Source organism: Saccharospirillum alexandrii (genome assembly GCF_004000275.1).
In the GTDB taxonomy this organism is placed as follows: Bacteria; Pseudomonadota; Gammaproteobacteria; order Pseudomonadales; family Natronospirillaceae; genus Saccharospirillum; species Saccharospirillum alexandrii.
In genome coordinates this window covers 1-57,671 of the sequence record NZ_RCIP01000004.1, presented here as the reverse complement: position 1 = coordinate 57,671, position 57,671 = coordinate 1, and the positions used below count along the sequence as shown (strand labels likewise).

Genomic DNA, 57,671 nt, shown 5'->3' with positions numbered 1-57,671 from the left:
ATGGAACGGTCTGACCCGAAACGGGCCCGGTTGCTGGATTGGGAGCTGACATTGGAGCGATGGGACTTGTCGCTGCTGGCAAGATGTCTGGGTAGTGAACCGTCAGATCAAGCGGATCACAGCCGTATTGCTACTCAGATGAGTGAACACTGTGATTTGTCCGTCGAGGCGGTGGAGACGTTGCTGGGTAGATTGCAGATTAGTGGGCAGAAGGTGTAACCCGGCCAGGCATGCGGGATGACCGGGCACAGAGTGAACAACGAAGGTGTTCTCTCTGTGCCCGGCTTCGCATCAGGCGTCTTTCTTCGGATCGAACAGGCTACGGCCTTCATCAGACGGCACGGTATTCACCAGCGGCTGCTTGGGTGCTTCCGGTTTTTCCGGTGCCGGTGCACTGTTGGCCGGGCTGCTTACGGCCGGTGCACTGGGCGCAGACGGCGCAGCTGAGGGTGCCGCTTGCGGTGCTGCCGGTGCCTTGGGTGCAGGCGCTTTAACCGGGGCTGGTTTTTTCGAAGCGGCTTTTTTCGCCGGGGCTTTCTTGGCGGCCGCTGGCTTCTTGGTAGCGGCCTTTTTGGCTGTCGCTTTTTTCGGTGCCGCTGTCTTTACGGTCGTTTTTGGGGTGGCGGCCTTTTTGGCGGCGGCTTTCTTGGGTGCTGCTTTTTTCGCCGGAGCTTTCTTGGCGACGGTTTTCTTCGGTGCGGCCTTTTTAGGGGCGGCTTTACGAGTGGTCGCCTTCTTGGCCGTGGCTTTTTTTACCGCTGTCTTTTTGGGGGCTGCACTGGCCACAGTTTTCTTGGCTGTCGTCTTCTTGGCTGCCGCTTTCTTGGGTTTGGCTTTGGCTTTTTTGGCCTTGGCTTTAGCGGCTTTGGCAGCCTTGTCGGCGGCTTTTTTGGCAGCGATCGCCGCTTTCTTTTCTTCTGCCTTGCGGACTTTATCCAGCGCTTTGTTCAGAGCATCCGCGGCTTTCTTCTCGTTGGCGGCTGCTACATAGGCATCCTTGGCAGCGTCGAATTCCTGTTTCAGTTCGTCAGCGGCTGATTTGGCGGCCTGGTAGGTTGCCTTGGCCTTGGCCAACTGGTTTTTCGCTGTTTGGGTAGCACTGCTTCTGGCGCGCAGAGCCGCGGCTTGCTGTTTGGCCTGAGCGGCGGCAACTTTCTTGCGTGCGGCGTCGAATTTCTTCTTGAGCTGGTCACGGGTTTTAGCGCTGTCTGCGACCGTTTTGTCGCGCATCTTTTCGAGTTCAACCTGGAGTTTGCCGATCTCTGTCTTCAGGACATCAACCGGTGAGGTCATTGCGGCAGACGAGGCCGTGCGTTTTGCAGCGGTCTTGCGCGTCGCCGGAGTTTTACGCGCGGATGTTTTGCGTGCGGCAGTTTTTTTGGCGGTGCGTGTCTTTGGTGTCGCTTTTTTCTTGGCGGCGGCCATGAGTCTATCCCCTCAGTTGTTCTCAGTGTTCCCGATTTCTGGCAGAAGTGAGGTCGTTATTAAAAACCGACAATACACTTCAATGTTGACTGGAAACGAACACCTGAAGCAGGCGCGTATCCGTCATTAATTTCTGCACTGTACTATTGTCAGCCGCGATTGAAAATTCAAGCGTTGAAGGCGTTAAATATCGGGTTTTCGCGAAAAAAACACGATAAAAAGGAAGATAACGAAGGATTCGGGGTTTAACCGGCTGGTTGCGGGCAGCGATTGGGTGGCAAACCGGTTTAGCTGTCGATCCAGTCGATCAAAGCCTGCCAGTCGAGCAAGTCATTATTCTGGGCGTTGTCCAGGTCGAATAGGCCCAGCCCATACTCGGATGCGCGCACATAAAACTGGGTGTCGCGGAAGGTGGTGATGAAGGGTATTTTCAGGCTGCGCAGAAACAGTTCCAGCTTTGAATACACCAGGGTGTTCTTGCGCGCCCGGTTGGCGACAACGGCAACCCGCTTGGGCGAAGTACGAAAGACCGGACACAACAACAGGTCTTTGATGAACAGCGTTGTTGCCCGAATGTCTATCGGCGACGGTGTGACCGGAATAATAATGATGTCGCACTCACGCACCAGCTCATTGAGCAGCGACCCGGTCAGGCCTGAGGGTGTGTCGATGATGACCTTGGACGTATCTGGCGGGATGTTGCGCAAATGAAATGAGCGCGTGACCTGAGCATTGGCGTTGCGGTAGGCCGCCACACCGTGAATGCGGGCCCGGTCGGGCTGGCGTGATTGCAGCCATTGCGTAGCGGAGCCTTGTGGGTCGTAATCGATCAGCACGGCGGTTTCGTTACGGTTGGCAAAAAGGCTCGACAGATTGGTCGCAATCGTGGTTTTGCCACTGCCGCCTTTGGCATTGGCGATTAGCAGGCGAGTGGGCTGAGGGGCTGAAATAACCCGCGCTGTATTTTTGTTTTCATCCGAGGGATAAAACGACATCCTGTTACGCTACCCTACTGCTGATTAAACCATGCTCTGGTGTTTGAGTGGCCGCGGCCATATCAATGAGGTTCAAGTCATTGATTTCGGGAGAAAAGCTAACAACTCACCCGGTGTTGTTCGGGGTTTGAATTCAGTAGCAGGCCATCGCCATGCAACCGGCTGGGCTCAGAATGCGTAGAGGTAGCCGTCTGATCCCAGTGCCCATAGTCGTTCATTACGCCATCTCATATCAAGTACCGTGGCACTTTGGTAGGTGCTACCCCAGAAGCTGCCGATTTGCCACAAACCCGTTCGCTCACCGGATTCGATACTAAACTGCAGTATGCGACGCTGGGTGGTGCCGATCAATAACCGACCGGCCGACTCAAAGCGAGCGCTGTAAATGCGAACGTCGCCGGTGGCCAGTTCACTGATCTGTTCACCGGTTGTCAGGTTCCAGAGTTGGGCGGGTTCATCGGCCGGGGCCAGCAATGCCAGCCTGGCATCGCCGGTCAGTTTGACCAGTTTGACCTGATTGGGCAGGGTGAAGGTTTGCAAGCGCTGGTCGTCGGTCACGCTCCACAATCGTGCGGTCAGGTCTTCCGAACCGGTCAACGCGAAGCGGGCATCATCGGATAACGAGACACTGATGACCGGCCCTTCGTGATCGAAGTTGCGCAACACGCCACCGTTGACGGCATCAAACAACACGGCCTGATTGTTACTCAGCCCCAGCAGTGCGAGGCTGCCGTCGGCCGACAGGTCGACCGCCTGGATGCGCGCCGGTGCGGTCCAATACCACACCGGCTCGCCAGTGCGGGTATTCCACAGGGCCAGGTTGTTGTAGTCGGCAGTCAGGGCACGCTGGCCATCGGCGGAGACATCGGTGTACAGCACTTCGGTGTACCCGTCCGGATCGTGGTTCCAGTTGAACTGGCGAGCGGGCGGGTGCAACGACCAGAAGCTGCCACCGTGATGAATGGAACCGATGACCGCGCCATTGGCATTGGGTGTCAGGGTACCGTGATAGGCACCCCGGGTCGCCAGTTCAAATTGATCGTCGGGGTTTTGCGGAAAACAGCCGCCCAGCGCCAGTGCCAACAGTGCCGTAATTGTCAGCTTTCGAGCTGAGGCGGATGACAACGCCCGCAAGGGGCGGTGCCAGTGTTGGGTTCGCGGGGCAGACTCAGCCATGGCGGTCGCCCGGCTCAGTGGCGATTGGGTCGTGCGGCAATCACTCAGGCGACCTGCTCTTTGTGAATATTGTGCAGCCGCTCGATCATCTGATCTTCCATTTCGAAGCGCTCGGTCATGGCTTCACCCAGCTTGGACAGGTCGGCCGGCAGGTCACTGACATGCTGATTGGTGTGATCGTGGGTGTCGTATTTATCGTTGAAATCGACAATGACCTGAGTCGTCGCCTCTACCCGGGGGTAGAGCTTGCGGGCCAGTTCAATGCCGCCGTCGTCGAATTCCCTGGCTTCACGCACCAGTTGCTCGTAGATCTCGAAGTGACCGGCCGAGACGTAATCCATCAGCGATTCACAGAATGACTGTAACAGGGTGCTTTGCTGATCGGCTGCGGTATCCGAGGAAATGTCGAAATAGCGAACCAGAGTTTCCTGGCGCTGGCCGAGCCAGCGGTCGATCATCTGGTGGGTTCCCCCCCACCGCTCCCGGGCTGTTTTGCAATTCTCGAGCATGGGTAACTCCATTCAACCGTAAGGTGTTTAGCGGCAACAGCTCATCAATTGGCTCTGATAAACGAATGCCGGGCGCCGGGGCTCCCAACATCTGGCCACTTATGTCAGACCACAAACTATAGGCCAGCGGTGGATTCGGGACAACAACAGCCTGAGTAAAGCTCCCAGACAATACCCACTCGGGGTAGGCAGTGCACGTCTGTCAACACGGCGGTTTCTTGAGTGTCAGGCCGAGAAGGCTCCGTGTTTTATTCTGGCCTTAATGTTCCGGCTGTGCGGTCGATAGTGACTGTATTAGATCGTTAAGACACGGGCTGCATCAGTCTGTTCCAGTGCACAAATGGCATTATGTCGACTGGGGTGGCTATACTGAGTTGCTGTTGGTCCAGACTGACCGGTTGTCTGATTTCGGAAGGGGTGCTGTTTGTTGCCATTGAGCCACATTGTTAAACCGTTCCACCTGCTGTCGTTGGCGGGCATGCTGTGTTTTTGCTTGTCCTTGCCGGCCGGCGCGGAAGATGCCGTTGCCACGGGACCGACCTACGTTGAGCTGGAGCCGAGCTTTACCATTAATTACGGGGAAGGGTCGCGGTTGCGTTATCTGCAGGCCAGTATCAGTTTACTGGTACCCGACGGCAAGGCCGCGCTGGAGGTAAGTACTCACTCCGATGCAATTCGTCATGAAATCATTATGCTGATCAGCGCTCAGGACCGGGAGACACTGACCTCAACCACGGGCCGTTCGGAGCTGCAAACCCAACTGCTGGAGCAGATTCAGGGATATATGGAACAGGAAACCGGCGCCCCACAGGTTGACCGGGTCTTGTTTACAGCATTTGTCATTCAGGGCTAACGGGGACGATTGGGGAAAAGGCGGGTATTTCGCGGTGCCGTGCAGGCACAGGCTAGATCGTCGAAGGTCGGTCAGGCGCGTTTGTTGGACGACAGAAAGCTGGCATCGGCACTGGGCTTTACGCCTTTATGGCGCTGAAACCCATCATCCCAGCCGGCTTCCCAGGCTGCGATCAGAACATCATTCTCATAGGGGGATGAATCTGCCCCCTGGCCCGTCAGGCCCGTCATGTAGCCTTGTTGGTAGGCCTTGTTCAGTGTTTCCAGCGTCCAGTGCATGGTTTCCAAAGACCCTGTCTCCCTGTGATCGATCCGAACATCATACGATGATCCGCTATCTTAACCGGAAGTTGGTTCACACTTTCAGCAATAAAGATTGATTATGAGAACCATGTCACACTATTCAGGTCGATTGGTTAACACTAAAAGCTTGAACTACTGCCGCAAATACGATGTTAGGAAGTCGTCGAAACTGCCCTGATCCGTGGCTTCTATCTGGCTTTGTTCGTCCAGGCTGCGCTGCGCTGCGCTGGTAAGGGCTTGCTGATCGTCTGCCGTCAGGGCCTCAGGGGCGAGGCGCTGGCGATGTTGTTCTGCCAGGGCCAGTGCGGTCTGGCGGAAGGACCCCTGTTGTTTGATCTGTTCCAGGAACCGGGCTGAGGGCGTCAGTGATACATCGTCTATTTTAGCCAGTTGCTTCGCCACGGCTTGCTGATACCGATCACCGCCGAGCAGGGCATCCATTTCCACCGCAAGCTCAGACAAGGAGCGCAATACGTTGTGTCCCTGGTCCTTTAGGCGTACGGATTTGCCCTGAATGTTCAGCTTCAACTCTGGGTCGCGACCAAAGGCCGCCACATTGAGGTTGTTCTCGCGCAGCTTGAAGCACTCTTCCTTGGGAACCAGGCCGTTATCCTGGACCAGACACCAGAACAGGAACAGGTCGACAAACACCATGCGGTCGGTATCGACACCCAGGGGGGTGAAGGGGTCGATATCCAGGCACCGCACTTCAATGTATTCCACGCCCCGCTCGTTCAGTGCGCGAATGGGTTTTTCACCGCTGTTCGCCACCCGTTTGGGGCGCAGGTCGCTGTAATATTCGTTTTCAATTTGCAGTACATTGGCGCTGATTTGCCGGTAATCCTCCCCAACCTTGGTACCCAATGCCTGATAGGCCGGATAGGGCGTGTGAATAGCGTCGGTGAGGGTTTCGGAATAGGTTTGCAAGCTGTTGAAGCACACATACAAACTGCTTTGGGCATTGTTGGAGTAGCCCATATCACTCATACGCAGCGTCGTGGCATATGGGGAGTACAGGGTGTCGTCGCCCAACGGTAGCAATTCGGTATGCCCCTTGTGACCAAAGCTGCGGTCGATGGCCGGTGAAGCACCGAACAGATAGAGCAGCAACCAGGAATGGCGCCGAAAACCACGAATCAGGCCAAAGTATTCTTCGTTGATAAACCGTTGCAGGTCGCCTTCCCAGCCAGACCGTTGCGCCCAGTCCTGCCAGAATTCTGTGGGCATCGACCAGTTGTAATGCACACCGGCGATGGTCTGCATCACCCGGCCATAGCGGTGCCACAGGCCATGACGATAGACGGTTTTTAACCGGCCAACGTGGCTGCTGCCATACTGGGCAATGGGGATCTCGGTTTCAGCCGGCAACGCTGAGGGCATGCTCGACGGCCAGAGCTGCTCGTTCGGTAATTGCGTGTAGGTGAACCGGTGCAAACGCGCCAGTTCATCCAGCGCGGCTTCGGGCCGATTATGAACCGAGGTAATAAACTCGAGCAGTGATTCGGAGTAATCGGTGGTGATTGACGGGTGCGTCAATGCAGACCCCAGACCTTTCGGGTGCGGTGTTTGAGCCAGGTGGCCTTCACCGTCAACGCGCAGGGTTTCCCGTTCGATACCGCGATTAAAGCGCAACCAGTCGGGGTTCAGATCGGCCAGATGGCCCAGGCGAGTCAGCGTTGGCAAAGAAACATCCTCAAAAAACAGTCACGGTGGCGCAAGCACCCAAGGCACCCTGAGTTGGGGCAGGCTGATAAAGTTCAAGCAACACTTTAGCAGGCCCTGCCACGACGTCGATTACAATCGACCGCCTTTTTTCTTCATCGCTTCCTGCAGCAGCGACGCCATGGCCGTTTGACCGGCCGGCGCTGCTGAGCCCGGGTTTCTATCCCGACGCGGCGCCGAGTTGCGGCGGTTGTTGCTGCCGGTGTTCTGGTCACGGTCTGCCGGTTGGGCTTCATCGTCCAGCCGCATGGACAAGGCGATCCGGTTGCGGGCCACATCGACGTCCATGACTTTGACCTTAACAATGTCACCCGCCTTAACCAGCTTCGACGGGTCGTCGATAAACTGATGGCTCATCGCCGAGATGTGGACCAGGCCATCCTGATGCACGCCGACGTCAACAAAGGCACCGAAGTGAGTCACGTTGGTCACCACGCCTTCCAGCACCATGTTCTGGCGCAGGTCCTTGATGGTTTCAACGCCATCCTGGAATTCGGCGGTCTCGAACTCAGGGCGTGGATCGCGGCCAGGTTTTTCCAGTTCCTGCAGAATGTCGGTGATGGTTGGCAAACCAAAGGTATCGTCAACGTACTGCTCGGCCTTGAGTGATCGGATGAAACGGCTGTCGCCGATCAGAGCGCTTACATCGCGGCCGGTATCGGCGACGATGCGCTCCACCACTGAGTAGGATTCCGGGTGCACCGCTGAGCCGTCGAGCGGGTTGTCGCCGTTCATGACTTTCAAAAACCCCGCCGCCTGCTCGAACGCTTTCGGGCCCAATCGACTGACGTCTTTCAGCTGTTTGCGATTCTTAAACGCGCCTGCGGCATCACGATGCGCGACGATGTTATTGGCAATGGTGCTGTTCAGACCCGATACCCGGCTCAGCAAGGGGGCTGATGCGGTATTGAGATCGACACCCACGCCGTTCACGCAGTCTTCCACGACGGCATCCAACTGACGTGCGAGCGCCAGTTGGGAAACGTCGTGCTGGTACTGGCCGACACCGATTGACTTGGGTTCAATTTTCACCAGTTCTGCCAGCGGGTCCTGCAGGCGCCGGGCAATGGAGATCGCGCCGCGAATGGTCACGTCCAGGTCCGGAAATTCACGCGCGGCAAATTCAGAGGCCGAGTAAATGGAAGCACCGGATTCATTCACTAACAACGCCTGGGCGTTGATGTCCGGGTGCGATTTCAGCACAGCTTTCACGAAGCGTTCGGTCTCACGGCTGGCGGTGCCGTTTCCGATGGCGATCAGCTCAACGTTGTGTTTTTTGCACAGCGACACCAGCATTTGCTCGGCTTCGCGGATCTTGTTCTGCGGCGGTGTCGGGAACATAGCGCCGTGATCGAGCACCTTACCAGTGGCATCAACCACCGCGACTTTCACCCCGGTACGCAAGCCCGGGTCCAGGCCAATGGTCGCTTTGGGGCCAGCCGGTGCGGCAAGCAGCAGGTCTTTCAGGTTCTTGGCGAACACATCAATCGCGGCTTTTTCGGCTGATTCACGCACCCGGTTAAACAGGTCGGTTTCTATGTGGGTCAGCAACTTCACCCGCCAGGTCCAGCGCACCACCTCGCCCAGCCAGGCATCGGCGGCGCGGCCATTGTCTGTGATGTTGAAATGCTCGGCGACAATGATTTCTCCCTGGCTGGTGCTGCGCGGCTCTTCGCCCGCCAACACCAGTGAGAGCTGTAAAAAGCCTTCGTTGCGACCCCGAAACATGGCCAGGGCCCGATGGCTGGGCACCTTTTTGATGGCTTCGTTGTGCTCGAAGTAATCCTGAAATTTGGCGGCTTCGCTCTGCTTGCCGTCGATCACCCGCGCCTGCATCTCGCCATGCTGCCAGAGGTATTCACGCAATTTGCCGATCAGCCCGGCGTCTTCGGCGAAACGCTCCATCAGAATATAGCGCGCCCCATCGAGCACGGCTTTGGTGTCGGCAAAGCCCGCATCGGCATTCAAGCAAGATTCTGCCTCGCTGGCGGGGTCTAAGGTCGGGTCATTGAACAAAGCATCAGCCAGAGGCTCCAGCCCGGCTTCAATAGCAATCTGACCTTTGGTACGGCGCTTCTGTTTGTACGGTAGATACAGGTCTTCAAGCTCTGTCTTGGTCGCGGCGGCTTTAATATCGCGACTCAGGCTATCGGTCAGCTTGCCCTGCTCTTCGATGCTGGACAGAATCGCCGCACGCCGGTCTTCCAGTTCGCGCAGGTAGCGCAACCGGTCTTCAAGATTTCGCAGTTGGGTGTCGTCCAGTCCACCGGTCACTTCTTTACGGTAACGACTGATAAAAGGCACAGTAGCGCCTTCATCCAAAAGGGCCACAGCCGCCTTAACCTGGGCGTCGGCGACCTGAAGTTCCTGGGCAATACGATGTTCGATGCTGATCATAAGACGATGACTCGGTGAAGCGAAACGGGAAGCACGCATCATTAGCCAAAGCCGCAAGCATTTCAAGGCCACTTACAACACGCTAACACCTTGATTTATAAATAAAACCAACACCTGTTCTCTCACCCCGAGGTTGACAGTTGCTCTCGCTCCATTGCCATGAGTTCGTGCAGGCAACCGGGTAGTCCTGTTTGGGGTCGGCGTGAACCCTTCCATGGGGCCTAGACCGTAGGATATGAATCCCCTCCATGGGATTCACCCTTCGGGCTCGCTGCGCTCATGCTAAAACGCTCCCGGCGTTTTAGTCCATGCTACGGACTTCCCCAAACAGGACTACCCGGTGGTCGACACGAACCACTGGCACAAAATACTGCCGAGCCGACTCCAGCCGCAGTAGACAACCGAACCACAGGTTGCCTGAGAGCATACCGAACCGCATAATCGCGTCCTGCCATTCTTGCCTAGAGGTCCGCCGTGCGCGACCCCCACCGCGACGACATTGACGCCAGCCTGGATCTGCTGCTCGACCAGACACCGTTTATGGATGTGCGCGCCCCTGTTGAATTTGAACATGGTGCCATTCCTGGCGCAGTTAATGTGCCGATTCTGGATGATGATCAGCGGGCTGCCATTGGTACCCGGTATAAAGAGGCGGGGCAGGACGCGGCCATTGAACTGGGTCTGGAATTGGCGACGCCCGACATTCGTGCCGAGCGTCTTGATGCCTGGGCGACGTTTGCCCGGCAGCATCCGAATGGTTATCTCTATTGTTTTAGGGGTGGTTTGCGTTCCAACACCACACAGGCCTGGCTGCGCGAAGCGGGCATTCACTACCCGCTGGTGCGCGGTGGGTACAAGGCGCTGCGCCGCGTTCTCATTGATGCGTTTGAAGAACGTCTGGCAACCCGGAGTTTGCAAGTACTGGCGGGGCCGACTGGCAGTGGAAAAACCGAGGTAATTCATGACTGGCCGGTCAGTCTGGATCTGGAAGGCCGTGCCGGGCATCGCGGCAGCGCTTTTGGTGCGACCTTCGTGCCTCAGCCGGCGCAGATTGACTGGGAAAATCAGATTTCGCTGGATTGGGCGCGTCTGGATGTCCATGGCGATGCGCCTGTGTTGGTAGAAGACGAAGCGCATCTGATCGGTCGCATTCATCTGATCCCCGAGTTGCACCAGCGCATGCAGGAATCTCCGGTCATCGCTCTGGAAGCGCCGATGCAGGAGCGTGTTGACCGGTTGTTAGATGACTATGTGAACCACGCGCTGCAGCATTTCAGCCAGCAAGCGCCGGACAACCCCTGGCCCCTGCTCGGTGACTACGTGAGCCAGAACCTGCGTCGCATCCGTAAACGCCTGGGCGGTCTGCGCCATGAGCAACTGCAACAGGCGGTGCCAGAGGCGGTGGATGCCATGGCCCGGCAACGCGACCCCGGTGGTTTTAACCGCATAATTGAAACCCTGCTGACGGATTATTACGACCCCATGTATCAGTATCAATTGAGCGGCCGGGCTGACCAGGTTGTGTTCCGTGGTGATGCCCGTGCCGTGCTCGACTGGCTGGAACACCAGCGCCATGTTTGAACGCGATCTGGTACTGGTCGGTGGCGGCCACACCCATGCTCTGATGATTTGCACTCTGGCGATGAAGCCGATACCGGGGGTTCGGGTGACGCTGGTGTCGGAATCGACGCTGACGCCATACTCCGGCATGTTGCCAGGTCTAGTCGCCGGGCATTACCGGCCAGATGAGGTCCACATCGACTTAAACCGGTTGTGCCGCTGGGCCGGTATTCGCTTTATTCAGGGCCGGGTGACCGGTGTTAACCCTTCAGCCAAAACCCTGTCTGTAGAGCAACAGCCGACAGTGTCTTACGATAAGGTCTCATTCGACACCGGCTCAACGCCCGATTTGAGTTTGCCCGGCGCGCGTAGCTTTGCGGTCGGGGTGAAGCCCGTCAGCCGGTTCTATGCCAAATGGCAGCAACTGCTCGACCGCCATGACCTGGAACGCAGTACCGAAACTCAGCACTGGGGCGTCGTCGGCGCCGGTGCCGGTGGGGTTGAACTGGTGCTGGCCATGGCATACCGCCTGGGCGCGGATCGTCGCGTTCAGCTGCATCTGGTTTACCCCGGCGATCACATACTGAGCGGCTACCCGCGCCGTTCAGTCCTTGCGGCTGAGCGGGCATTGCAGCGGCACGGCGTCGTCTGCCACTCCAACTTTAACGTCAGCGCGGTGAAGAAAAACGGTCTGGTGGCGGCCAATGGCAACGCCTTGTCGCTCGACCAGACGGTCTGGTGCACCCGGGCGGCCGGTCCGGAGTTTCTCAGCCGGAGCGGTCTGGACGTGACCTCAGCCGGCTTTATCGCCGTTAATCGCTACTTGCAAAGCACCTCACACCCGGACGTATTTGCCGCCGGCGATGTCGCCGACATGGTGTTCGACCCCCGGCCAAAGGCCGGTGTCTATGCCGTGCGCCAGGCGCCGATTCTGTATCAAAACCTGAAACTTGCGTTCGCCAGCCAGCCTATGCAACCGGCGCGGCTGCAACGACGGTTTCTGTCTCTGTTGTCGCTGGGTGACCGCCAGGCGGTTGGTCACCGGGGCCTGTTCGTCGCCAGCGGTGCCTGGGTCTGGCGCTGGAAAGACCGGATAGACCGTGCCTTTATGGATAAGTTCCAGGCGTTGGGTACGCCGAAGATGATGGCGCCTATGCCCAACGAAACAGAGGGCGAGATGCACTGCGCCGGTTGCGGCAGCAAACTGGGCCCGGCAATTTTGCACGATACGCTTAGCGCTTTGCCGCGCTTGAACAAACCCGGGCTGACCCCGGCCCTGGAAGCCGCCGAAGACGCCAGCCTGTGGCAACCGACACCGGGCCTGACCCAGGTGCAAAGCCTCGATGGTTTTCGCAGCTTCAGTGATGACCTCTATCGCTTCGGCCAGGTCTGTGTGAATCACGCCCTGAGCGATTTGTACGCCATGGGCGCGCAGCCGGTCTCGGCCCAGGTCTGGATCAACCTGGCTCACGCCCACCCCCGTTTGCACAAGGCGGATTTCCAGAGGCTGATGCGCGGCATTCATCAGTCATTGAATGACCAGCAGGTAGCCCTGGCCGGTGGCCACAGCACCGAAGGTGCGGAAACCCACGTTGCGGTCGTCGCCAACGGCGAAGTCGACCCGGCGTGCCTCTGGCGCAAAACCGGGGCGCAACCCGGCGATGTACTGATTCTGACCAAGCCGCTCGGTACTGGCGTGATCTGGGCGTCGGATGCCGCCGCCCAGGCCCCAGCTAGAGCCGTTGCTGCGGCCTGGGAGAGCATGCTGGTCAGCCAGAAAGCCGCCTGGGAAGCACTGCAAAGACTGGAACCGCACGCCGTTACTGACGTCACCGGTTTTGGTCTGCTGGGCCATTTGCTGGAGATGGTTACGGGCGACGACTTTGAAGCTCACCTTAACTTGAACGCCCTTCCCGCCCTGCCCGGTGCTCGCGACCTGTTGGAGCACGGCTTTCGCTCCAGTTTGCACCCTCAATTATTGCCCTACACGCTGGAATGCAGTGGGCTTGAGTCTGTTAGTGAAGCTGATATTGCGTTGCTGATTGATCCGCAGACTTCAGGCGGCTTGCTGGTCGCTCTCGACCCGGATCAGGCGGAAGCCTTTCTCGGCCAACTACCGAATGCCCGAGCTATTGGTCACATTGCGAGGCGTACTTCCGACCGTAAAGTGGTCGTGGGCTAACTCAGGAGCCCCCGGGCTCCCTACCGCACCCGAGTCTGTATCTGAATCCGGTCGCTCTGGCCGCTTTGGTCAACCAGCACGATCTGATAGCGGTGTAGCGGTACCAGGGCCAGATCCAACTCGGGCTCCTCAGTGGTAAGTTGTTCGCCGTTCAGGTACCAGTGAAACGGGGGTTGGCCGCCCTCGGCCCAGAGTGACAGATCGATATCCTGGCCTGGTTCGACCATCAGGCGGGAGCCATCGGATGCGCCTTTCAGCGCCAGTGGTTGCTGGGCCACCGGGACCAATTGCGGCGGGCAGCGCGGGTCGAAACCGGGCAGGCGTTCGCGGCTGCGCCAGTCGGGCCGTAGCCAGCCTTGCACGGGCGCTGGCCACAGTGCGACGTGCGTTCGAGCGGCTGGCAGGTCGCAGCCCAGTGGCACCTGCAAGCCGGATTCGGGGTTGAGGTTCAGGGGGGTGACGGGCCGGTTGAAGTTCAGGCCGGCATCGCGGCTGTGCATCCAGGTGCTGGGAAAGGTGCCGTCCAGCACCCAGGCTTCCTGGGGCTGGTCACACAACGCCTCGTTTTCAGGTCGACCGCTGGGCCAACAAACGGTTTCGCGGGTCACGCTGGCGGGTTTGGCGGGCAACGCCGGGCTGTCGCCGATCATGGCCGCGACCCGGGCCAGTAGCGGCACGGCGGTCTGGCGACCAAAGTGGCTGGGCAGCGCCGAGCCATCCGGTTGCCCCACCCAGACGCCCAGGGTGTGATGCTGGCTGACCGCCAGCGCCCAGCTGTCCCGATTGCCATAGCTGGTGCCAGTTTTAACGGCAAGCCCGGGCAAGGCATTGTCGGCATCCAGCAGGGTGCGACGGATGATCCAGGCCGCACCGGCAGACATCAGCGGGCTCTGAACGCGAGGATCATCCGGGCTCAGACGCGGCATGATCGTCTGGCCCTCTCGGCCCAGCGCAGAATACAACCGCACCAGACTCTCCAGTGAGGTGCCGACGCCGCCCAGCGCAACGGCGAGACTGGGGCGCGCGTTGGCTGGCAACTGGAGCTCGCCACCGGCTTGCTGCAAGGCCAGATAAAACCGCGCCGGGCCAATCTGCTCCAGCACCTGCACCGCGGGCAGGTTCAGGCTCTGTTGCAGAGCACTGGCCAGCGACACCGGGCCGCTGAAACCACCGGTAAAGTTCACTGGCCGGTAATCACCAAAGCGCAGCGGCACATCGAGCAACAGGCTGGCGCTGTGCACCAGCCCAAGGTCCAACGCCTGCCCGTAAATAAAGGGTTTCAGTGTCGAGCCGGGTGAGCGAATCGCCGATACCATATCGACGTGGGCGGCCCGGGCCGGGTCGGTAAAATCCGCCGAGCCGACGTAGGTTCGAACCAGGCCGGTGCGGTTGTCCATAATCATCACCGCAGCCGAGACGTGGCGATCAATCGCCTGCACATAGGCCGGCACCAGTGCTTCGACCTGGCGTTGCCAGTCGAGGTTCAAGGCGGTGCGGTGAGTCAGTTTTGGCACGGTGTTCGTTGTGGCAGTCTCGACCAGCCGGCGCGCCAGTAAAGGCGCGGTCTGATAACGCTGAATCGGCACGGCAATGACACGCTCTTCCCGAGCATCGGCCACGGCCTCGGGCGACCAGATATCCTGATCCGCCAGGCGCTGCATCAGTTTGTTTCGGGCCGCCTCCGCACGTTCCGGGTGTCGGTCGGGCCGGTATCGGCTGGGTGCCTGTGGCAGTACGGCGAGCAGCGCCGCCTGGGCTCGGGTTAGATCCTGCGCCGGATACCCAAGGTAAGACAGGGAGGCCGCTTGCACGCCTTCAAGTGTGCCGCCGAAGGGCGCGTGGTTCAGGTAATAGGTGAGGATCTCGGCCTTGCTGTAATGCCAGTCAAGCTGCAGCGCGCGCACCATTTCCTTGAGCTTGCCGGTCAGCGTTCGGGGTTCCGGGTAGCGCAGCCGGGCGACCTGCATGGTCAGCGTTGAGCCGCCGGAAACCACCTCGCCATGCCAGAGCGCCTGGCCCACAGCGCGAATCAGCGCGAACGGGTTAACGCCGGGGTGATGGTAAAAGAATCGGTCTTCGTAGCCGATCAGGGCTTCCAGGTAATAAGGCGATACCTCGGCCAGTGTGACCGGGTAACGCCAGACGCCCTCCGCATCGGCAAAGGCGCGCAACAACTGGTCATGCTCCGTTGTGACCACCTGGCTGCCGGGCCGGGGGGTCAGGTCCACCGGGGCCAGACGGTCAATCACCAGTAAGATGAGCAGGGTCAGCCCGACAAGCACGCCGGGTATCGCCAGTGCGATAACCCAACGGCGTCGCCGGAGCCGGGCCAACCCGAGCATCAGCGGGGCAGAACCACCAGACGGCCGGGCGAGCGACCCAGGCTCTGGATATCCGGCCGGTACATGTCTTCGACATAGGCGCCTGGAATGGCGTATTCACCCGGTGTGACCGCCCGCGCCAGGTAATACAGCACCTGGCCCTGCCATTCGTTCACATCGAGCGCCGCGACATAGCGGTCATCACGAACCTCTTCATAGGCGATGCGGTTGCGGAAATACTCACCGACCGAATCCCCTTCGATGCGAATATCATCGAGATTGACGCTGGCGTTGGCCAGGTTCTGGTTTTCAATCTCCAGCCCCGCCGGCAGCAGATCGACCAGCAAGGCTTCCGGCACCCGGGCCTCGCTGCTCACCGATAGCCGTACGATCACCAGGTCGCCCGTGGTCAGTGGCTCGGTGATGTCGAGCGGTTCACCCTGAATATCATAGGTGTCGCGCTCTACTCGCAATGTTTGCGCATAGGGTTCAGGCGCTTCGAGCGGTGCACCGTTGTAGACCAGATTGGCGAAGATCGCCTCGTCGCTGGCTTCAATGCCGCGCAGGCTGGCTAATTGGTCGGCATCGATCAGGGTGTTGAAGGCCCCTTTCCGGTCGAGCCGCTGATCCAGCGCATCGAGCTTCAGGGTGGCTTGCCAGGGTTCCGGGCTGGCCGAGAACTGCAACGCCAGCTTGGCCAGGGCAATGCGCTCCTGGGTGCTGAACCACTGCTTTTCTTGCAGCAGGTCGGGCACCTGTTGCCACAAATCACCGGCGTCGAAGCCGTGCTCAAGGGCCAGTGCCAGAGTCAGGGCGGCGTCGCGCAGCGGGCTGCCGTAGTCGCTGTAATAACGATGGCGGCTGCGTTCGACGGTAATGCCTTTTTCCGCTGCGACCGCGGCGCGCTGGGTATCGCCTTCGGTTTGCAGGGCGACGGCCAGTTGCATCCAGCCCAGGCCGGACTGGTCATAGTCGCGCTCCAGTGCCTGGTCATAGAGCCGGCGCACGTCACTCAGCGAGCCCTGCCCGGCTTTCGCCAGCACCTCGGCCGCATAGGCGCGGACGGCGAACTGCTGATAGGCCGGGTCATCGCTCCAGCCGGTCACCCCCAGCGAACCACGCAACAGCCCCTGCAGCGTGGTCAGGGTGCGTTCGAGTCGGCTGTTATCAACCGGTATACCCAAACGGCGGGCATCGATCAGCAGGTCTGCTGCATAAACGGTACCCCAGTGGGATTCAACGGAACCCGAGTCCCAGTAGCCAAAGAGGCCAGAATCTTTCTGCTTTGCCAGGGTGCGGGCAAGGCCGGTTTCAATCTGGGTGCGGCGGAAGGCCTCGGTATAGGGTTCTTCGAACCGACTCTCCAGCGCCTGAATCAGCCCCAGGTCTTGCGCCAGTTGCGGGTCGATCAGCAGCCAGGGGTAGGTTGAGCTGATGGTTTGCTCCAGGCAGCCATAGGGGTAATGCAATAACGAGCGCAGGTGTTCGGCGAAATCGATGGCGGGCCGGTTCGACAGCGTCAACTGGGCCTGAACGGTCGAGGCAATCAGGTCATCAGTGCGTGGTGCCGGCTGCCACAGGGTATTAGGCTCAATGCGTGTACGCTCGTAGCGGGTCTGCCAGGGATGGGCGCTGCGTACGCCGAGTGACCAGCGGCGGTTGATGTCGAGGTCGTCGCCGTTACTGAGGCGCACGGCTATGTCGCCGGTGCCGGTCTCGTACCCGGCTTCCAGTGGAATACGCAGCGTGGTTTTTTCGCCGTCTTTTAACGTCAGGCTGTCACCAGGCTCGGTGGCGCTGATAGCGCCGCCGATGGCAACGTTCAGCGCCAGCGTTTGGTCGGCACCGGAAAGATTGTGCACATCCAGGGCCAGCGTGCTCTGATCGCCAAAGGCCATAAAACGTGGCAATGCGGCTTCGACCACCAGCCGGTCAGCGACCTCGGTCTCAGCCTCGGTGCTGCCGAAACTGCGTTCGCCCCAGGCGACGACCATCCACTTCACCCGGCCATTGAAGTCCGGCAAGTCGAAACTGACCTCAGCTTCGCCATCGACGAATTCAATGGGTTCCGACAAGTAAGACAGAATGCGCACATCGCTTTTCGGTTCTTCACCACCGCGCGACAGCGCATCGTCACTCTCGGCAAACCCCCCGCCGAAGCGTTGGCGCACCATGTCGAGCCCGAGGTTGTTGATGATGCGGTGGTACACATCCTGATACTGGGCCTCGAACCGGCGCGGTGAGAAGAAAAACTGTTCCGGCTGCGGGCGTTCAAACCGGGTGATGTTGAGCACGCCCATATCGACCAGGGCGACGGTCGCGTAGAGCCGCTGGTCCGAATAAGCTTCAGCATTCTCAATGCTCAATCGAGCGGTAATCGGCCGGTTTGGCTCAACCCGGTCCGGTGCGCTGACCTCAATCTCAAATTCACGATCCGGACGCTGCATCGGCAGATGGACCAGCCCCAGCGTGCGTTTCGGGGCGACTTCCGTCACTTGATCAGCCGGGGTCAGGACCATCACCGAGACATAGAGGTCGTGCCGGTTCCAGTGGGTCTCAGTCGGCAGTGTGATTTCGGATTCACCCGCCTCGATGTCCTGATGCGTTGAATACAGGACGCCCGCCTGGCTTTCGACGTTAATCAACGCACGACCAGCCGCCGGTGCGACTAAGCGCAATGTGGCGGTTTCGCCTGGCTCATAGGCGTCCTGATCCAGCGTCAACGGAATTTGATCGGGCCGTACGACGGAGGAGTCGGCATCGCTGTAGCCGCTGTATTGGGTGCGGAAGTAGTGCACTGAACGAGCGCCATCGGCATGGGTCACGTGCAACTCATAGTCGCCCCACTGCACCGGCAACTGCACCTCGGCCCCCTCTTCTGTGACGGCAATGGTGCGCGACTCGGTGACGTATCGGTTGGCATCGTAACGCCAGCTCCAGCCACTATCGTCGTCGAACCACCAGTAATATTCGCGATGATCGCGAAACAGCTGAACTTTCACTTCGCCATCGATGGCGTCGCCGTCTTTCGACAGCGCAAAGACTTTAACGCTGACATCGGCGTTTGCGGCGGGGCGGTCCCGGAACAGCGGTTCAATGCCCACCAGAGTCTCCAACGGCGGCATCAGAATCAGTTGCTGGTTGCGGGTGACGGGTCGGCCGCCGCTTTCATACAGGCTACCGGCGATATTGAACGCCAGGGGTACGTCAATGTTGCTCCAGGCATCGGGCAGGGTCAGCAGCCCGGCACCGGTTTCGTCCAGGGTGATGGCCGTCAGGCTTAGGGTATCGTTGTCCAGGCTCTGGCGGGCATCGCCGACGGTGAGATTTGGCCAGTCTTCAAACACTCGGGTGGTTGGGCGCACCGTAGCCAGGGCGTCTACTTCATTGCCCGCCGCTGGCGCGCCGTAGAGATAGTCACCTTGAACGGGAATGCCCGCTGGCAATTCGTTCAGGCGCGGCATGCGTTCGGTACTGCCCGGGAAGAACGACAGGGTCATTCGTTCCGGCAGAAAAGTTTCGACCTGAAAGCTGTAAATTTCGCGCTGCACGGCACGATCGGGCTCGACGATCCACTGCCAGGTGCCGGTGGCGGCATCGTCCGGGAGCGTTACGCTGTGTTGATACAGACCAGAGGGACCAGCGCGCCAGACCGTCTCTTCGATCTTACGGCCTCGGGCGTCGTAGAGATGCGCCTCCAGTGACGGGTTGGCGATGGGCTGGCCGTCGTAGTCGCGACGCAGCATGTTGATGTTCACCGTTTCACCGGGCCGGTACAGATCCCGCGGGCCGTAGAGAAAGCTTTGCTGTTCGCGGTGGCGCTCAGTGACGTTGCTGTAGGCTGATAAATCCAGCGCCGCTCGATCGAGGCGAACATAACTGGTCTGGTTGCCCTGGCGGGCAACGATCAGTCGGGGCCGGTCATTGGTTTCCAGGCGGTGCTGGCCCAGTTCATCGGTGCGGGCCACCTGGGTGTAGCCGGATCGGTTCTGCTCGTGCCAGTAATAGGTGAGCTCAACGTCTTCCAACGGCGTACCGTTGCTTATGGCGTTCAGTTGCACCTGAATTTCACGGCCATAAACACGGGTATGCAGGCCGATGTCCGACAGCGTGAAAAAGCGGGTATCAAACTGGTAATCGTAGTCGCCGGGCTGGCGCAACACCGCCACAAAGAAGCCACTGTCATGCTCGTCGAGCACCGGGTCGAGGTTCAGGTTAACGCTGGTGCGGGTGTTGCTGCGCGGGTCTACCGGGTAGCGACCGGTGTGCGCCAGGTCGGCGTAGGCATCGAGCTCATTGAGCGTCGAGTAATAGGTGCGACCGGAATAAAATGTATAGGCCAGAAAGGCTTCGAGCCGGTCGTCGCGAACGCGGAATACGTCCAGTTCGACTTCGCTTTGGTTAACTACCGTGACTGGCAGGCCGTTCTGAATATCCCCAACCAGAAACTCACCCTGGCTGGCAAAGCTGGCGGAGGCGACCATGGGCCGGGTGGTGATCCGCCACTGGTCTGACTGACGGTTGACGGCCGCATCGGCGATCACTGTCTCCGTGGTCAGGCGCTGATCGCTAACCGAACGCGGTTTGCCGGTAATGCGGATCTGATAGGTAGTGCTGGGTTCAACAAAGGGCAACGTCCAGCTGACGCCGCCGTCATTGCTGATCCAGTAACTGCCGTCGACCGGGGCCGGCTGTACAGTGACGAACGCCTCCAGGTCTGTCTGCGGATCGAGCGCATCGGTGAATCTCAGCGTTAACGCCGGCGCACCCTCATACTGGGATTCAAACACCGACGAAACATAAAACTCAGCCAGTGCAGGCTGGGAAAACGCCAGCGCCAGCAACCACAACAACGCCGCGCCGGACCAGCGCGACACAACAGATCCTTTCATCTCAACAATCCTTGAGTGTGAGTCGAATTTTGGAGTATACCCAAAGTGTTTGGGAAAAAATGCCCTGTGACGAAGCCATTCCCAGTAGTCATCGGGCACTAAGACATGGATCACAAATGCAGTTGATCAGCGATCGCTCGACTGAGCGTTGTCCACCTGCCCTAACACTCATGGCGCGGCAACTGGCCTGCCACATTCCGTCGGCAAAGCGTGACAGCGTTGACGTCGGGTTTGCGCGTGGTCGACTGTTAAGCCGGTGCCCCTTGGGTGGGGCCGGACGCCTGAACCGGGTGGTGAAAGATCACCTTGTTGCGCCCTTTCGATTTGGCGCTGTACAGGGCGTGATCGGCCTGTACCAGCATGCCCTGAACATTGGTGTGGCCATTGTGCCGTTGTATACCGCCTACACTGGCGGTGATCTGAATGGCCTGGCCATTGACCATTAGCGGCTTGTGGGCCAGGCACCGGCACAGGCGCTGGGCGATGTCTTCGGCTTCCTGTGCATCGATGCCGGGCAGTGTGACGGCAAACTCCTCACCGCCCAGGCGGGCGAGTATGTCTTGTTCGCGCAGTTGCGTTTGCAGGGTTCGGGCGGCCAGTTGCAGGCATTGGTCGCCAACCGCATGGCCCCACTGATCGTTCACCTTTTTGAAATAATCGAGATCAACCATCAACACACTAAAGTCCGTGCCAACACGCACCGAGTCGTTGAACAAGCCATCGGAGAGGTTGAAAAACGCACGTCGATTGAACAGCTCGGTCAGTTCATCCTGGTTGGCCAGTCGCTTCAGTCGTTGCTCGGTTGCAACGTAAACGAGTAATGGGAACAGCATGGCGGTGCCGGTGGTCAACAGAATGTGGCTGGCGAGCACCAGCTCATACACCCAGCCGCGATTGCCGCTGCCTGCTTCCGGAGCAGCGCTCAGCGATAAACCAGCCAGCATCAGCATCACGACGGTATGAGCAACGTAGAGGGTAAGCAATAAGAGGCGCGGCGTGGTGTTGCGCACGGGAAGCTGGCGAATCCACAAGGCGCCAATGGCAAAACACCCTGCCATCAGCAGCGATGTCATCGCGCTGAACACGGCTTTGTCCGGGTAGCTTGCGCCCAGCAGCAGACTGGCTAGCAGAAAGAGAACCAGGGATCTTGTTCGGGTCATTTGCAGTGGAGCATCCGCCCCAATGAAGTCCCGAATGCCCAGAATGGCGAGGATAGGGGCTGCCAGTAACATCAGATTGGCCAGCCCATAAGTCACGACCGGCAAGTTGATGCTCACTCGGGCACTGGCCAGCGCAATACCGAGCGAGAACACCAGGCACGACAGCGCCCAGTACAGAAAGCACGGTTTGCGCTTACTCAGATCGTAAATGACCACCATCAGCAAGCCGAGCAGGGCATTCAAGATCAGAGTGATAACAATGAGAGTCGGCAGGTGCACCGGCTTCCTCTTAGTGACACTTGGCCGGACAGAATAGCCCAGGGAATATCGAAATTCACTTACGCCAAGTGTCACTGTCGATACAGTGGACAGTTCGTCCGGTGCACCAGCCGGTCACAAACCCGGTATACTTGGGCAATTAACCTCTAAGGTGGCTTCTCACAAACCCCAACCTTTACAGTGAATCTGAATTTTGACGAACAAAACTGCCAAAAAACTGACCGGAATGAGAGAGCCATGACGGATACGTCAACACATCGGCGCACCACGCCCCTAACCGTTTATGGCGCTGCAGCCTTCATGGTTGCGCTTGCCATCGCCTATTCGAATGACATGGTGCCCAGAACCCTGGTCTCGGTCTATCTGGTCATGAGTCTGCTGTGCTATGCCGCCTACGCGCTGGACAAAGAGGCCGCACAGACGGGCCGCTGGCGCATCGCCGAAAACAGTCTGCACCTGTTGGCGTTGTTCGGTGGCTGGCCGGGTGCACGCATCGCCCAGCACCGGTTCCGCCACAAGACGCAAAAAGCGGCTTTCCGCCGCGTGTTCTGGGTAACCGTTATACTGAACCTGGCGGCACTCGCCTGGCTAATGACACCTGACGGGTCCGCCGCATTGAATGACTTTCTGACCGAGCTTTATAAGGCGTTGCCCTGACGTAGCAACCCTTACGCGGGTGCCCCGATCCGGGCACGGATCTCCCACAGATCCGGGAAGACCGGCTTGAACAGAGTGTTCATCAGATACTCGGCACCGCTTGAGCCGCCGCTGCCCATTTTGGCGCCGATGGTGCGCTGGACCATCTTGACGTGCCGGTAGCGCCACTCCTGTAACCCTTCATCGAGGTCCACCAGCAGCTCGCACAGTGATGCCAGTTCGTGGTCCGTTTGGTAAATCGTCAGCAACGCTTCCTGTACCTGGGCATTGGCCGCGGTTGCAGCCGTCGGTTCCGGTTGGGTGACCGCCTCGGGAATTGTATAACCCCGGCGCGCCAGTAATTGCATAAACACTTGCCACAGGGACCGATTGTGGTAGGCGTCTTCCAGCATCGCTCTGCCGACACTGCCTTCCGGTTGAAAGGTCAGTGGCTGCGGTCGTTTGTAGCCCAGTGCAAATTCGATCGCCCGAAACTGATAGCTTTGAAAGCCGCTGGCGGTGTCGAGCCGGCTGCGAAAACTTTCAAACTCAAGCGGTGTCATGGTTTCCAGAATGTCGATTTGAGACACCAGCGTTTTGAAAATTTTCAGAATACGCTTCAACGTATGACTGGCCCGTGGCAAAGCACCTTCATCCAGCCTTTCCGTTAAGAACCCAAGTTCATGTCGGACTTGTTTGAACCAGAGCTCGTAGGTTTGGTGAATGATGATGAACAACATTTCATCGTGTTCTTCAGGGTCGGATTTGGGGTGTTGCAGGTCGATCAGGTCATCGACTTCGAGGTAGGCGGCATAGGTCAGCATACAGATTCTTCAAATTGGATAGTTGTTCCCCGGATGCTAACTGGAATTGTGGCCAGGCGCACGGTGAGATCCGGTTAAGCAGAGTGTTACCCTGTGGAAGGCAGGTTGTACGAAAGTGTTACCGACCCCAGGGTCATCGCTCAAAGCCTCAGGGCTGCAAACGCTGCACGGTCCAGACATGACCTTCGCGCCGATACATAAAGCGATCATGCAGCCTTCCGCTTCGGCCCTGCCAGAACTCAATACGTTGCGGCACGACCCGGTAGCCACCCCAAAAGGAGGGAAGCGGTATCTCGTCCTGCCCAAAACGGTTGGTCATTTCCTGATAGGCGTTATCGAGTGCTTCACGGGATGCGATGCTCTGGCTCTGGTGGCTGGTCCAGGCGCCGATCTGGCTGGCCCGGGGGCGGGAGTGGAAATAAGCTTCAGAGTCCGATTCGCTGAGTTTTTCGGCTTCCCCATACACAATCACCTGGCGTTCGAGCGGTAACCATGGGAAGTGCAGGCTGGCCTTGGGGTTCGCAGCCAGGTCGCGGCCTTTGTGGCTGTCGTAATTGGTGTAAAAGACGAAGCCCTCTTCGGTTAACCCTTTTAACAGAACGACACGCTGACTCGGCTGACCACTGGCATCTACGGTGGCCAACACCATGGCGGTCGGGTCTGAATTCAGGTCGGCTTCGACAGCCTGGCTCATCCAGTGCTCGAACTGCGCCAGGGGGTTGGCGTCGAGATCTTCCCGGTTCAGTCCGCCGCGCAGATAATCGCGTCGAATGTCTTCAAGTTTCATCCTGTTCTCCTGAAAAAAGGCTCGTTACCGCTTGCTTAGCGGGTCTGGCACTGCGGGCAGAAAAAGGTACCCCGGTTGCTGGTGCGCAGTTCGCGAACAAGCGTTTCGCAACGGTGGCAAGGCAGTCCGGTGCGTCCATAGACGTTGAGCGACTGGGCAAAATAACCCGGTTTGCCATCGCCGCCGACAAAGTCGCGCAGCGTAGTACCGCCCTGGCTGATTGCCAGCGCCAGCACCTGTTTGATGTTACTGACCAGCTGCTCACACTCTTTACGGGTGACACGCCCAGTTGGTTTGTGCGGATAAATGCCGCTTAGAAACAGCGCCTCATTGGCGTAAATGTTCCCTACGCCCACCACAATACGCGCATCCATGATAAAGGTTTTGATCCGTGTCGTGCGTTTGCGGCTTTTTTTGAACAGATAGTCGGCGGTAAAGGCATCGGTCAGAGGCTCGGGGCCCAGGTGCGCAATCAGCTCATGCTCGTCGATCGGCGCCTCAGTATAAAGCCAGGCGCCAAAGCGACGCGGATCGTTGTAACGCAGTCGCACGCCATTATCGAGCTCAAGGTCGATGTGATCGTGTTTGCCCGGCGTCGGGTCATCAAGCAACACCCGCACACTGCCCGACATGCCCAGATGCACAATCAACATGCCCCGCTCCAGCTCGATCAGCAGGTATTTGGAGCGGCGATGCGTCGCCAGAATACGCTGGCCCTGAACCTGCAACGGCAATTCCGGGGGCACTGGCCAGCGCAGCCGGGCGTCACGCACCGTTACCCGGCTGATGCGACGGTTCAGAATGTGCGGTTCGATACCGCGCCGGGTGGTTTCGACCTCAGGTAATTCAGGCATAGGTTTCCTATCAGCCGGCTGGCCCGGCAGGCTATAGACACAAAAAAGCCGGAGGCGATGTCGGCTCCGGCTTTTTGAGACTCAGTCGATCAGCCCTTCATGGATTTGAAGAACTCGTCGTTGGTCTTGGTCTGCTTCAGTTTGCTGGTCAGGAAGTCGATCGCGGCGACGTCTTCCATCTCGGCCAGCAGCTTGCGCAGAATCCACATGCGCTGCAGCTCTTCCGGGCTGGTCAGCAACTCTTCGCGACGGGTGCCTGAACGGCGCACGTTGATCGCCGGGAAGATGCGTTTTTCCGCGATCTTGCGGTCCAGGTGCACTTCCATGTTGCCGGTGCCCTTGAACTCTTCGTAGATCACTTCGTCCATCTTCGAGCCGGTATCGACCAGGGCCGTGGCCATGATGGTCAGTGAACCGCCTTCCTCGACGTTACGCGCGGCACCGAAGAAACGCTTCGGGCGTTCCAGGGCGTGGGCGTCGACACCACCGGTCAGTACCTTGCCGGAGCTTGGTACGATGGTGTTGTAGGCGCGCGCCAGTCGGGTAATGGAGTCGAGCAGGATGACAACATCCTGCTTGTGCTCGACCAGGCGCTTGGCCTTCTCGATCACCATTTCCGCAACCTGAACGTGACGGGCCGGTGGCTCGTCGAAGGTCGACGCGATCACTTCACCGCGCACTGAGCGCTGCATGTCGGTCACTTCTTCCGGACGTTCATCAATCAGCAGAACAATCAGGTGCGTTTCCGGGTTGTTGCGGGTAATCGCCTGGGCCACGTGCTGCAGCATCAGGGTTTTACCGGCCTTCGGTGGCGATACAATCAAGCCACGCTGACCTTTCCCGATGGGCGACACCAGATCGAGAATGCGGTTCGCCAAATCTTCAGTCGAGCCATTGCCGGATTCGAGAATCAGGCGCTCTTCCGGGAACAGCGGGGTCAGGTTTTCGAACAAAATCTTGTTGCGGGTGCTTTCCAGCGGCTCATAGTTGATCTTGTCGACTTTGAGCAGGGCAAAATAACGCTCGCCCTCTTTCGGTGGCCGGATTTTACCCGAGACGGTGTCGCCGGTGCGCAGATTGAAACGTCGAATCTGGCTGGGGGAGACATAGATGTCATCCGGGCCGGCCAGGTAGGATGCCGTGGCCGAACGCAGGAAGCCGAATCCGTCCTGTAATATCTCCAACACACCATCGCCCCAGATGTCTTCGCCGCTTTTAGCGTGACGTTTGAGAACGGTGAAAATCAGATCTTGTTTACGAGACCGGTTCAGGTTATCGAGTCCCATTCCCTTGGCAATTTCCAAGAGCTCGGGCACTGGTTTGGTTTTTAAGTCACTCAGGTTCATAGGGTTTGCGGTTTTATTAGTCTAGGGAAGATGATCGGGCAGGCCGCCCGGAGACGTGGTTGGAAGCGTAGATAAAACAGGTTTAAGGCACTATAGGCCGAGTCGGCAGGGGTGTCCAGAAAAGTTTCAGCCCACCCCGGTTGTATTCAGGGCCGGAGTAACCGACCCGAACACGCTATCACAGGTTGCCCTGGATAAATTCGATCAACTGGGTCTTGGACAGGGCGCCGACCTTGGTCGCCACTACTTCACCGCCGCGGAACATCATCAGCGTCGGGATGCCACGAATGCCGTACTTTGGCGGCGTATTCGGGTTTTCATCAATGTTCAGCTTGGCCACGACCATGTTATCGGCGTACTCAGTGGCCACTTCTTCCAGAACCGGAGCAATCATTTTGCAGGGGCCACACCATTCGGCCCAGTAGTCGACCAGTACGGGCTTGTCGTTGCCCAGTACGTCGGTTTCGAAGCTGTCATCAGAGACGTTTTTAATGTGTTCGCTCATTAGGTTCTGTACCGTTCTCTTGGCTGATTTAGGAATAGGGTAAATGCGAAACTCGCAAATCGACAGGCAGCCTAACTCAGGAATCCGGCCGCTGTCTATTGGACTGTAGCCAAAGGTGGCTGGTACCGTCCGTTCCCGCACAAAATGACTGCGGCCTGCTCACATTTCAAGGCCCAATCACTGATTTTAAGGTCTAATCGACGTTATCCGCTGTTTTTGGCCAGTTTTTGGGCCGCCGCAACGGCAAAGTAGGTCAGAATGCCATCGGCCCCGGCCCGTTTAAAGGCCACCAGGCTTTCCATCATCACGGCATCCAGGTCAAGCCAGCCATTTTGTGCGGCGGCCTGATGCATGGCGTACTCACCACTGACCTGGTAGGCGAAGGTAGGCACTTGCAGCTCGGTTTTCACCCGATGCACGATGTCGAGGTAGGGCATACCGGGTTTGACCATGACCATATCCGCGCCTTCCTGAAGATCCAGCGCCACCTCGTGCAAGGCTTCATCGCTGTTGCCCGGGTCCATCTGGTAACTGGCCTTATTGCTCTTGCCCAGGTTGCCCGCCGAGCCGACCGCATCGCGGAATGGGCCGTAATAACTGGATGCATATTTAGCAGAGTAAGCCATGATCTGCGTATTAACCTGCCCGGCCGTCTCCAGCGCATGGCGAATAGCCCCGATGCGCCCGTCCATCATATCGCTGGGGGCCACGACATCGGCGCCGGCTTCCGCCTGTGAAACGGCCTGTCGGACCAACGTTTCCACTGTGACATCGTTCAATACGTAGCCACTGTCATCAATGATGCCGTCTTGCCCGTGGGTAGTGAACGGGTCTAGCGCCACGTCACACATGATGCCGAGTTCCGGATAGGCAGCCTTGAGCGCTCGAGTGGCTCGTTGCGCCAGGCCGTCGGCATTAAAGGCTTCTTCAGCCAGCAGCGTTTTCTTGTCGGCAGGCACAACCGGAAACAGCGCCAACATGGGAATACCCAGCGCCACCCAGTCGGCCGCCGCTTCCACCAACAGATCGACCGACAAGCGCTCCACACCGGGCATGGAAGGCACGGCCTCGCGCTGCTGCTCACCTTCAAGCACAAACACCGGGTAGATCAGGTCATCGACACTGAGGCGGTGTTCACGCACCAGGCGGCGCGAGAAGTCGTGCGCACGCAGGCGGCGCAGGCGGGTATGGGGGAATTGACGCACAGTCGGGCTCCGGGAACATCGATAAGGGAGGCCGAGTCTAGCAAAGGTCGCCCGCTAACAGGAACTATGACAGGAACACCAGTCGCCCCGGCCGGTCTAACTCGCTACAATAGCGGCACTGTCTTATTTAGTTGCGTTCCTAATAACTCGAGTTTGAAAGCTCGGTTCGCTGCGGTGCGGAAGTGCGTGCCAGGCGCCCGGTATGCCTATCCGGGGTCGGCGTGAACCCATCCATGGGGCCTAGACCGCAACATCCATGTTGCGGACTTCCCCGGATAGGCACACCGGACACCTGACACTCAGTTCAGTGCTCACTTTCAAACTCGAGTTATCAGGAACGAGCCCATTTTAAGGTGGTCTGGTTACCATCAATTAATCAGACCGGCCCGCGGAGATTCCATGTCAGAGAAAGACACAGCCTCACCCGGCAACGGCACGCCCGAAGACACCACGCATTTTGGTTATCAGACGGTCGCCACCGGCGAAAAGCAAAAGCGGGTGGCCGACGTGTTTCATTCCGTTGCGGCGAAATACGACCTGATGAACGATTTGATGTCGTTTGGTGTGCATCGCTTGTGGAAGAAGTACACCATTGAACTTTCCGGGGTTCGCCGTGGGAATCGGGTATTGGATATTGCCGGTGGAACCGGTGACTTGAGTTACGATTTTGCCCGCAAAGTGGGGCCCGATGGCCTGGTGGTGCTGGCCGATATTAACGACTCCATGCTGAAAGTGGGTCGCGACCGCCTGGCGGACCGTGGCATTGCGGGGAACCTGGAGACCGTGCAGGCCAATGCCGAGTACCTGCCTTTTCCGGATAACCATTTCGATGTCATTACCATGGCATTTGGCTTGCGCAATGTGACCCATAAAGAGAAGGCGCTGGCCGAGTTTAACCGGGTGCTGAAACCGGGCGGCCGGTTGCTGGTGCTGGAGTTTTCCAAGCCAAGAAACGATGTGCTCAGCAAAGCCTACGACGTCTACTCATTCAAAGCGCTGCCGCTGATCGGCCGTGCCGTTACGGGCGATCCGGACAGTTACCAGTACCTCGCCGAGTCGATTCGCATGCACCCGGATCAGGACACGCTGAAATCGATGATGGAAGACGCTGGGCTGGTGCAGGTGCGTTATCACAACCTGACCGGCGGCATTGTTGCACTGCACCGGAGTGTTAAGGCATGAGTCTGTGGCTCTGGCCGCTGCAGCGGCTGATGAACGATGCCCTGTATTACGATGCCCAGGCACAGCGCAAACTGGCCCGGTTGGCCGGACACAGCATTGTGCTGGCCATGCGCGAGCCGGATATCACCCTGGTGCTGTTTATCGACGCTGGCAGCGAACCGGAGACGGCACAAATCACGCTGGCAACAGATGCACCCGACAATGCCGACGCCCGCGTCAGTGGAAAAGCCCGCGACCTGTTCAGCGTGTTGCGCGCCGAAGACCGGGCGCAGGCGATGATGGTGCATCAGATTGACATTCAGGGTGATACCCGCACTTTTTTCACCCTGCAGGAAGTGATGTCGACGCTCGATATCGACTGGGAAATGGCGCTGGGAGACCGGCTTGGCGACTTGCCGGCCCACGCATTGGCCGATGGCTTGCGATTTATTGGCGGCATGGCCAAAGCCCAGGCGCGGTCATTGGATCGTACGGCTCGTAACTTTTTACGAGAGGAAAGCCAGTGGCTGGTGCCATCGTCCTTATGGCGCGAGCATGCCCAGGCCGTGCACCAGACCCGGCTGGGCGTTGATCGCCTGGGGGCACGCATTGCCCGCCTGCGCCAGCAAATGGATGCTCAGGACAACAACCGGGGCACATCGTGACGCTGATTCGACTGATACGCATCGCCTGGATTCTCAGCCGCTACCGCCTCGATACCCTACTGCAGCACCAGCAAGTGCCCTGGCTGCTGCGCTTTGGCCAGTATTTCTTCCCGCCGCGATGGATCATACCCGCCAAAGGCAGTGAAGGCCGTCGTTTGCGTCTGGCACTGGAAAATCTGGGGCCGGTGTTCGTCAAGTTCGGTCAGATATTGTCGACGCGGCGCGATCTCCTGCCCGCCGATATGGCCACTGAACTCGCCTACCTGCAAGACAGGGTACCTTCATTTCCCGGCAGCCACGCCAAGCGCCTGATCGAAGACGCCCTGGGCGAGAGCGTAGACACCCTCTTTGCCGAGTTCTCGGAAGCACCGATGGCCTCCGCTTCCATCGCCCAGGTGCACGCGGCCACGCTGCCGAATGGCAAATCGGTCGTGATCAAGGTGATTCGCCCGGGTATCCGCAACGTCATCAGCAAGGACTTGCGCCTGCTGGACCTGATGGCCCGTCTGGTGATGACCATTCCTGATGGTCGCCGCCTGCGTCCGGTGGAAGTGGTTGAAGACTTCCGCCGCACCATTCTCGATGAACTCGATCTGCTGCGCGAAGCCGCCAACATGGCCGCCCTGCGCCGCAATTTTGAAGGCTCGGACTCATTGTACATTCCCTGGGTGCATTGGGATTACACCCGCAAGAACGTGCTGGTCATGGAGCGGATCAGCGGGATTCCGGTCTCGGATACCGAGGCGCTCAATGCCGCTGGCATCAACATGAAGGTGCTGGCCGAGCGCGGCGTCGAAATCTTCTTCACCCAGGTGTTCCGGGATTCGTTCTTCCACGCCGACATGCACCCCGGCAACATCTTTGTCAGCCGCGAGCACCCGGAATCACCGCAATACATCGGCATCGACTGCGGCATCGTCGGCTCGCTGTCGCGGGAAGATCAAAGTTACCTCGCCCAGAACCTGCTGGCCTTTTTTAACCGCGACTATTATCGCGTGGCCGAATTGCACGTCGAATCCGGCTGGGTACCGGCCCATACCCGGGTCAACGAGTTCGAATCGGCGATTCGAAGCGTCTGCGAGCCCATTTTCGAAAAGCCGCTGGCCGAGATCTCCTTCGGGCTTCTGCTGGTGCGCTTGTTCCAGACAGCGCAGCGCTTCGACATGACCGTGCAGCCGCAACTGGTGCTGCTGCAAAAAACCCTGCTGAACATCGAAGGCCTGGGCCGGCAGCTTTATCCCCAGCTGGACCTTTGGGCCACCGCCAAGCCGTTCCTGGAAAATTGGGTGCGTGAACAGGTTGGTCCCAAACGCTTTATTAAAACACTGCAGCAGCACGGCCCGAGCTGGCTGGCAAAAGCACCGCAAATGCCGGACCTGGTGCACGACACCCTGATGAATCTGCGCAAGATCGGGGGTGTGGAGCAACGCATCAATGCTCAGTTGGAAGCCGGGCGCAAAGAGCGCAAACAGGGTCAGCGCCGTTTTGTGAGGCGCCTGGGCGCTGCTTTATTATTGGCCGGAGTTATCCTGATTCCCCAGCCTGCGCTTTGGCTGCAGAGCCTGTCGACCGGCCAGTGGGTTGGGTTGGCGGTTGGGGCTGTTTTATTACTGTGGCCGTAGTTAATTTTCAGGTTCGGAATTTGCACATTGCGAGCGGCGGGTGCCGGTGGTGCCTCTGAGGGGGAGTCCGCAACATGGATGTTGCGGTCTAGGCTCCATGGACGGGTTCACGCCGACCCCTCAGAGGCACCACCGGAGCCGCCGCGGACAATAGCCACTGATTAAATAATCGCTGCAACAAAACGTTAAAGGTTGTGTCATATGATGGACGTTCTACAGCAATTGGCCGACACTCTGGAGGCCCGCAAGGGTGCCAGTGCCGATGATTCCTATGTCGCTTCCCTGTATGCCAAGGGGCTCGACAAGATACTGGAAAAGGTCGGGGAAGAGTCGGTCGAGACCATACTGGCGGCAAAAAACGCAGCGGCCGATCCCTCCCAGACCGACAAAGTCATCTCTGAGACGGCGGACCTCTGGTTCCACACTCTGGTGATGCTGGCGGCACTGGATTTGTCGCCGCAGCAGGTCACCGACGAGCTGGCGCGTCGCTTTGGTTTGTCGGGTCTCGAGGAAAAGGCATCACGTTCAGCCGATTGAGCACTTGACCTGACCCCCTGATCTGGGCGCAAATAGAGTATCTGTTTTTGGATGCCTTAAGGTTCTTACAGGCATCTGAATAAACACCGGTTGGTTTTCGACAGGCGAAAACTGACAACACCATCCTAAGAGGGTAGCAACATGGGTTTTGGCGGCATTTCTATCTGGCAACTGTTGATTGTACTGGCCATCGTACTGCTGATTTTCGGCACCAAACGGCTCAAGGGCCTGGGTGGTGACATGGGCAGTGCTATCAAGAGCTTTAAGAAAGCGGTGAACGAGAACGATGAGGAAACCGCTGCCTCCGAGAAGAAATCTGAAGAAGAGAAAAAGGCTGCGCTGGAAAAGAAAGACGCCCAGTTTGCTGAAACCGAGCAGGAAACCACCAAGAAAACCGATACCAGCGCCCACTGAACCGGGTCGCGCATCCGTTTATGGCCAGGCTGCCGGCTGGGCGGCCGCCACTGATCTGTTGAGAGCTCATTATGTTCGACATCGGTTTTACCGAATTGATGCTGCTGGCCGTCATTGGCATGGTGGTCATCGGGCCCGAGCGTTTACCGGGTGTAGCCCGCACCCTGGGGCGGACCGTCGGCAAGGCGCGGCGCTTTATGACCGGGCTGCAAAACCAGCTTGAACAGGAAGTGCGGCTGGATGAACTGAACAAGAAGATCATGGCCGAAACCAAGGGCCAGACCTTCAAGAATAACGATGAAACCGGGTCCGCCGAGGCGCGGCATGAAAGCGAAGATGCCGAAGTGCCATCCATTGCCCCGAAGTCTGCGCTCGATGAGACTGCCCAGGCTGAACTGGAAGGTGATATTCAGGCCGAAGCGGCACTGAGACGCAAGGTGAGTAATGACGCAGCCGCCAGAGCTCGTGTCCAGGATGATGCCGGGACCCAGGAAACCTCCAGCACCTCAGACGCCCCCAACCACTCTGACACCAGGCCCGACGATGAAGTCCGAAAACCCTGAAGATTCCACCATGCCGCTGGTCGCGCACCTGAAAGAACTGCGCGACCGCATGATGCGCTCCATCGCTGTTGTGTTTGTCGTCTTTATTGGTCTGTATTTCCTGGCTGGCGACCTCTACATGATTCTGGTCAAACCGCTGGAAGTGTTGTTGCCCGTAGGTGGTCAACTGATCGCCACCGGTGTGACCTCGCCGTTTTTCGTGCCACTGAAACTGACCATCGTGCTGGCCGTGTTTATCTCGGTGCCCTATTTGCTGCACCAGATATGGGGCTTCATAGCGCCCGCTCTGTACAAGCATGAACGCCGGGTGGCGATTCCGCTGTTTATCTCCAGTGTGCTGCTGTTCTATGCCGGGGTCAGCTTTGTGTATTTCGTGGTGCTGCCGCTGGTATTCGGGTTTTTCACCTCGGTTGGGCCGGAAAACATCAACCTGATGCCGGATATCGGTAACGTGCTCGACTTCTGTCTGAAGTTGTTCTTCGCCTTTGGAATCGCCTTTGAAATACCGATTGCGACCTTCTTGCTGGTGCGGGCGGGCATCGTCTCGGTCGATGCGTTGTCGTCCAAGCGACCCTACATCTTCGCGGGCTGTTTTGTGATTGGCATGCTGCTGACACCGCCGGATGTCATTTCGCAGACCATCCTGGCGGTGCCCATGTGGCTCTTGTTTGAGCTGGGGCTGGCGTTCGCCCGGCTGATTCCGAAGGCCAAAATCGAAGAAGCGGCCGAGCTTGACTGATCAGTTCGGCCGGTCAGATTTGTTTTGGTCGTCTTCATCGACGACTTCACCCTCGATGACCCGGTGCCCATTGTTGCCCGGGCGGCGTCCGGTGGCTTGCTCCTGGCGCCGCTGGGCTTCTTCATAGGCCTTTTTGAAGCGTGATGCGAACAAAGGCCGTCCGGTAATCTTCATTTTTACAGCGTTAATGATGGCCAGACCAATGCCCACGGCGGCCAGCGCCAGCACCAGAAAGAGCCCGATCCAGAAAAAGAACACCAGCAGGGCGAGCCCAATGATGGCGGCGAGAATGCGCACAAACGGTGACATAGAATCTATCCTGAATGATGTATGTATTGATCGAGCCATGACGGACCTCCGTGTGGCCTCAAGCTGTATTGTCTTGTAAATGCGGTTAGCCTTTCACAAAACAACGCCGGTTTCAGGGCCAAAGGTCATAATTTGCCCGCAGTTTACGCCCTGAAGACACTGAATTCACGCCCAAACGGACACAATCGCGAGAGCAACAGGGAGAAAACAGATGGCACCTTCACGTATTCGCTGGGGCATCCTTGGCGCCGGCAACATCGCCCACAAACTCGCCGATGCGGTCGCGCAAGACCCGGACAGCGAGTTGGTCTCGGTGGCCTCCAACACCCCGGGCAAGGCCGAAACCTTCGCCAGCGCGGTTGGCATCATGGCCGACGACAGCTACCAGAGCCTGGTCGAACGACCAGACATCGACGTGGTTTACATCGCCACCACCCACAACTTCCATTATGACAACGCCGTGCTGGCGCTGAGCCATGGCAAGTCGGTGCTGATCGAAAAGCCCTTTACCGTTAATGCCGACCAAGCCCGAAAATTGGCTGAGCTCGCCGATGAGAAAGGGCTGTTTCTGATGGAAGCCATCTGGACCCGGTTTTTGCCCACGATGATCGAACTCAAACAGCGGTTGCAGAGCCAGGCGATTGGCGAAGTCCGGCACATGAACCTCACCTTCGGCGGCTTCGCCCCCGATAAATACCGCCCGCGTCTGGTCGACCCGGCGCTGGCCGGTGGCGTCACGCTCGATATGGGTATCTACCCGATAAGTTTGGTCTGTTATCTGGCCGGCGACTTGCCCATTGAGGTTCAGTCACTGTGCCAATTCAGCGACACCGGCGTCGACGAACGCGCCACCTATCAGTTTCGCTTCGCCAGCGGCATGACGGCCTCCATCGCCACCAGCTTCAACCTGAAAATGAAGCAGGAGGCCATGCTCTACGGCAGCACCGGTTACATCGAATACCCGGATTTTCAGACTGGCAGTGCTTTCGCCATTCACCATCATGGCGGCACCAACGAAGTAGACGACATTGCCGCGGTGCAGCTCGATCAGTTTGAAAACGGCTTCGTTTACCAGGTAGCGGAAGTGGTGCGCTGTCTGCGCGCCGGCGAGCTGGAAAGCCCGGTGATTCCTCTGCAGGAGACCGTAGCGATCATGGCCTTAATGGACCGCATGCGGGAGCAGTGGGGCCTGCGCTATCCGTTTGAGTGAGGCGGGTCCTGAGTTGGACAGTCAGGTTTCGCGAAGTGTATTAAGTGGCCTTGGTCCGCGACGGCTACCGGTGGTGCCTCCGCAGGGTCGGCGTGAATCCGTCCATGGAGCCTAGGCCGCAGCATCCTTGCTGCGGACTCCCCTGCAGAGGCACAACCGGCATCCGACGCTCACACCTAGCTCTCGTGAAACCTGACTGTCCAACTCAGGACAGCAGCTGTATGCCTAGCACGGCCAGCAGCGATATCGGCAAACTCACCAGAATCACCGCGGCAATATCGGCTTTCGGGCCGTTATAGTGGCTGGCGAGCAGGTAGCTGATCACCGCCACCGGCATGCTAGCCTGCAGTAGCAGGGTTTGTTGAACCAGTGGTGATAACGGCAGAGCAAGACAGACCAGCAGGGCGGCGGTCAGGCCAATGGCGACCCGGGCGAACGATAAGCCGATAATGCGGCCCAATCGGTCGAGCTGGCGTACATCGATGCCCGCCAGTGATTTGCCCAGAAGCAGCAGCATGATCGGCAGCGTCATTCCAGACAGTAACGACAAGGTCGACAGCACGGCCTCGGGCCGGGGTGCGTCGGTCAGGCGCCAAATCACCCCTACGATCAGGGCCAGAATCGAGCCGTTGCGCAGAATCGACTTCAGACTGAAGCTGCCCGACAGCAGGCCCACGCCCAGGGTGAAATGGCTGATCTGCACCACCGTTGAAATCAGAACGGCGTGGATCAGGGCATCCGGCCCCAGCAGGGCAAACACCAGAGGAATGCCCAGGTTGCCAGTGTTGGGGTTGACCAGCATCGGCAAGTAACCGCGTATCGCCAGGCCACTGAAGTGCAACAGAACGGCACCCAAAAGCGCACTGATCACCAGAACGCCAATAATGGCCCAGAGCGTGCCAGAGAGGCTCAGCAAGTCGGCGTCCATGCTCAGCAAGGCGCTAAGGATCAAGGTTGGCAGGCCGATGTGAGTGACCAGGGTGGCCAGCGAAGGCGAGTTGAGCAGGCTGGTTTTGCACGCCAGTCCGTAGCCCAGGGCAGCGCAGAACAACACGGGAATCAGGGCATTGACGTAAGCGAGTAGCACAGGCGTACCGGGTCAGGCTGGGCCGTTAGTATATCGGGCCCGATGCCGGTTCGAACAGATTCGAGCTTGGCATTTTCAATTGATACGTTGTAACATCTCTAAGTCAACGCCGATTCCTGCGAACCCGAACCCTGTTAAGGAAGAACACGACATGACCCTCAAATCGACACCTGCCCTGTTTGCCCTGAGCCTGGTCGCACTGGCCACCAGTGCGCAGGCCGAAACCGAACGCCAGCACGGTGCCCACGAACATGGTGCGGCACAGTTAACCTTGGCTGCCGAGAATCAGACCCTGGCCGTCAGTCTCGATACGCCCGCTTATAACCTGGTTGGCTTTGAGCAGGCACCTGCCACTGACGCCCAGCGTGACCAGGTTGCTTCAGCGTTGGCGATTCTGGCGCGGGCCGATGCCGTGCTCGATTTGCCGGCAGCGGCTCGGTGCACACTGACCGAGCAGGCTGTTGATGCCGACACCTGGTCGGCTATTAAGGCTCACGATGATCATGAAGATGACCATCACGATGAGCACGAAGAGGACCATCATGATGAGCATGCCGACGAGCATCATGATGACCACGGGCATGAAGAAGAACATCATGATGACCATGCCCATGAAGACGACCATCATGACGACCATGATCATGACCACGAAGAAAGCACTCACTCCGACGTGCTTGTCGAGTGGACCTATCGCTGCGAAAATCTCGATGCATTAAGCACGGTCACCGTATCGGCATTCGAACATTTTCCCAATCTGACCGACTTGCAGGTACAGTACATCGGTGACGACTGGCAAGGTGGTGCTCAGCTGACGCCCGCCAGCCCCCGTCTTACCCTGAACTGATCTGCGCCGTGTGATCCCGGGGTGCCCGCGGGGGGGGCTCCGACGATCCGCTCTCCGTTTAACCAATAGAGGCCCCCATGGCGGACGCTCTGAGCATTGAGTCCCTGGTATTTCGCTGGCCTGGCCAGCAATACGACACCCTGACTATCGACCGGTTGCAGTTGCCCGCCGCGTCGAGTCTGTTCGTGCAAGGCCCGAGCGGCAGCGGTAAGAGCACGTTGCTGAACCTGCTGGCCGGGGTGCTGGTGCCAACGCAAGGGCTGATTCAGGTGCTGGACCAACCCTTGTCGCAGCAGCCTGGCAAGGTGCGCGACCGCTTCCGGGCAGACCACATCGGTTACATCTTCCAGCAGTTCAATTTATTACCCTATCTGTCGGTGATCGATAACGTCATGCTGCCTTGCCGGCTGTCGCGTCGCCGGCACGACAAGGCGATGTCGGAAGCGAGCAGTCTGATCGATGCCGCGGCAGATCGTCTGACCCGGCTGAACATTCCCGATACCCTCTGGCACCAGCGCGTTTCCGCCCTCAGCGTCGGCCAGCAGCAGCGAGTCGCGGCGGCCCGGGCGTTGATGGGCTTGCCCGAACTGGTCATTGCCGATGAACCGACCTCAGCGCTCGATCAGGACAATGTGGATAACTTTATGGACGTACTGACCGGCCAGTGCCAGGCATTGGGTAGCGCACTGGTGTTTGTCAGTCACGACCGCCATCTGGCACGCTGGTTCGATCAGGAGCTGGAGCTGGCTCCCTACGCCGGCAGCCAAAGCGAGGCCATGTCATGAACTGGATTCGCCTCGCCCTGGCCAGCCTCTGGAATCGCCGCACCACTGCGCTGTTGACGCTGGGCATGGTAGCGCTCAGTTTGTCGTTGTTGCTGACCGTCGACCGGGTGCGTGAAGACACCCGCGCCAGTTTCTCCAACACCCTGTCGGGCACCGATCTGATTGTCGGCGGTCGTACCGGGTCACTGAATCTGCTGCTTTATTCGGTGTTCCGCATCGGCAACGCGACCAACAACATCAGCTGGGAAAGCTACTCTGATCTGCGCCGCAATTCGGCCGTGGACTGGACCGTACCGCTGTCTCTAGGTGATTCGCACCGGGGTTATCGCGTGATCGGCACCACCACCGACTATTTCGATCACTATCAGTATGGCCGCAATCAGGCGCTGAGCTTTCGGAGTGGCCAGCCGTTCGACGATGTCTATGACGTCGTGCTCGGTGCTGAAGTGGCGGAGGTTCTGGACTACCAGCTCGGCGATGACCTGGTGGTCGCGCATGGCCTGGGCACCACCAGTTTCGAAAACCACGATGACAAACCCTTCACCGTGGTTGGCATTCTTGAGGCTACCGGTACCCCGGTAGACCGCAGTCTGCACGTACCGCTGGAAGGCATAACCGCCATGCACGTCGACTGGCAGCAAGGTGTTAAGTTGCCGGGCTTTGAAATTTCAGCCGACGAAGCACGCGAGATGGATCTGACTCCCGACAGCGTCACCGCTGTGCTGGTGGGCATGAAATCGCGGGTACAGACATTCTCCTTTCAGCGGCTGATCAACCAGTATCGCGCAGAGCCACTGTCAGCGATCATTCCCGGCGCGACCTTGCAGGAGCTGTGGCAGTTGATCGGCATCGCCGAGAACGCATTGATTGCGGTGTCGTTCATGGTGGTAGTGACTGGCTTGCTGGGTATGGTGACAGTGATATTGGCTGGGCTGAACGAACGCCGCCGGGAAATGGCCATACTGCGAGCACTGGGCGCCCGGCCCGGCCATATACTGGGCCTGCTGATGCTCGAATCCGGCCTCTATGGTGTTGCCGGGTTGCTGGCCGGCCTGTTGCTGCACTGGGGCGTGATAGCACTCGCCAGTATTTGGGTTCAGGGCACCTACGGCATACAATTGACCCTGGCGCTGCCTTCGCCCACCTTGTTGTTGGTATTGGCTGGCTTTGTGGGTCTGGCGTTTCTGGTCGGTCTGTTACCGGGCTGGAAAGCCTACCGGCAATCGCTGTCGGATGGCCTGACCGCCACCACCTAACTCACGCGTTTCGGATGTAACGATGAACAGTACAGTATGGAAAAACACGCTTTGTCTGGCGTTCAGCACGCTGTTGCTGGCCAGCGTCGCGGTGACGGTACAGGCGCGTGAGGCCACTGAAATCCAGTGGGACGACCTGATGCCCGCTAATTTCAGCTACAAAACCCTGCGCGAGCAGATCGATTTCAGCCAATACGACCTGAGCAGTCTCAGCGACGATGACCCCGAGGCGCAGCGGCTCTATTCCGACATGACTCAGGTGCTTGCCAACGCCCCGGTGGTCGACGCCCTGGGTGGCGCGAATATCAAGCTGGCCGGGTTTGTGGTGCCTCTGGAAATGGACGGTGACTCCGTCTACAGTTTTTTGCTGGTGCCTTATTACGGTGCCTGCATTCACACCCCGCCACCGCCTTCGAACCAGATCGTTTTCGTGCAAACCCAGGGCGGTTACGAGATGGGGCCTATGGATGAACCGGTCTACGTCAGCGGTACCCTGATGATTGAAGCCCAGCAATCAGAGCTGGGCAGTTCCGGTTATACCCTTTATGCCGGTCGTATCGATCCGTATCTCTAGGGAGCCTCTGAATAACTCCCCCAGAGCTCTGCGCGAGCTAAAACGTTTTGCCCAAGTGGGCGGCACCGGAGTGCCGGCCCAGTCCTACGCACTTCGCAGCGCAGTGGCCGTAGCCCTTGTCAAGAAGTGCCGCGCATCTACCCTTTGAATACTGAACGCGACCGCTTTATGCTGCCCGTAGCAGGGCGAGCATGTGCCTGGACTATTCGGCGCAAGAACCCGTAAAAGGACATTGATCTTTCAACTCAATAAGGAAAATCATGAAAAGGATTCTACTTCTGCTGCTGATCATCGTGGTCGGCGGCTATGGCGCTGCGCACTGGCACGTTACCCGCACCGTTCAAAGCCAGCTTGATGAAGCGGCCCTAATGGCCGAGGGTGTTGGCCGCCTTACCTATGGCCAGATCTGGGTCATACCAACGGGTGAAATTCGGGTTCACAATCTGGCGTTTTCGGCACACGGCCAGGGCGGCGATGTGCGCATCGAACGCGCCTCGCTGGAAACGGCGAATTTGCTCGAACTGGTGCAACTGGGCCAGACGCTGAGCAACGAAGAAATACCTCAACGGCTGGCGCTCAGACTCAGCGGCATTGAATTGGATCTGGATTCAATGCGGCCGCTGGTCGATAACAATGCCCAGCAACATATGCTGGCCGCCGGCTGCGGCGATGAACGCACCTATTTCAATTTCACCGACCTCGACACCATGGGCTATCGCCAGACCCGCTCCGATATGACGCTGGAGTACCGCCTCAATCCCGAACGCGATAACCTGCAGGTCGAAGGCGAATTCACCACAGAATCCATGTACCGGATGAGCACCCGCCTCGACGTCGCACTGGCTGACGCTCAAGGGCCGGCCGCGCTGATGGGGGCGACCCTGAATCAGGTGCAAATACGGGTTGACGATTTGGGCTACGTGCCCGAGGTCATGTCGTTTTGTGCTCGCGAGACAGGCCTAGACGTTGACACCTACAAGACCCGGCACGTCAATGCCTGGGAACAGTTGTGGCAGGAACAGGGTGTGGTGTTGGCGGATAACGTAGTCGAAGCGTACGCGAGCTACATTGAACAACCCGAGAGCCTGCGAGTAGAAAGTTTTGCCCGGCTGAACGCCATGCAAATGATGATGGTCTCCGATCCTCAGGCGATTCTGGACCTGATTGCACCGCAAATTGTCGTTAACGACGGTCAACCCAGCCCGCTGCAGTTAACGCTGGCCCTGCCGCAGCGCGTGCCCGAGCCAGACAACGCCCAATCACAGCCGGAGGCCCCTCAGGCTGAACCGGAACGACCCGCCCCCGAACCCGCACAAACCGAGCGGGCACCCCGGGTCATTGAAGTGCCGGTCTCCGACCTCGCCGACTGGATGAATTCGGATATCATCATAAACCTGGCCGATGGGCGGGAGTTTCGCGGTGAAATCGAAAGCCTGAACAACGACGAACTGCAGTTCAAGCAATCGGTCTTTGGTGGCACCATGGTGATGCCAGTAGCACGGGACACCATTCGCCGGGTTCGGGTAGTCAACCCCTGACGGGTTTCCTCCGGTAAGCCACTCAGACTCAGTCGCGCTGACACAGTGCGACTGACAACCGCATAACGCGCTTTCCGGCAATCAGAATGATGCAAAAGGCGATGGGCCAGGCGACCACATAAGCCTGTGCCCAACGGCCCAGAAAGCCATTGCCGATGCCGGTGTTCAAGGCCGTAATCACCGCCGTCATAATGGTGACCATAAGCACCGACATCAAAAAGGCCTGAATGAGGGGCTGGTAACGCTTCGAGAACATGGTCTGCAACCCTTAAATTAGGTATTTCTAATATTATAGCCGGGTTAACGGTGAAGGTTAACCCGCTTTAATTACCCGTACCCGAAACGACCGGCCCTTGATTCGCCCCCGGCCCAGCTTGTCTAGCGCGCGTTTTTTGGCACCGCGTGCCACGGCGACGTAGGTGCTTTGGTCGTAAACGGAAATTTTCCCAACCTCGGCGCCATCAATGCCTTGCTCGCCGGTCAGCGCACCCAGCACGTCACCGGGGCGGACCTTCTGCTTTTTGCCGCCGTCGATCTGCAGCGTAATCATTGGTGCCGGCTGTGGTCGAAAATGGGCGTGTACGGCAGGCGGCAGCGCTTCGGGTTCGAGCGTGGTATTCAGGTATCCTTCGAGTGCCGCCAGCCGGTGGCCTTCCCGGTCGCTGAACAGAGTGCAAGCAATGCCCTGGCTGCCCGCACGACCGGTACGGCCAATTCGGTGCACGTGCACTTCCGGGTCCAGCGCCATGCGAAAGTTGATCACCGCATCGAGCGCATCGATATCGAGCCCGCGCGCGGCAACATCGGTTGCCACCAATACCGAGACACTCTTGTTGGCAAAGGTCACCAGCGATTCATCGCGCTGGCGCTGATCCAAATCCCCATTCAGGGCGATGGCGCTGTGGCCAGCGGCACTTAAGGCATCGGCAACGTCCAGGGTTTCCGCCCGGGTATTACAGAACACCACCGCACTGGTCGGCTGGTGATGCGCCAGCAGACGCAGCAGAGCGTCGAGCCGGTCGTCATCATTGCCGACCCGGAACAGGCTCTGGGTAATGCTGGAACTGTCGTGCCGGGCTTCGACTTTCACCATGACCGGCTCGACCATGATGTGATCCGCCAGCTGCTTGATCTGATCGGGAAAAGTCGCGCTGAACAACAGCGTTTGCCGCTGTGTCGGAACCGACTCCAGAATCGACTCCAGCACCGGCTGAAACCCCATGTCGAGCATCCGGTCGGCTTCATCGAGCACCAGGGTATTCACGTTTTCAAGCACCAGCGTACCCTTGCGGACATGCTCTTCAATGCGGCCGGGTGTTCCGACAACGATGTGAGCCCCGTGTTCAAGCGACCCGATTTGCGGGCCAAAAGGCATGCCGCCACAGAGCGTGAGTATTTTGATGTTATGAATGCCTCGCGCCAGGGTGCGCAATTCTTTCGCCACCTGATCGGCCAGTTCCCGGGTCGGGCACAGCACCAGTGTCTGAATGCGAAAACGTTTAACATCCAGCTTGTTCAGCACGCCCAAACCAAACGCCGCCGTCTTGCCAGACCCGGTTTTACCCTGCCCGATCACATCTTTCCCGGCCAGAATATCGGGCAGGCTGCTGGCTTGAATCGGCGTCATCTGGTTGTAGTCGAGCGATGCCAGAGTGCTCAGCAGATCAGGGTTTAACGGCAGGGAAGAAAAATCGGTTTGGCTCACAATCAGGTCTCTTGGTCGGCTACCTCGGGTAGCCTGGGGCAAATGGGCGCGCATTGTACGCTTTGTGACCAGTGAGCCCAAGTGGTATTGGATAACCCGTGGTTATTTCGGTAGGGGTTGCTATGTTGCCAGGAGTTCGTGCCAGCTACCGGGTAGGCCTTTCCGGGGTCGTCGTGAATCCATCCATGGAGACTAGACCGCATGATATGAATCCCCTCCATGGGATTCACCCTTCGGGCTCGCTGCGCTCATGCTAAAACGCTCCCGGCGTTTTAGTCCCTGTTGCGGTCTACCCCGGAAAGGCCTACCCGGCAGCTGTCACTTGATCTGGTGCAAACGTTTAACTCAAAGCAACGATATGCTGCAATCTTCTGTAAGCTCGAAGCTCGAAGCTCGAAGCTCGAAGCTCGAAGCTCGAAGCTCGAAGCTCGAAGCTCGAAGCTGCCCTCAACTCCGATCTTTTATTCGAATCGGTGTAATCGTTAGGGACTCATCGTCATTGTTCAGGTAGAGCACGCCTTCGGTGATGCTGCACTGGAACGTCATCGAGCGCTCGAACCAGCCGGTCAGGGCATCCAGGTCTTCTTCTGAGAATTCCCAGATTTCTAGCTCGGGCAGGCGCGCCAGGGCGGCTTTGTTCTGGGCGAGCCAGAGAGGCACGGTGCGGCCGCCGTAGGTGTAGAGCCTCACGGCTTTGGCCTGGGCGCTGGCTTTGCGCAGCCATTTTTCATCTGGCTGACCAAAGGCTACCCAGAGGGTAATGTCGCCGGTTAAATCGCGCTCCGCCAGTTCTGGTTCGCCTTCATCGCTCAGACCTTTGGAGAACGTCAGCGTCTCAGAGGCGTTGAGCATGAATGCCAGCAGTCGCACCATAATGCGGTTCGGGGTTTCGGACGGGTGTTGCGCCAGGCTGAAGGCGTGTTCCTGGTAATAGCCCCGGTCCATATCGGAAATATTCAGCCGCGCTTTCAGCACGGTGGCTTTGAGTGCCATGGTGGTGGTGCTCGTATTGGGTGAGGCGTGGGAGTGTACTGCAGCGGCGTTGGTGAACAAAGTGGTGCATCCCGGGGATGCAAAACCCGGCAGCCTCAATGGCTGCCGGGATACTGCCGGAGAGCGCTGTGTCAGGCCGCCTGCCTGACTTGATCAGCGCTCCCCACCTTAGGCGCTAGGAGGCCCGGCTTTCTGCCCCCCTGGACTTCGCGCCTGTTGCTCCGGCTTCTGCTGTTGCTTTTCCTGACGGATAGCCTGCTTGGGTTCCCTCCAGGTCAGCGGTGCTTCGGACGACTGCTGGCCCAGCCCTATGTCTTTCTGCAAGTGGCTGTTCAGGTGTTCGGCAATATAGCGCTCGGCGCGTTTTTCCTGCAACCAGCGGTTCAACTCACGGCGCTGGTTAATACGGTTCATCAGTTTGGTGATCATGGTCACTCTCCAGTTTTTCTTAATCGCATTGTTGAGATTCAAGCACTGGGAGCTGTGGCAGAAAGTGCGGGATGTTGGTGTTAGGAGGGGTTATTAAAAACACAATCCTTGTTATACAACGAGCCGCAGGTTTCATCCACGGCTCGCAAGGCTTGTGTCCTTAGTCGAATCGTGGGTGCAACAGCACATTACCGGTGACCGCAGGGGTCACAGTACGGGAGGTGCACAGTTGGCGCATAGTTAGAATGGTCTTCATGGCGTGCCTCCGTAGGTTGTTGCCGCGTGGGCAGATTCGAATTAAGGGTTTGCTAATGAAACGTTGCGTTTCATTAGGTGCAAGATTACTCGAACGGTGACACTCGCTCAACCCTAAACTTTCAAGGTCTAAAGAATTCATAAGTCTTATGACTTAACGTCCAGCAATCAGGCGCTGTCGTCACCCAGGCCGTCCGCCAGGTAGTCGTCTTTCAGTTTGGTGTAATTGGCCGCGCTGTATTTAAAGAAGCGTTGCTCTTTGTCGGTCAATGGCCGTACCTGACGCGCCGGTGATCCCATATACACATAGCCCGAGGCCAGCGTTTTGCCGGGCGGTACCAGCGTACCGGCTCCAATCACCACCTGGTCTTCAACCACGGCACCATCCAGTACCGTTGCGCCGATGCCGATTAATACCTCATTGCCAATGGTGCAGCCGTGCAAGCACGCTTGGTGGCCAATGGTGACATCGTTGCCGATGCTCAGTGGCCAGCCATCCGGGTTGAAATCGCTGGCGTGGGTAATGTGCAGTACCGCACCATCCTGAACCGAGGTGCGCGCACCAATACGGATTCGGTGCATGTCGCCGCGCACCACGGCACCGGGCCATACCGAGACGTCATCACCGAGTTCAACATCACCCAGAACCATGGCCCGAACGTCGATAAACACGCGTTGCCCAAAGTGCGGGGTGTGCCCGCGAAAACTGTGAATGGCCATAATGCTTGCTCCCGAGGGTTTCTTTGGTCAGCATTGTGGCAAGAATTTACTCAGGTTGCATCGATATGCTCAAGCTCTCAGATTTCTGGCGGAACCGGGTGGAAGAAATGGCGGCCATCGATTTGGGCTCCAACTCCTTCCACATGATTGTTGCGCGCCTTGAAAAGGGAGAGCTGAAGGTACTCGACCGCATCAAGGAACCGGTGCGGCTGGGCTTTGGCTTGAGTGCCGACGGCAAACTGGATGACCTGTCGCAACGCCGCGCGCTGGAATGCCTGGCCCGTTTTGGTCAGCGCATCAGTCACCTGCCCCCTCATGCCGTTCGCGCAGTAGGCACTCGAACGCTGCGTAAAGCGGCCAACGCCGGGCCCTTTCTGGCCAGGGCCGAAACCGCGCTCGGGCACTCTATTGATGTAGTGTCCGGGGCGGAAGAAGCCCGTTTGATTTACCAGGGCGTCGCCCAGGGGCTCGACGATGAGCTGGACCGTCGTTTAGTGGTCGACATTGGCGGTGGCAGTACCGAGGTGATTGTCGGTGAACAGTTTCAGCCGCTACTGCTCGACAGTCTGGGCATGGGTTGTGTGGCCATCATGCGGGACTTTTTTGACGACGGGCAACTCAGCAAGAAGTCGGTTAAAAAAGCGATCACCTTCTGTTTGCAGAAAATTGAACCGGTACACGATGGTTTTGAACGCATTGGCTGGCAACGGGCCATTGGCTGTTCGGGCAGTATCAAGTCCATCTCTAAAGTGGCCGAAGCCATGACCGGAAACCCAGTCATTACCCGATCGCTCTTGAACGACCTGTGTGATCAGGCTGGCCAGAGCAAAAACGTTGACGACTTTAACCCCAATGGTCTCACGTCCGATCGCAAACCGGTGTTTCTGGGTGGGTTGATTGTGTTGCGCGCTGTGTTCGAAGGCTTGGGGTTGGAAACCATGGAAGCCTCGCCCTGGGCACTGCGCGAAGGCCTGCTTTACGACCTGATTGGCCGCTACGACCATGAAGACGTGCGCAGCCGGGGCGTGCAACACCTGGCTCAGCGCTTTCATACCGACACCGAACAGGCCAAGCGGGTGGCCGATACGGCGTTGCGTTTTTTCAACGACAACCTGGTGGCTTTAGGGCTTGATCAGCCAGAGCCCTGGTCGAATTACTTGCGCTGGGCGGCTCAGGTAGCGGAAGTCGGCCTCGATATTTCGCACAACCAGTTTCACAAACACAGTGGTTACATTGTCGCCAACTGCGACCTGGCTGGCTTCAGCCACGAAGAACAGCAACGGCTCACTTTTCTGGTGCGCCACCACCGTAAAAAACCCGATCTCAACAAACTCACTGAATTGGGCGAAGACGACCAGATCCTGATGCCGATTCTGCTGGTCATTTTCAGGATTGCGACTGTGCTGCACCGCGCTCGAACCGGCAGTACCTCCGACGGCGTTAAGCTGCGCATCGACGGTGAACAGATACTGCTTTCCGCCCGCAGCGACTGGTGGGATAACCACGGTCTCACCCAGGCGGACCTTGAGCAGGAAGCTCAGTATTTGAGTAAGTTGGGGTTTGGGTTGTTGTTGCAGCAGTCGTTGACGGAATAAAAATAAGCTGCGAGCTGCGAGCTGCGAGCTACGAGCTACGAGCTACGAGCTACGAGCTACGAGCTAGGAGCTAGGAGTCTCCGTGGCCGTAATGATCACCGGGCACACTATGACCTTAAGTTCAGGACTTCTTAACAAACTGCGTCAGAATGACGATTTGTTGGCCGTTGACTCGGCCTTCGATGTGCTCTGCATTGTCTGCTACCAGTGAGATACCTCGAACGGCCGTGCCGCGCTTGGCGGTGAAGTTTGCGCCTTTTACGGTTAGGTCTTTGATCAGGGTGACCGTATCGCCCGCAGTGAGTACCACGCCATTGCTGTCCCGGTGAATGACTTTGTCGTCGTCACTGAGGTGGTCTCCGGTGGCTTGTGCCCAGGCGAGGGTATCGTCGTCCAGATACAGCATATCAAGTAAATCTTTTGGCCAGCCCTCGGCGATCAGCCGGTGCAGCAGTCGCCATGCCATGACTTGTACCGATGCCTCCTGGCTCCACATGCTGTCGTTCAGGCAGCGCCAGTGATTGGCGTCCATCTGCTCCGGGTGTTCAATCTGGTTCCGGCACGTGGCGCATACCAACAGGGTGGTATCCAGACTTTCCAGTGTGTTGGGTGGTACGTTGTAAACCGAGAGCGCATCGCTGGCTTTGCACAGCTCGCACTGGCCACCGCTGCGTGTTTCCAGCTGAGATAAGATCGACATCGACGTAGAGGCCCGCAGAAAATGAGCGCGCAGTTTAGCGCATCGTTGGCGTGATACCGAATCCCTGATTAAATGGGCTTAATGATTCAGCAGCGAATGCCCTATGCCAAACGACATCCTGATACGACCCGCCCAACCCGAAGACGCCCTTGCCATCGCTCAGCTCTACAACCCCTATATTCGAGACACCATCATCACCTTTGAAGAAGCCGAGGTTTCCGCCCAGGACATTCAGCAAAGAATGCAATCCGTTAATGACGCCGGGTTATTCTGGCGAGTGGCCGAGCACCAGGGTGAGCTGGCCGGTTACGCCTATGCAACCGCCTGGCGGCCGCGTCATGCTTATCGGTATTCGGTGGAAGTGACCGCTTACGTCAGCCCGGCGCATCAGGGCAAAGGCGTCGGGTCCCAGCTTTATAGTGACCTGCTGCCAGCGCTCAGGGAGCAAGGCATCCACAGCGCCATGGGCGGTATTGCGTTGCCTAACGAGGCCAGCATTGCTCTGCATGAGACATTTGGTTTTAGGAAAGTAGCGCATTTCGAAGCGGTCGGGTTCAAGTTCGACCGCTGGATTGATGTGGGTTACTGGCAATTATTGCTGTAGTTGAGTCGGGAAGCGGTTAGCTTCCATAGAGGGGGGCCAGCATCAAACCAAGGCTGGCAAGATAACCGGCTGCCCAAACCAGACTGCGTACCGTAGCAACGTTGGCCAGATAGAGCCCGATGTAGGCGATGCGCGTGACAATAAACAGCACCGCAAGCACTCCGGCAATCGTCGACCCGGCAGCAAACACCTCTGCCACAATCACCCCGGCCGCAAACATCGGAAACGCCTCTATGGTGTTCTGGTGCGCCGCCAACCCCCGTGCACCGGCACCGGTCAATGATGCCTGCTGCGCCCGCGGGTGCTGGTTATCGTAACCGCCCTGCATTCGAGCCATCGCCCGCATGGCCGGTGCTTTTGAAAGAATGACCAGCAAGGCTGCAATGAACAGGCACCAGAGTGGCAACGACATAACGGACTCCCGAACGAAGTGATGACAGGGGTACGGTCTGCCCGGCGTTTAAGATGAGTCGCGGCCTTAAACAGGTTCATGAACAGCGTGCTCGATTCCGCCAGGTGCATTAGGGCGCGGTAAAGACCTCCGTACCGGGGTGAAAGGTATACCAGGCGAACCAGAATGCCATCAGGCTGGGTAAGGGTTCGCCTTGCCACTCAATACTGGCGCTGCGATGGGCTTCGTCCCAGATGACGGTAAAGGGTTGGCCCCCCACTACGTCGTCAAAGCGGTCGTTCCCGGCTTGCGACAATTCCTCGTAAGGGTAAGCCTTGTGCTCGCCATTAAAACTGACGCCCATCACCCATTCCTTTGCATGCCAGGGCCCGGGCGCCTGGTTGGAGACCGGGAACAGCGTTGTGGGTGATTGCTCATAGCCTGCATAGGGGTCGCGCAAATAGTCACGGCGGAAGCCGGTATCCCGGCTGAGTACCAGAGTGCCGGGGTGTTCTTCCCGCCAGGCTTGCCAGGTGGTGTGCTTTACCGGCAACACTGTCAGTTGTTGCCCCATCGCCTGCCCGGAGACGGCGGTCGAGAGAATTTGCGACCAGAGACTTTCGGTTTCGCGGTCATACAACAGTACATCACTCTCATACAGCAAACCGGAAACACCGAAGGAAAGCGCCTGGCCATCTACCTCGGCATCGAACACCATGCCGGTGTTGCACAGCGGACAAAACGTGACCACTACCGGCTGCCCGGCCACCACATCGTTGACGATCTCGTGCCAGTTCAGAATGGCCACCGGGTAAGCCCGCGCCTCGCCATTGATGCTTAACCCCAGTACCCGGCTGGTAGGCTCCAGCCAGTTGGCCTCATCAGCTTCATCGAACCTTGGGTTATCGATCGCGGGAATACCATCGCGCGGCGGTCCCCCCCTGACGAATCTTTCCAACGGGTACCGAGGCGCCGGAGACATCAAATCCATTCAGGGGTTCAGCTTGGGCCGGTACCAGGGTGAGAAACATCAGTAAGACAAGCAGACTATTGATGGCTTTAACGAACATGGTCAGCTCTTTGCGTCGGGTGTTTGGGTGAATAGTCGGGCCGGGTGGCAAAACCTTACCTGGTTTGATGGCCTGCAACGCCGAATTTTGCTCTACATGCCGATTCGTAGCTGGAGGAACCCGTCGATAGCGGGGCCGCTGGGTGTCCAAGTGAACATGTCCTACGATTTTCAAGCCATGCAAAAACCTGAATTTGCGATGGGCAGTGTATCGTCAAATAATCGTCGTTTTTTGTTTTTACAAAACTACATGATTTCTTATGTAAGAAGCCTTTAGCGCATCAAGTAATTACTGTTTTGTCGAATATTGGCGAAAAGTCGTTAAATACTGCTAATGATCAATAAATACCCATTAATGCTCGATTATCCAGGGAGATGTTGGTGACAATTTATTGTCATTCTTGAGAATGCCAAATAATAATACCCATAATTAAATAAGCAGTCTTGTTTGCCCTGTTGATAATAGTTACATACTCTGCCTTGAAGTATGTCAGTAAACCGTAAGGAGTTTCGGTTAATGAATATCGATAGATGGATTGCCCAAGGCTTAGCACTTTTCTCGCTCATTATATTGCAAGGCTGTGGTCCAAGTGGTGGTGGCTCAAATGAAGCCCCCAGGGTTCTGGATGTGCAAACCCTTGTGCACACCTATAGCGATCATGAAGCTGAAAGTGATATGACGATGAAGGCTTTTTTTCACGTAGACGACGAGAATGGCATCGATGATATCGACTTCGCTCGTGTAACCTTTCCTGATGGTACCAACTACACCTTGCAGGCTTATAACAGGCTGTTTGAACGTAATGGTGAATACTACATGCGCGGCTTTTTTTACATGCCTTCAACCGGGAGTGCCGGAGAAAAGTTGTTTGCGATGCACGGCTACAAAGTGGAAGTGGTGGATAAGCTAGGTGCCTCAAACACCCAAATATTTTCCGTAACAGAAGAAGGCGGCAACGTCCCGTCGTCCAACACCCGAATCGTACATCCCGATGATTACACTCTAGGTATGTCGAATGCGTACTCTGCATTAAAGGAACCCATCATCCACGACGTCACGGTGTTTAGTGACGGCGTTCAGATAGATGCAGATATCACCGACAGCCGGGCCGGAGAACTGCAATTCTATTTCTCCGACTCCGAAGGTGAGTGGTTTACCAACATTCTTATAAAAGACACAACCCGGTTAACGATCCCGGGAAGATGCACCTATACGATCACACCTGCAGACGTGACGATAGAAGAAGGGTATAGCTTCTCAGATACCGCAGAAGTTTATGTATCCACTTATGATCCGGGAACTCAGGAAGTGGGGCCCTTCACCGGTTGGAGTTACCTAGCGAGCTCCACCAGTACAGTTTCCATCAATCAGGATGCGGGCACAGTACCGAATGATAATTGCGGTGATGGTATTTAAGAACCATTCACTGATTGACTTTATATGAAACTAGCGACTAGCTGAGTTAGCCAATAATTTAACTAAAGTAAACACGAGCCAGCTGTTTGCGGAATAAGGACAAGGGAAACGATATGATGGGATTCTGGGTGTGCGGATCTTTGTTGTCAGAAGTTCGATTTATTCGAAGGGTTGGTAAACTTCTAATTGCATCTACTTTGACGATCTTAGTAGCCTGCGCACCTAACAATTCGTCTGATATCAGTGTTGATGAGTTACTCTCCAATTACGATGATCACTTTAGTCGAGTAGAAAGCCTTTATAGAGTTAATGATTCATCAGGTATTGTAGATGAGTACTCTGAACTTTACGCTATTGGCCAGAGTTTACAGAGCAGTAATTACCAATGGTCACTAGGGGATGGTCGAGTCCTAAATCATCTTAAGTTACTCCATTATTACCTAGAGAGTTTTACAGCTGAGAAAATAAGCAGCGAAGACTTAGAAAAGTTCGAAGAATACCTACTTTCTGAGCATGCCCGATTAGCAAGCTCGAGCAAAACTATTAGAAGTTTTAACAACTACATCTCTCGTAACAATAGTGATTCTGCGGAAGTTGAATTTGTATCACCTCCACAGATTCAGCCGAGAAATCCAGATACGCCCGATGACCCAGGCTGCCCAAATCGGGTTTGTCCGGACCCGGACCCCGATGAAGACGATGACTCATGCGACTCCACCTGCAGAGCAGAGGAAACGGTAGATGAGTTAGAGCAAGAATTTGGGGTTCTGTCACCGCAAGCTACTGAAGTTGTTCAAACCGCCATCGCTGCAGCCACCGCTAATGGTGAAGAAATAACCGAATCCCTGCTCGATCAGATAAAAGACAAAGCCAGGAACATCGAACAAGGCAAAGCCTGCGGTGCCTGCAGTGATGACCCCGTAGAACTACCAACAGGCAATAAGGTCACTAACGCGGATGATGGCGCCCTTCCCTTGTTGAGTCTGAAGCGAAGTCACCGCATCAGCCAGCAAAGCGCCTGGTCGCTGGGAGCGGGTTGGCACCTGAGCTTCGATAGCCGCATTATTCTCGGGGTCGAACCACCTGCGCTGAATGATGACATTGTATTGCAAACGGTGGCGGTTGGCGGGCTGCAAGCGGCCCTGGAGGAAGTCGATTCCATCATTGGAATCTTTGAAGACTATAAAGGTAGCGCTGGTTACACCCATTCGTTAGTCGATGCCAAGCTGGATGTGATTCTTGCCGAGCTGAGCGCGGAACGAGCGCAGATCATCCAAAACCCTGAACAAGCTTCCGATATTCTGGTCGCTGCACGTCAGAAGCTGGTTGAGCTCCAAAGCTTGAAAGCCCGGTCGGATGTTCGCAAGGCAGCCAATCAGTTTGTTGTAGACCCGGCTAACCCCGCAGAAGCCATTCTTGGTGTCGATGTCATTAAATGGGTGGCCCCTAGTGGCAGCCGGGTCTCATTCAACGACCCTGAGTCCGGTGGCATCACGCCTATTGGTGGGCATCTGAATCGGTTGCACCGCATTGACGGTGGCTATCGTGTGGAAACACCAGACAACCGACGCTACTTCTTCAACAATGAAGGTCTGCTGATCCGGGTAGAGGATACCCAGGGCAACCATCTCACCATTGAGCGCAGCGGTAACCAGGCGCGGGCACTGGCAGACCAATATGGTCGTCGGTGGTCGCTGCAATACAACAGTGATGGACAACTAGAAACCATCACCGACCCGGAAAACCGAACTCTGACTTATGGCTACGATTCACAACAACGGCTCACTCGCGTAACCGGGTTCGATGGTTCAGTAAACCGCTACGAATATGATTACGCCGCCAACCCTCTGGTCATTACTGCCAAATTCGACGGCGAAGGCAACGAGGCGCACTATCAGTTCGCCCAACAAAGCCAGGAAACCGTGATCACGCATCAGTTCGATGAAGACGGTTACCACTGGAGCTATCAATACGACCGCGACAATCAAGTATCAGTACTGACCAATCGCAACGGACTAACAGTCACCAACCGCTATAACGACGATTACAAATTCACCGAGAAAGTCTATGGCGCGTCCGGTGAATTTGGTTCGGAGCAATTCGATTACGATGCCGAGGGCAACCTGAGCTACCGGTACAACGAACTCAGTGAAGTCACCAGTTTTACTCACAATGCGCGTGGCCAGGTGCAATCGGTAACCGATGGTGAGGGCCGGACCACACACTATACGCGCGACCAGGCCGGTCGCATTCTTTCGGAAACTGACCCGGCTGGTAACACAACACATTACCGTCGCGATGCCAATGGCCAGATCGATCGAATCGAATTCCCGGACGGCACGATCATCAACGAAAAATGGCTGAATGGCTTGTTGCATGAACGTATCGATCAGGACGGCAACATCACCCGCTGGGCCTACGACGACAACGGCTTTGCCGAACGCATCGACTATTTCGGAACCGTCATCGGTGATGACGACGATGCCTTCCGCTTAATGACGCACGACGCCGTTGGCCGGGTACAATCGCTCACCGAAGGCGGCATTAACACCCCCGAGGCCGACTGGCGCACTACTCAGTATTTTTATTATGACGCGGCCACCGCGCGCGACCTCGACCACCCGGTACGCATCATCGATCCGGACGGGCGTGAAGCCCTGTACCGCTACGATGGCAACAACCAGGTCACCTACCACCGTGATTTCTCCGGCGTGGAAACTCACTATCAGTACACGCCCCGGCGCCAGGTAGAAACCAAAACCATCGTCATGCCGAACCCGCAAGATGCGAATGACCACATTGAATACAGCTACCACTACCAATACGACGCCGAAGGCAACCTGGAACGGGCCGAGCACCCGGGCGATGTTGTCTGGTTCTACGAATACGATGACCGCAACCGCCTGGAACGTTCCGGCATCGAAGGCACCGAGGTGGTTCGTACCCTCACCTACGACCTCGCTGGCCGCATCAAAACCGAAGACGACAACGCCGGTGGCCTGGTTGAGTATTGGTATTACGCCGACGGCCAGGTAGAGAGCCAGATCAATCCGCTGGGCAATGTCGAAACCTACTATTACGACGCCCGTGGAGACCTCGACCAGGTTCAGGATGCCACGCGCAACGCCATTACCCGGGATTACCAGCGGGATGCCCTGGGCCGGGTAACCGCCGTGACCGATGGCGAAGGCCATATCCAGAGTCTCCAGCTCAATGGCCGGGGCTTAACCGAGCTCACTTACATGCCCAACAACCCGGGCCAGACCCGTCTGGCGCGGCAGTACGACTGGCGTGGCAAGGTTGTGATAGAGCAGGACATTACCGGCGGTGAGCGCCAGTACCGGTACAACGACTTTGGCGAATTGATACAAGCCATCGACGCCGAAGGCGGCGTAGTCGACCACGAATACGACGCCCTGGGCCGCAAGACCAAAACCATAGACGCCGCTGGCAAAGTCACCCTCTGGGAGTACGACCAGCAAGCCAACCGCCTGGTCGTCACCCAAACAGAAACCGACCCGAGCTTCACCCAAGTGCGCAGCGCCCGCACCCGCACCAGCGAAAGAGTCTACGACCTGATGGGCCGCCTGGTCGCCTTTACCGACGCCGAACATCAACAGTGGCACTTTGAGTTCAACCAGCAAGGCTTGCTGACCGTAACCCGCAACCCGGATGGCAGCCAAATCATCAACGACTACAACGCCGCCGGCCAACTGGTCAGTGAAACCACACGGGCCGCACCCGGCGACGGCGAGCCCGACCGCGTCACCCGGTACACCCGAGATGCCAAAGGCCGCGTATTGACGCGCCAGGCACCGCATTACCCGGCCAGCGTGGTCGATCAGTATGACTACAATGGCCTCGGCCAACCGGTGACCATCAGCCAGGCCGGCCTGATGTCGGTTACCCACCAATACGATGCGGCCGGTCGTAAGACGGTAACCTATTACCCCGAGAACTTGAGCGAGCAGTGGGAGCACGACGCCAACGACAACATCACGGCCTATACCGATCGTGATGGGTATCGCTGGGAATACCGCTACAACGCCGATAATAACCTTACCTGGGCATTCGACCCCATCGCCGTTGCGCAAGGCCTGGCCTACGCCGGTGGGCAGGGCACCCAATCGCACTACGATGACCTTGGCCGCCCCATAGGCAGCACCGACCCGCTCGGCAACCGGCAATCTTTCGTGCTGGATAGCGAGGGGCGCATCATTCAGCAGCTTGATGCCTACGGCAACGCCATCGTCACCGAGCGGGACCTGGCCGGTCGGCCAACCGCGATCACCGATCGCAATGGCGCCACCACCGGCTACCGGTACAATGCCTTCGGCGACCTCGAAGCCGTTACCGATGCCCTGGGCAACACCACCTACACCACTTACGACCGGCTGGGGCGTGCTATCCAGAGTACCGATGCGCTTGGAAACCGGGTGGAGCAGACTTACAACCACCGTGCTCAGCTGACGTCGGTTACCGACCCGGCGGGCCGAACCACAGAGCAGTATTACAACAGCTTTGGCAACCTGACCGCCGTTGCCCGCCCCGGCCCGCAAGGCGCCATTACCAGCCGTTACGACTGGCGTGCCGATAACCGCCTGGTACAAACAACACTCGCCGTCGAGAGCGCACCGGGCGCTACCCAGCATTACGAGTACGACGCGCTGGGCCGCATGACCGGCACCACCAACGAACTTGGGCACCAATGGCGCTACCAATACAGCCAGGCCGGCCGTGTGACCCAGGTTAGCCAACCGGAAGCTGGCACAGACATCCATTACGGCTACAACGGCCGGGGCATGGTGACCGAGCGGCGATATACCGACGCCGGCGGACAACCGCAAACGGACCGTTTGTCCTACGATGGTGCTCGACGCCTGGCCAGCATTGCCAACCCGGCACTGACTGAGAGCTATGCATACGATGCGGCCGGCCGGAAAACGCAGGTTAACAATCAGACGTTGAACCAGCAGTTCGAGCTTGCCTACGACGCCAACGGTAAGCCCCTATCGCAGCAGGTCGCCCAAGATACCAAGGTTCACTACGAGCGTGACGAACAAGGCCGGATCATACGGATCGAGCGAGTTACCGCAGACGGTGACCCCCTTGTGTTTGAACTGGAGCGGGATGCGTTTGGCCGGGTCGTGCAGATGGATTACCCGAACAACAGCCGGCGCCGGGTGAGTTACGACGAACTGGGCCGCATTAACGCCATTGTGGTTGAACAGCAGGGCTTGGGTTGGGGGCATCACTGGAAAGATTGGACCAACCCCTGGGGGAACGGCAAAGGTTGGTTGTGGGACAAAGGCCACTGGAACCAGCACCCCTGGGATGGCAACCAATCCAACAGTCAGGGTGGCTGGCGCGATGATGAAGACCGCGAAAATGAATGGCGCAGTCGTCGCAATGGCCCCTGGTCGGACAGCAAACATTGGTCCTGGCGCCGTCACGGCGATCACCACACACAATGGACCGCCGTGGAGACCTTTGAGTACCGGTACGACATGGCGGGCAATTTGATTGAATCTGAACGCAATGGCCAGCGCGCCCGCTTTGCCTATGACAGCCTGAACCGTCTGGTCGACGCCGATTACCCGGGTTGGGATGACATAGGCTACCGCTGGGACGACCGCGCCAACCTGGTGCAGAAAACAACCCGCCACCACCGGTACAACTACCAGTATGACCCTGCCAACCAACTGCTTTCCTTCGAATCCCAACGGATGGTGGGCTTTGGGTGCCGTAACTGGTTCGACTGGTACCGCTGCAGCAATAACGAAGACTGGCGCGATGGTCGCCAGGGCTGGGGTTGGGGCAGTAACCACAGCGACCACAGCTGGGGCCACGATGACCGCTGGGACAGCGACTACCAGTATGAATACGACCGCAACGGCTACCCAACCGAACTGAGCAGCCGCAGCCAGACCCAAACCTTCGAACACGATGCGCTGGGCCGCATGGTGGCCGTTAACAACCCCAATGGCCACTGGGTAGACTACGCCTACGACAGCCGGGACCGGCGGGTACTAACCCGTCAGGGCGACGGCTGGCGCCCGGAGGAAACGGATAATCAGGGTGAGCAGGGCATTAGCCACAACGGCAATAACGGTCGGGGCGGCTGGGGCGGTTGGCGCCATGGCCGACGTGATGTGCACCCCTGGTGGGACAAATACCCCCATGAAACCGAACCCCTGGTGCTGCAAAGCCACTACCTGGACCGCCAGGAGCAAGGCCAGTGGCGCCAGCGTAGCGACGCAGCCGACGGTGAATCCGACTGGGCGGACTACCGTTCATTGACCGGGTTACCGATGGAAGAAGAAGGTCTGCCCTACAGCCAGATCCTGCATCAGCACCTGGCCGAGCCCTATCGCTGGGAGCTCAAAGCCGGCGGCATGCGCGGTACCGACCCCCGCCACCTGTTCCTCTACGGCAATCACCAGGGCAGTACCGTTCAAGTGCGGGATGGCGATGGCAGAGGCGCTTTGCGCCTGGACTACAGCCCCTTCGGCCAGGTCTTCCTGAAACACAGCGACCGGCACCACTGGTCCCCGGCCGA

The 57,671-nt window shown here is 57.9% G+C and carries 48 protein-coding genes (1 of these 48 running past the window's edge); 22 read left to right on the top strand and 26 right to left on the bottom strand.

What is annotated here, in order from left to right; all coding sequences use genetic code 11:
- Positions 1–219, top strand: the 3' end of a protein-coding gene (locus EP166_RS16085; protein ID WP_164743982.1) for a DUF2390 domain-containing protein. It extends 258 nt beyond the left edge of the window; only the last 219 of its 477 coding nucleotides appear in the window; the start codon falls outside the window, past its left edge; it ends in the stop codon at positions 217–219.
- A 72-nt stretch (positions 220–291) separates the two neighbouring features.
- Here the strand turns inward: EP166_RS16085 and EP166_RS21260 are convergent, their stop codons facing one another.
- From EP166_RS21260 to rsd, 4 genes are all read right to left on the bottom strand, one after another.
- Complete coding sequence (locus EP166_RS21260) at positions 292–1,425, bottom strand: hypothetical protein (protein ID WP_181952729.1); 1,134 nt, start codon at positions 1,423–1,425, stop codon at positions 292–294.
- Positions 1,426–1,712: 287 nt separating this feature from the next.
- Entirely contained in the window at positions 1,713–2,420 is a 708-nt protein-coding gene (locus tag EP166_RS16075) for a ParA family protein (protein ID WP_127558963.1), read from the bottom strand.
- Between the two features lie 168 nt (positions 2,421–2,588).
- A complete protein-coding gene (locus tag EP166_RS16070) occupies positions 2,589–3,596 on the bottom strand; it encodes a WD40 repeat domain-containing protein (RefSeq protein ID WP_127558961.1) in 1,008 nt (335 codons plus the stop codon).
- 44 nt (positions 3,597–3,640) lie between these two features.
- Positions 3,641–4,105, bottom strand: a complete 465-nt coding sequence (gene rsd / locus EP166_RS16065) for a sigma D regulator (RefSeq protein WP_127558959.1) — start codon at positions 4,103–4,105, stop codon at positions 3,641–3,643.
- 424 nt (positions 4,106–4,529) lie between these two features.
- Between rsd and EP166_RS16060 the strand changes: the two genes are divergently transcribed.
- Positions 4,530–4,958 carry a flagellar basal body-associated FliL family protein gene (locus EP166_RS16060; protein WP_127558957.1) on the top strand — a complete coding sequence of 143 codons (429 nt, stop codon included), beginning with the start codon at positions 4,530–4,532 and terminating at the stop codon, positions 4,956–4,958.
- 71 nt (positions 4,959–5,029) lie between these two features.
- On the opposite strand, the gene rmf is transcribed toward EP166_RS16060, so the two are convergent.
- The 3 genes from rmf to EP166_RS16045 all read right to left on the bottom strand — a co-directional run bounded on the left by rmf (position 5,030) and on the right by EP166_RS16045 (position 9,379).
- Entirely contained in the window at positions 5,030–5,236 is a 207-nt protein-coding gene (rmf, locus tag EP166_RS16055; RefSeq protein ID WP_127559527.1) for a ribosome modulation factor, read from the bottom strand.
- Positions 5,237–5,392: 156 nt separating this feature from the next.
- A complete protein-coding gene (gshA, locus tag EP166_RS16050; protein WP_246026326.1) occupies positions 5,393–6,943 on the bottom strand; it encodes a glutamate--cysteine ligase in 1,551 nt (516 codons plus the stop codon).
- A gap of 111 nt (positions 6,944–7,054) precedes the next feature.
- A complete protein-coding gene (locus EP166_RS16045) occupies positions 7,055–9,379 on the bottom strand; it encodes a Tex family protein (protein ID WP_127558953.1) in 2,325 nt (774 codons plus the stop codon).
- Positions 9,380–9,853: 474 nt separating this feature from the next.
- Between EP166_RS16045 and mnmH the strand changes: the two genes are divergently transcribed.
- Both mnmH and selD read left to right on the top strand, forming a co-directional pair.
- Positions 9,854–10,960 (top strand): tRNA 2-selenouridine(34) synthase MnmH, encoded by a 1,107-nt coding sequence (gene mnmH / locus EP166_RS16040; protein ID WP_246026325.1) that lies wholly within the window; start codon positions 9,854–9,856, stop codon positions 10,958–10,960.
- Positions 10,920–13,121: a selenide, water dikinase SelD gene (gene selD / locus EP166_RS16035; RefSeq protein ID WP_164743981.1), complete on the top strand. Its 2,202-nt coding sequence runs from the start codon at positions 10,920–10,922 to the stop codon at positions 13,119–13,121. Before mnmH ends, selD begins: the two co-directional genes overlap by 41 nt.
- 20 nt (positions 13,122–13,141) lie before the next feature.
- On the opposite strand, the gene pbpC is transcribed toward selD, so the two are convergent.
- The 3 genes from pbpC to EP166_RS16020 form a co-directional block, all read right to left on the bottom strand.
- Entirely contained in the window at positions 13,142–15,463 is a 2,322-nt protein-coding gene (gene pbpC / locus EP166_RS16030) for a penicillin-binding protein 1C (protein WP_127558949.1), read from the bottom strand.
- Positions 15,463–20,334: an alpha-2-macroglobulin family protein gene (locus tag EP166_RS16025; RefSeq protein WP_127558947.1), complete on the bottom strand. Its 4,872-nt coding sequence runs from the start codon at positions 20,332–20,334 to the stop codon at positions 15,463–15,465. The genes pbpC and EP166_RS16025 overlap by 1 nt, the downstream gene beginning before the upstream one ends.
- Before the next feature lie 248 nt (positions 20,335–20,582).
- Positions 20,583–21,773 carry a sensor domain-containing diguanylate cyclase gene (locus tag EP166_RS16020; RefSeq protein ID WP_127558945.1) on the bottom strand — a complete coding sequence of 397 codons (1,191 nt, stop codon included), beginning with the start codon at positions 21,771–21,773 and terminating at the stop codon, positions 20,583–20,585.
- A 237-nt stretch (positions 21,774–22,010) separates the two neighbouring features.
- Between EP166_RS16020 and EP166_RS16015 the strand changes: the two genes are divergently transcribed.
- Positions 22,011–22,430 carry a DUF1294 domain-containing protein gene (locus EP166_RS16015; RefSeq protein WP_127558943.1) on the top strand — a complete coding sequence of 140 codons (420 nt, stop codon included), beginning with the start codon at positions 22,011–22,013 and terminating at the stop codon, positions 22,428–22,430.
- A gap of 11 nt (positions 22,431–22,441) precedes the next feature.
- On the opposite strand, the gene EP166_RS16010 is transcribed toward EP166_RS16015, so the two are convergent.
- The 6 genes from EP166_RS16010 to hemB all read right to left on the bottom strand — a co-directional run bounded on the left by EP166_RS16010 (position 22,442) and on the right by hemB (position 27,930).
- Complete coding sequence (locus tag EP166_RS16010) at positions 22,442–23,233, bottom strand: tryptophan 2,3-dioxygenase (RefSeq protein WP_127558941.1); 792 nt, start codon at positions 23,231–23,233, stop codon at positions 22,442–22,444.
- 148 nt (positions 23,234–23,381) lie between these two features.
- Positions 23,382–24,020 (bottom strand): pyridoxamine 5'-phosphate oxidase, encoded by a 639-nt coding sequence (gene pdxH / locus EP166_RS16005; protein ID WP_127558939.1) that lies wholly within the window; start codon positions 24,018–24,020, stop codon positions 23,382–23,384.
- Positions 24,021–24,055: 35 nt separating this feature from the next.
- The gene (gene mutM, locus EP166_RS16000) at positions 24,056–24,874 is read right to left on the bottom strand and encodes a bifunctional DNA-formamidopyrimidine glycosylase/DNA-(apurinic or apyrimidinic site) lyase (protein ID WP_127558937.1); all 819 of its coding nucleotides are present in this window, start codon (positions 24,872–24,874) and stop codon (positions 24,056–24,058) included.
- 89 nt (positions 24,875–24,963) lie between these two features.
- On the bottom strand, positions 24,964–26,220 hold the full coding sequence (gene rho, locus EP166_RS15995) for a transcription termination factor Rho (RefSeq protein ID WP_028670237.1): 1,257 nt from the start codon (positions 26,218–26,220) through the stop codon (positions 24,964–24,966).
- Between the two features lie 178 nt (positions 26,221–26,398).
- Positions 26,399–26,725, bottom strand: a complete 327-nt coding sequence (gene trxA, locus EP166_RS15990) for a thioredoxin TrxA (RefSeq protein WP_127558934.1) — start codon at positions 26,723–26,725, stop codon at positions 26,399–26,401.
- A 203-nt stretch (positions 26,726–26,928) separates the two neighbouring features.
- Entirely contained in the window at positions 26,929–27,930 is a 1,002-nt protein-coding gene (gene hemB / locus EP166_RS15985) for a porphobilinogen synthase (RefSeq protein ID WP_127558932.1), read from the bottom strand.
- 399 nt (positions 27,931–28,329) lie between these two features.
- On the opposite strand from hemB, the gene ubiE reads away from it, so the two are divergent.
- The 7 genes from ubiE (at position 28,330) to tatC (ending at position 33,631) form a co-directional block, all read left to right on the top strand.
- Positions 28,330–29,112 (top strand): bifunctional demethylmenaquinone methyltransferase/2-methoxy-6-polyprenyl-1,4-benzoquinol methylase UbiE, encoded by a 783-nt coding sequence (gene ubiE / locus EP166_RS15980; protein ID WP_127558930.1) that lies wholly within the window; start codon positions 28,330–28,332, stop codon positions 29,110–29,112.
- Positions 29,109–29,756 carry a ubiquinone biosynthesis accessory factor UbiJ gene (locus EP166_RS15975; RefSeq protein WP_127558928.1) on the top strand — a complete coding sequence of 216 codons (648 nt, stop codon included), beginning with the start codon at positions 29,109–29,111 and terminating at the stop codon, positions 29,754–29,756. The genes ubiE and EP166_RS15975 overlap by 4 nt, the downstream gene beginning before the upstream one ends.
- Entirely contained in the window at positions 29,753–31,378 is a 1,626-nt protein-coding gene (gene ubiB / locus EP166_RS15970; RefSeq protein ID WP_342775645.1) for a ubiquinone biosynthesis regulatory protein kinase UbiB, read from the top strand. Before EP166_RS15975 ends, ubiB begins: the two co-directional genes overlap by 4 nt.
- 201 nt (positions 31,379–31,579) lie before the next feature.
- Complete coding sequence (locus EP166_RS15965; protein WP_127558924.1) at positions 31,580–31,915, top strand: phosphoribosyl-ATP diphosphatase; 336 nt, start codon at positions 31,580–31,582, stop codon at positions 31,913–31,915.
- Between the two features lie 141 nt (positions 31,916–32,056).
- The gene (tatA, locus tag EP166_RS15960; protein ID WP_127558922.1) at positions 32,057–32,329 is read left to right on the top strand and encodes a twin-arginine translocase TatA/TatE family subunit; all 273 of its coding nucleotides are present in this window, start codon (positions 32,057–32,059) and stop codon (positions 32,327–32,329) included.
- 71 nt (positions 32,330–32,400) lie between these two features.
- Positions 32,401–32,892, top strand: coding sequence for a Sec-independent protein translocase protein TatB (gene tatB, locus EP166_RS15955; protein ID WP_127558920.1), 492 nt, complete (start codon positions 32,401–32,403; stop codon positions 32,890–32,892).
- On the top strand, positions 32,873–33,631 hold the full coding sequence (gene tatC / locus EP166_RS15950; RefSeq protein ID WP_246026324.1) for a twin-arginine translocase subunit TatC: 759 nt from the start codon (positions 32,873–32,875) through the stop codon (positions 33,629–33,631). Before tatB ends, tatC begins: the two co-directional genes overlap by 20 nt.
- Here tatC and EP166_RS15945 read toward each other — a convergent pair whose 3' ends face one another.
- A complete protein-coding gene (locus EP166_RS15945) occupies positions 33,632–33,940 on the bottom strand; it encodes a 6TM ABC transporter family protein (RefSeq protein WP_127558918.1) in 309 nt (102 codons plus the stop codon).
- A 211-nt stretch (positions 33,941–34,151) separates the two neighbouring features.
- Between EP166_RS15945 and EP166_RS15940 the strand changes: the two genes are divergently transcribed.
- Complete coding sequence (locus tag EP166_RS15940; protein WP_127558916.1) at positions 34,152–35,150, top strand: Gfo/Idh/MocA family protein; 999 nt, start codon at positions 34,152–34,154, stop codon at positions 35,148–35,150.
- A gap of 205 nt (positions 35,151–35,355) precedes the next feature.
- On the opposite strand, the gene EP166_RS15935 is transcribed toward EP166_RS15940, so the two are convergent.
- On the bottom strand, positions 35,356–36,237 hold the full coding sequence (locus EP166_RS15935; protein ID WP_127558914.1) for an AEC family transporter: 882 nt from the start codon (positions 36,235–36,237) through the stop codon (positions 35,356–35,358).
- A 151-nt stretch (positions 36,238–36,388) separates the two neighbouring features.
- Between EP166_RS15935 and EP166_RS15930 the strand changes: the two genes are divergently transcribed.
- The 5 genes from EP166_RS15930 to EP166_RS15910 all read left to right on the top strand — a co-directional run bounded on the left by EP166_RS15930 (position 36,389) and on the right by EP166_RS15910 (position 41,234).
- Positions 36,389–37,081: a ZrgA family zinc uptake protein gene (locus EP166_RS15930; protein WP_127558912.1), complete on the top strand. Its 693-nt coding sequence runs from the start codon at positions 36,389–36,391 to the stop codon at positions 37,079–37,081.
- Positions 37,082–37,158: 77 nt separating this feature from the next.
- Positions 37,159–37,866: an ABC transporter ATP-binding protein gene (locus EP166_RS15925; RefSeq protein ID WP_127558910.1), complete on the top strand. Its 708-nt coding sequence runs from the start codon at positions 37,159–37,161 to the stop codon at positions 37,864–37,866.
- Positions 37,863–39,122: an ABC transporter permease gene (locus EP166_RS15920; protein ID WP_127558908.1), complete on the top strand. Its 1,260-nt coding sequence runs from the start codon at positions 37,863–37,865 to the stop codon at positions 39,120–39,122. Before EP166_RS15925 ends, EP166_RS15920 begins: the two co-directional genes overlap by 4 nt.
- Positions 39,123–39,144: 22 nt before the next feature.
- Positions 39,145–39,696, top strand: coding sequence for a DUF3299 domain-containing protein (locus EP166_RS15915; RefSeq protein WP_127558906.1), 552 nt, complete (start codon positions 39,145–39,147; stop codon positions 39,694–39,696).
- Between the two features lie 260 nt (positions 39,697–39,956).
- Complete coding sequence (locus tag EP166_RS15910) at positions 39,957–41,234, top strand: hypothetical protein (RefSeq protein ID WP_127558904.1); 1,278 nt, start codon at positions 39,957–39,959, stop codon at positions 41,232–41,234.
- Positions 41,235–41,262: 28 nt separating this feature from the next.
- Here the strand turns inward: EP166_RS15910 and EP166_RS15905 are convergent, their stop codons facing one another.
- The 5 genes from EP166_RS15905 to EP166_RS15885 form a co-directional block, all read right to left on the bottom strand.
- Positions 41,263–41,490 carry a DUF2798 domain-containing protein gene (locus EP166_RS15905; protein ID WP_127558902.1) on the bottom strand — a complete coding sequence of 76 codons (228 nt, stop codon included), beginning with the start codon at positions 41,488–41,490 and terminating at the stop codon, positions 41,263–41,265.
- 57 nt (positions 41,491–41,547) lie between these two features.
- A complete protein-coding gene (gene dbpA / locus EP166_RS15900) occupies positions 41,548–42,939 on the bottom strand; it encodes an ATP-dependent RNA helicase DbpA (protein WP_127558900.1) in 1,392 nt (463 codons plus the stop codon).
- Positions 42,940–43,386: 447 nt separating this feature from the next.
- Entirely contained in the window at positions 43,387–43,932 is a 546-nt protein-coding gene (locus EP166_RS15895) for a YaeQ family protein (RefSeq protein WP_127558898.1), read from the bottom strand.
- A 168-nt stretch (positions 43,933–44,100) separates the two neighbouring features.
- Positions 44,101–44,361 carry a hypothetical protein gene (locus EP166_RS15890; protein ID WP_127558896.1) on the bottom strand — a complete coding sequence of 87 codons (261 nt, stop codon included), beginning with the start codon at positions 44,359–44,361 and terminating at the stop codon, positions 44,101–44,103.
- 423 nt (positions 44,362–44,784) lie between these two features.
- Positions 44,785–45,336: a gamma carbonic anhydrase family protein gene (locus EP166_RS15885; RefSeq protein WP_127558894.1), complete on the bottom strand. Its 552-nt coding sequence runs from the start codon at positions 45,334–45,336 to the stop codon at positions 44,785–44,787.
- A gap of 65 nt (positions 45,337–45,401) precedes the next feature.
- On the opposite strand from EP166_RS15885, the gene EP166_RS15880 reads away from it, so the two are divergent.
- On the top strand, positions 45,402–46,931 hold the full coding sequence (locus EP166_RS15880) for a Ppx/GppA phosphatase family protein (RefSeq protein ID WP_127558892.1): 1,530 nt from the start codon (positions 45,402–45,404) through the stop codon (positions 46,929–46,931).
- A gap of 121 nt (positions 46,932–47,052) precedes the next feature.
- On the opposite strand, the gene EP166_RS15875 is transcribed toward EP166_RS15880, so the two are convergent.
- Positions 47,053–47,631 (bottom strand): PhnA domain-containing protein, encoded by a 579-nt coding sequence (locus tag EP166_RS15875; protein ID WP_127558890.1) that lies wholly within the window; start codon positions 47,629–47,631, stop codon positions 47,053–47,055.
- A gap of 103 nt (positions 47,632–47,734) precedes the next feature.
- Between EP166_RS15875 and EP166_RS15870 the strand changes: the two genes are divergently transcribed.
- Positions 47,735–48,235 carry an arsinothricin resistance N-acetyltransferase ArsN1 family B gene (locus EP166_RS15870; protein ID WP_246026323.1) on the top strand — a complete coding sequence of 167 codons (501 nt, stop codon included), beginning with the start codon at positions 47,735–47,737 and terminating at the stop codon, positions 48,233–48,235.
- Between the two features lie 16 nt (positions 48,236–48,251).
- Here EP166_RS15870 and EP166_RS15865 read toward each other — a convergent pair whose 3' ends face one another.
- Together EP166_RS15865 and EP166_RS15860 are read right to left on the bottom strand one after the other, a co-directional pair.
- Positions 48,252–48,647, bottom strand: coding sequence for an MAPEG family protein (locus tag EP166_RS15865; protein ID WP_127558887.1), 396 nt, complete (start codon positions 48,645–48,647; stop codon positions 48,252–48,254).
- A gap of 109 nt (positions 48,648–48,756) precedes the next feature.
- Positions 48,757–49,617, bottom strand: coding sequence for a DUF3179 domain-containing protein (locus EP166_RS15860; RefSeq protein ID WP_220432605.1), 861 nt, complete (start codon positions 49,615–49,617; stop codon positions 48,757–48,759).
- Between the two features lie 595 nt (positions 49,618–50,212).
- Between EP166_RS15860 and EP166_RS15855 the strand changes: the two genes are divergently transcribed.
- Together EP166_RS15855 and EP166_RS15850 are read left to right on the top strand one after the other, a co-directional pair.
- Positions 50,213–51,112 (top strand): hypothetical protein, encoded by a 900-nt coding sequence (locus EP166_RS15855; RefSeq protein ID WP_127558885.1) that lies wholly within the window; start codon positions 50,213–50,215, stop codon positions 51,110–51,112.
- A 113-nt stretch (positions 51,113–51,225) separates the two neighbouring features.
- On the top strand, positions 51,226–57,671 hold a 6,446-nt coding region (locus EP166_RS15850), incomplete at its 3' end, for a DUF6531 domain-containing protein (protein ID WP_342775644.1).

What these genes read in the sequence shown, in the direction of transcription:
- EP166_RS15895 (WP_127558898.1), bottom strand. Translation starts at nt 43,932, where the DNA reads ATGGCACTCAAAGCCACCGTGCTGAAAGCGCGGCTGAATATTTCCGAT.
- EP166_RS15940 (WP_127558916.1), top strand. Translation starts at nt 34,152, where the DNA reads ATGGCACCTTCACGTATTCGCTGGGGCATCCTTGGCGCCGGCAACATC.
- trxA (WP_127558934.1), bottom strand. Translation starts at nt 26,725, where the DNA reads ATGAGCGAACACATTAAAAACGTCTCTGATGACAGCTTCGAAACCGAC.
- EP166_RS15905 (WP_127558902.1), bottom strand. Translation starts at nt 41,490, where the DNA reads ATGTTCTCGAAGCGTTACCAGCCCCTCATTCAGGCCTTTTTGATGTCG.
- EP166_RS15860 (WP_220432605.1), bottom strand. Translation starts at nt 49,617, where the DNA reads ATGGATTTGATGTCTCCGGCGCCTCGGTACCCGTTGGAAAGATTCGTC.
- EP166_RS16070 (WP_127558961.1), bottom strand. Translation starts at nt 3,596, where the DNA reads ATGGCTGAGTCTGCCCCGCGAACCCAACACTGGCACCGCCCCTTGCGG.
- EP166_RS15965 (WP_127558924.1), top strand. Translation starts at nt 31,580, where the DNA reads ATGATGGACGTTCTACAGCAATTGGCCGACACTCTGGAGGCCCGCAAG.
- tatC (WP_246026324.1), top strand. Translation starts at nt 32,873, where the DNA reads ATGAAGTCCGAAAACCCTGAAGATTCCACCATGCCGCTGGTCGCGCAC.
- EP166_RS16015 (WP_127558943.1), top strand. Translation starts at nt 22,011, where the DNA reads ATGACGGATACGTCAACACATCGGCGCACCACGCCCCTAACCGTTTAT.
- EP166_RS15870 (WP_246026323.1), top strand. Translation starts at nt 47,735, where the DNA reads ATGCCAAACGACATCCTGATACGACCCGCCCAACCCGAAGACGCCCTT.
- EP166_RS15890 (WP_127558896.1), bottom strand. Translation starts at nt 44,361, where the DNA reads ATGATCACCAAACTGATGAACCGTATTAACCAGCGCCGTGAGTTGAAC.
- tatB (WP_127558920.1), top strand. Translation starts at nt 32,401, where the DNA reads ATGTTCGACATCGGTTTTACCGAATTGATGCTGCTGGCCGTCATTGGC.
- ubiE (WP_127558930.1), top strand. Translation starts at nt 28,330, where the DNA reads ATGTCAGAGAAAGACACAGCCTCACCCGGCAACGGCACGCCCGAAGAC.
- EP166_RS16075 (WP_127558963.1), bottom strand. Translation starts at nt 2,420, where the DNA reads ATGTCGTTTTATCCCTCGGATGAAAACAAAAATACAGCGCGGGTTATT.
- EP166_RS15975 (WP_127558928.1), top strand. Translation starts at nt 29,109, where the DNA reads ATGAGTCTGTGGCTCTGGCCGCTGCAGCGGCTGATGAACGATGCCCTG.
- EP166_RS16025 (WP_127558947.1), bottom strand. Translation starts at nt 20,334, where the DNA reads ATGAAAGGATCTGTTGTGTCGCGCTGGTCCGGCGCGGCGTTGTTGTGG.
- rsd (WP_127558959.1), bottom strand. Translation starts at nt 4,105, where the DNA reads ATGCTCGAGAATTGCAAAACAGCCCGGGAGCGGTGGGGGGGAACCCAC.
- EP166_RS15865 (WP_127558887.1), bottom strand. Translation starts at nt 48,647, where the DNA reads ATGTCGTTGCCACTCTGGTGCCTGTTCATTGCAGCCTTGCTGGTCATT.
- mutM (WP_127558937.1), bottom strand. Translation starts at nt 24,874, where the DNA reads ATGCCTGAATTACCTGAGGTCGAAACCACCCGGCGCGGTATCGAACCG.
- EP166_RS15945 (WP_127558918.1), bottom strand. Translation starts at nt 33,940, where the DNA reads ATGTCACCGTTTGTGCGCATTCTCGCCGCCATCATTGGGCTCGCCCTG.
- EP166_RS15925 (WP_127558910.1), top strand. Translation starts at nt 37,159, where the DNA reads ATGGCGGACGCTCTGAGCATTGAGTCCCTGGTATTTCGCTGGCCTGGC.
- EP166_RS21260 (WP_181952729.1), bottom strand. Translation starts at nt 1,425, where the DNA reads ATGGCCGCCGCCAAGAAAAAAGCGACACCAAAGACACGCACCGCCAAA.
- EP166_RS15885 (WP_127558894.1), bottom strand. Translation starts at nt 45,336, where the DNA reads ATGGCCATTCACAGTTTTCGCGGGCACACCCCGCACTTTGGGCAACGC.
- EP166_RS16010 (WP_127558941.1), bottom strand. Translation starts at nt 23,233, where the DNA reads ATGCTGACCTATGCCGCCTACCTCGAAGTCGATGACCTGATCGACCTG.
- EP166_RS15880 (WP_127558892.1), top strand. Translation starts at nt 45,402, where the DNA reads ATGCTCAAGCTCTCAGATTTCTGGCGGAACCGGGTGGAAGAAATGGCG.
- tatA (WP_127558922.1), top strand. Translation starts at nt 32,057, where the DNA reads ATGGGTTTTGGCGGCATTTCTATCTGGCAACTGTTGATTGTACTGGCC.
- EP166_RS15930 (WP_127558912.1), top strand. Translation starts at nt 36,389, where the DNA reads ATGACCCTCAAATCGACACCTGCCCTGTTTGCCCTGAGCCTGGTCGCA.
- EP166_RS15875 (WP_127558890.1), bottom strand. Translation starts at nt 47,631, where the DNA reads ATGTCGATCTTATCTCAGCTGGAAACACGCAGCGGTGGCCAGTGCGAG.
- EP166_RS15920 (WP_127558908.1), top strand. Translation starts at nt 37,863, where the DNA reads ATGAACTGGATTCGCCTCGCCCTGGCCAGCCTCTGGAATCGCCGCACC.
- EP166_RS16045 (WP_127558953.1), bottom strand. Translation starts at nt 9,379, where the DNA reads ATGATCAGCATCGAACATCGTATTGCCCAGGAACTTCAGGTCGCCGAC.
- pdxH (WP_127558939.1), bottom strand. Translation starts at nt 24,020, where the DNA reads ATGAAACTTGAAGACATTCGACGCGATTATCTGCGCGGCGGACTGAAC.
- EP166_RS15855 (WP_127558885.1), top strand. Translation starts at nt 50,213, where the DNA reads ATGAATATCGATAGATGGATTGCCCAAGGCTTAGCACTTTTCTCGCTC.
- rmf (WP_127559527.1), bottom strand. Translation starts at nt 5,236, where the DNA reads ATGCACTGGACGCTGGAAACACTGAACAAGGCCTACCAACAAGGCTAC.
- EP166_RS15915 (WP_127558906.1), top strand. Translation starts at nt 39,145, where the DNA reads ATGAACAGTACAGTATGGAAAAACACGCTTTGTCTGGCGTTCAGCACG.
- rho (WP_028670237.1), bottom strand. Translation starts at nt 26,220, where the DNA reads ATGAACCTGAGTGACTTAAAAACCAAACCAGTGCCCGAGCTCTTGGAA.
- EP166_RS15910 (WP_127558904.1), top strand. Translation starts at nt 39,957, where the DNA reads ATGAAAAGGATTCTACTTCTGCTGCTGATCATCGTGGTCGGCGGCTAT.
- pbpC (WP_127558949.1), bottom strand. Translation starts at nt 15,463, where the DNA reads ATGCTCGGGTTGGCCCGGCTCCGGCGACGCCGTTGGGTTATCGCACTG.